Genomic DNA, 56,547 nt, shown 5'->3' on the forward strand with positions numbered 1-56,547 from the left:
TCCGGCGGCCGGATGTCGGCATGCGCCGCAAGCTGTGCCGCGACACCCTCGTCGAGCTTGTCCGGATCGACGTAGAGCCGCGGCCGCTCCTTCACCGGGACGATGGCGAAGGCAAGCATCAGCGGCGTGTGGGCGACGTCGGCGCCGCGGACGTTGAACGCCCAGGCGATCGACGAAGGATCGGTCAGCACCGTCAGATCGGCCCGGGCGACGGCGATCGCCGCCTGGATCTCGCCGAGCTTGGCGTCGACGCTTCTGCCGGCGAGATTGTCGCCGTGCAGGAACGCCTTGCCCTTCGGCGGCGCCGGACGGTCGGTCCAGAGCCGGTCGATCGGGTTTTCGGAAAGGGCGACGAGTTCGCCGCCGCTGCGCGCCATCACCTCTCGCAGCTTCTCCACCTCGGCGATGGTGTGGAGCCAGGGATCGTAGGCGATGCGCCGCCCGGCCGCCTCGGTCTCGAGAAAGGCGGAGAGCGGCGTCTCGATCGACGAAGCAGGCGAAAAGACCGACAGGTCGACCTGGTCGCGGACCTGCAGCGTATAGCGGCCGTCGACGAGGATCGCCGCCTTGTCGGAAAGGACGACGGCAACGCCCGCCGAGCCGGAAAAGCCGGTCAGCCATTCGAGCCGCGCCGCCGATGCGGGGATGTATTCGCCCTGATGCTCGTCGGCGCGCGGCACCACGAAGCCGTCGACGCCCGCCTCGCTCAGCAGCCGCCGCAGGCCTTCGACGCGCTCGGCGCTCAGCGAAAAGTCGCTGGTACCGTCGAAATTCTGAAACATCGGATCTCTCACCCTGCCGCTTGAAGGCATTCCTCGCAGTTGTGTCCGGCATTTCGCCGGCCGCCGCAAGTTCCGCGATCCGATGCTCCGGTCGCAAGGCGACGGATCGATGGTTCGGCCCCGGGAAGAGCCGTTATGTTGCGTTGCAATAAACGGGAGGGTCCTATGCGGCGGGCACTCTACCGGAAAGCCGCCGAGCCGCGCATATTTCGGTGCAACGGGAGGCCGGAACCGCTTCTGAAGGAGAACGCCAATGGCCAGCAACGACACCACCACGACCCGCCCGCGCCAGCAGAGCACGGGCATCATGCGCACCGTCCTCAACCGCATGATGGAGGCCCGCGAGCGCGAGGCGCGCCGCTACATCGCCACCCATTACGGCAAGCGCTTTGCCCCGGACGGCCTCAGCGGCGAGACTGCCTCGCATTTCGAAAGCCGCGGCCCGCAGCGCGCCTGACCGGCACCGGGCAGCATAGGCCGAGCGGTCTTGCTGCAATGCAACATGAATATGGACGCAAGGTCCGGCAGCTCCACGCGGGCTGCCGGACCTTTTTTCATGGGATGGGCTCATTGTCGCGTGAAACGGTGGCGAGGCCGGGCGAACGCCGCCGCGCCGCAGGAATCACGCCGCGGCGCGGCGGAGATGCAGCGCCGCCCATTCGCCGATGACGCGCGTCTCGCGATGGACGAAGCCCTGCGCCCGGTAGGCGGCGCGCACGGCCGCCACCTGCGAGACCAGGATGCCGGACAGGATCACGTCGGCGCGCCGCGCCGCGTGGCGGCGGAATGCCGGCGCGAGGTGGATCAGCGGGCCGGCCAGGATGTTGGCGACGATCAGCTCGTAGGGCGCCCGCCGGCGCACGGCCGGAGCGGCGAAGCCATCGGCGCGAATGGTCTCGACGAAGCGCGCGACGCCGTTCGCTCGCACGTTGGCCGCGGCGACGGCGACGGCGACCGGATCGACGTCGGTGGCGAGCACCTGCAGCCGCGCCAGCTTGGCGGCGGCGATGGCGAGGACGGCGCTGCCGGTGCCGAGATCGAGCACCCGGCCCGGACGCCGCAGCCGCACGATCTCGTCGATCATCGCGAGGCACCCGGCGGTGGTGGCGTGATGGCCGGTGCCGAAGGCGAGGCCGGCCTCGATCTCGATCGACAGCTCGTGCGCCCCGACCTTGTCCCGGTCGTGGGCGCCGTGGACGACGAAGCGGCCGGCCCGGACCGGCTTCAGCTCGGCGAGGACGGCGGCCATCCAGTCCCGGTCGGCAAGCTCCTCCCGGCCGATCTCGTCATCGGGCCGAAGGCCTGCGGCCGTTCGGAACTCTTCCGTCCGGTCGTCGCCGTCTTCCGCCGCCAGATAAGCCGCGACCTCGACGATGCCGGCGGCCTCGTCGATCTCCGTCAGGGCGAGCGGCGCACCCTCCTCCTCGAAGACGGCATCGAGCGCGGCATAGGCGGCCTCGGCCTCGGCGCGCCTGCCGCGCCAGAAATAGCGTGTCTGCACCGTCAGTTCGTCCCTTCGGCCTGTTTCGAGACCTCCTCGGCGGTCTTGCGGGCCTTTTCCCTGCGCGCCTCGCGTTCGGTCAAGGTGCCGCGGACGATCTTTTCCTGTTCGCGCTCGGCCCGCGGCGGCCCGAAGGAGACGATGGTGTCGCCGGGCCCCGGCTCGCCCGCCCCTTCGCCGGCCGCAAAGACGATCTCCTGCGAGGGCCTGATCCAGAGGATCGGCAGCGTGCCTTCCGGCCGGGTCTCGAAGAACTGGCCGTAGCCGAACTCCGCCGTCAGCCTCGTCGCCTGGAAGGCCCAGCCGTCGATCACGTGGTCGCGCAGCTCGTTGTAACCGCGGGGGGGATCGAAGAGCGGCCGGCCGCCCAGCGAGAAGTGCATCGTGTGGCGCGCGCTCGAAGTCTGCGTGTTGGCGGCCGTCGCGCCGATCTGGAACACTTCGGAGCGGCCGATCTCGGCGCCGAAGTCGGTGCAGACGAGAGCGTTGTAGGCGTCGTTGTCGGTGGCCGCGATCATGTGGTCGAAGCGCGACAGGTCGAGCGAGTGGTGCGCCTCTTCGGAGAGGATCTCGCCGAACCAGACCTCCACCTCGCCGAGCCGCGCCTCGGAGACATGCGACCAGTTGGCATCGGCGATCAGCACCGGCACTTCCAGAGCCTTCAGCCGCTGCGCCAGGGCGATCGAGAAGCGCGAGGCCCCGACGACGAGGATGCCGGGCCGGTTGGTGACCCGCAGGTCGAGGAGCCGGGCGAGCGGCTTCAGGGTGAAGCCGTGGAGAAGGATCGTCGCGGCGACGACGGCGAAGGTGTAGGCGACCATCCGGTCGGCATCGGCAAGGCCGATGCGGGCGAGCGACGAGCCGAAGAGGCCCGCGACCGCGACGGCGACGATGCCGCGCGGCGCGATCCAGCCGACGAGCAGGCGCTCGCGGAAGCCGAGCCCGGCGCCGATGGTCGAGACGAAGAGCGTCAACGGCCGGATGACGCAGAGGACGAGCACGAGAAAGGCGACCACCCGCCATTCCAGGCTGAGGATCACCTCCCGCTGCAGCGACGCCGTCAGGATGATGAACAGGCCGGAGACGAGGAGGACGGTGATCGTCTCCTTGAAGCGGCGCAGCTCGTTGAGGCTGGCCAGCCGGCTGTTCGCCATGGTGATGCCCATGACCGTCACGGTGAGCAGGCCGGCCTCCTCGAGAACGAGGTTGGTCAGGGCGTTCATGGCGACGACGACGGCGAAGAGGATCGGCGCCTTGAGATATTCCGGCGCATGGCCGCGGGCGAAGAAGACCGTCAGTCCCCGGCCGACGAGGATGCCGCCGACGACGGCGACGAGCAGTGCCGCGGCCGTCGTCACGATCAGATGTTCCGCCTCGTGGGCGCCGCGCAGGACGAGATAGGCCTCGAAGGCGACGACCGCGAAGAGCGCGCCGACGGGATCGTTGAGGATTGCCTCCCAGCGCAGGATCGAGGCGGGGCGCGAGCGCAGCCGGGCATGGCGCAGCAGCGGCATGATCACCGTCGGGCCGGTCACCACGAGCAGCGCCCCGAGAATGATCGAGACCGGCCAGGACATCGCGCCGACATAACGGGCGGCGAGCGCCGTCAGCACCCAGACCAGCGGGCCCGACAGCAGCACGACCCGCCGCACGGCGGTCGAGGTTTCACGGATCTCGCGCAGGCGCAGCGTCAGCCCGCCCTCGAACAGGATGATCGCGACGGCGGTCGAGACCAGCGGCGTGTAGAGGTCGCCGAAATCCTTGCGCGGGTTCATCAGACCGGTCAGCGGGCCGAAGACCAGCCCGACGCCGAGCAGCATGACGATGGCGGGCACCTGCAGCCGCCAGGCAAGCCACTGCGAGGCGATGCCCGCGACGCCGATGACGGCGAGCTGCAAGGCGAGGTCGTGCATGTGCGGAGGGTCCTGTCGGTTCCGGTCGGCGGGTCGGCCCGCCCGACCGGGATCTTGTTGCGCAAGGACATAACGCGCGGGCGCATTCGGCAAAGCCGGATCGCGCCGCTCATTCCGCCGCGCATTGCGCCGCAGTCACGCCGTCGGCGACGCGAGCCGCGTCGCGGCCGGCTGGCACCGCCAGGGCGCCGGCCGGCGATCAGGCGCCGGCGAGCCGTTCCAGCTTGGCGCCCACCGTCTTCGGATCCTCGCCATAGGCGATCGTCCCGGCCAGCCTGCCGTTTTTGTCGATGAGGAAGGTGGTCGCCGTATGGTCCATCAGATAGTCGTCGCCCTCGCCGGCCTTGCGATAGAACGCGCCCCAGCCCTTCGCCGTCTTCGCGATGTCGGCCTCGTCGCCGGTCAGAGCGACGATCTTCGGCGACACCGCCTCGACATAGTCCTTCAGCACCGCGGGGGTGTCGCGGGCCGGATCGACGGTGACGAAGACGATTTTGAAATCGTGGCCCGCCTTCTCGATCTCGTTCAGATGCGAAGCGAGTTCGTAGAGCGTCGTCGGGCAGACGTCCGGGCAGTGGGTATAGCCGAAGAATAGCGCGAAGGGCTCGCCCGCCAGCTTTTTGGAGCTGAATTCGTCGCCGTTCTGGTCGACGAGAGTGAACGGGGTGCCATAGGGCTTTTCGGCGGCGCTGCCGCCGCCCGAGAGGTTGAGATAGGTGACGACGAGGGCCCCGGCGAGAAGGGCGACGAGCGCCCAAAGTCCCGTCTGGATGATCGTACGCGTCTGCATCTTGCGTCACTCCGGAGGTCTGGCCGGCCGGTCGCGCTCGCCACGAGCGAAAGCGGATCCGCCGACCTGCCGGGCTCGGCTCAGAAGCAGCTCGCCCAGGCGTCCGCCGCGAGCTTTACGAAAAGTGCCTCCCCGTGATCAAGCCACATGGCAAGACCGACACCCCCCAAGGCGATGAGTGCGACGCCTGCCGCAACGGCGGCCGCAAGGCCGCTCCGCCCCGCCGCGACCGGCGAAGCCGCGGCAACCTCGGAAGCTCGAATTGGATTAAATCTCTTCATTTCTTTGATATACTTCCGCTATGCAAATTAACCCAACCGGAAAATTTCGAATATCTTGCAACTCTGCGATCATTCTTCCGCCCGCGCCGCTGCCGTAGCTCGGAGGCGACGACGAATCGTCGTGATCTCCGGGACGGACGCCGATGTCGCGCCAACGCGAAAACCGCATCGATCTCATTCGCGGCGTGTCGCTGCTCCTGATCTTCGTCGACCACGCCAACGTCTCCTTTTCGGAGGGGCTGCAGCAGAGCCGCGGCTTCTCCGACGCCGCCGAACTCTTCGTCATGATGGCCGGCATGTCGGCCGCCCTCGCCTATCATCCGGCGACGGGGCCCGCCGACCTCGCGACGGCCGCCTCGCGCACGTTGCGCCGCGTGCTGAAGCTTTACCGCCTCCACCTTACGATGATCCTCTGCCTCGCGACAGCGGTCATCCTCGCGCCGCTGCCCAATCACCCAGAGATCGTCGCGAACTGGTCGCTCGACGTCTTCGCCGGCGAACCGGGGCGCTTCCTCCTCGAAGCCCTCAGCCTGCGCTACCTGCCCGCCGAGCTCGACATCCTGCCGCTCTACGTCGTGCTGATCGCCTCGGTGCCGCTGTGGTTCGCCCTCCTCGACCGCTCGCCGTGGCTTGCTCTGACGGTCGCGGCCGCGCTGTGGCTCGTCGCCGGGCTCTTCCGGATCAATCTCACCGACCTCGCCCAGCCCCGCCAGCACTGGTACTTCAACCCGTTCTGCTGGCAGCTCGTCTTCGTCATCGGCCTCGCCGCGGGCCTGAGGCTCCGGCGCGGCGAGACGCCCTTCCCCTATCGCCGGCCGCTGTTCCTCGCGGCGGCGGCGATCGCCATCGTCGCGATCCCGGCGAACCTCCTGATGCATTTCGGCGCGAACCCGGCGGAGGGTCCGCTGCGGCTGCTCGTGACCAAGACCAGCGAAGGCCCGCTGCGGCTGATCAACGCCATCGCCATCGTCTACGTCATGTTCAACCTCGACGCCCTCGCGCGGCTGCCGGCGGAGGGCTGGCTGCGCCCGCTCTTTGCCGCCGGCCGCAACAGCCTGCCGGTCTTCGTCGCGGGTACGATCCTCGCCGACCTCGTCACGGTCTGCGTCATCGGTTCAGGAGGGCTGTCGCTGACGACGGAACTCGCGCTGGTGCTGTGCGGCGTCGTGCTGCAGCTGGCGCTCGCGGCGAGGCTCGATCGACGCAGGCGCAAGCCGTCGGGCGCGCCGGCCGGGTCGCTGCTGGTAGCATCGCAGGAGGATCAGGACTACGGTTCGCGCGTTTCGCCAACTCCGACCCCGATCCCGATCCCGACGAGCGATGCCGCAAGACACTCCACGACCTGAGAATTTCGAGGAGCTGCGATTCCGCGCTTCCGAGCCGCGCATCGCGACCACTGCGGAGCTGAAGCACACCAGGCTCGGCCGCTACGTCGAGATCGGCGCGCGCGTCGTTCTGCGGGAAGTGGAGGTCGGCGACTTCTCCTATTTCGAACGGGGCGGTGAGGCCGTCTACACGACGATCGGCAAGTTCTGCTCGATCGCGGCGAATGTGCGCGTCAACGCCCTCGACCATCCCATGGAGAGGCTGACCACCCACAAGATCAGCTACCGGCCGAACGAATATTTCCGCTGGCTCGCCGTCGACCGAGAGGTCGCGGAGAATCGCCGGGCGAAGCACGTGACGATCGGGCACGACGTGTGGCTCGGCCACGGGGCGATCGTCCTGCCGGGGCTGACGATCGGCAACGGCGCCGTCGTCGGCGCCGGGGCGGTCGTCACCCGCGACGTCGCGCCCTATGCGGTGGTCGCCGGGGTTCCCGCGCGCCCGCTCCGTCCCCGCTTCGGCGAAGAGGTGGCGGGACGGATCGCCGCCCTTCGCTGGTGGGACTGGCCGCTCGAGACGCTGTTCGACGCCATCCCCGACATGCAGTCGCTGCCGATCGACGCCTTCCTCGACAAATGGGAGGGTCAGTCGCCGGTGCCCTCCGCCAGCGCGAAATAAACCAGCGCCGCGCCCGGCAGCGCCATGCCGATCACGCAGACGCCGAGCCAGCCGAAATTCTGCAGCACCGGGCTCGCCAGCGCCGAGCCGGCCGCCCCGCCGAGGAAGAAGGTGGTCATGTAGACCGCGTTGAGGCGGTTGCGGATGTTCGGGGCGAGCCGGTAGATCTCGCGCTGGCCGAAGACGAGATTGGCCTGGGCGCCGAGATCGATCGCGACCGCGGCGACGACCAGCGCGACGAGCGACGTTCCGAAGGTCGCGAGGAGGAAGGCGCCGATCACCATCGAGATGGCGGCGACGGTTCCGATCCGCGCATAGCCGCGATCGGCGAGCCGGCCGGCGACCGGGGCGGCGAAGACCCCGAGCACGCCGGCAAGCGCGAAGAGGGCGACGCCGCTCGGCGAAAAGTCGAACGGATCGGCGAGGAGCACGATCGGGGCGGCCGTCCAGAACAGCGAGAAGGCCGCGAAAATGGCGGCATGGTAGAGGCCGCGCCGCCGCAGCACCGGTTCGGTCACGAACAGCCGGCCGAGCGACCGGATGAGCCCGAGATAGCCGCGTTCGCCGTCCGGCTGGCGCTGCGGCAGGAGGAAGAGCGAAACGACGCCGAGCGCCGCGATCAGCCCGGCCGAGAGCCCGAAGACGCCCCGCCAGCCGACATAGTCGGCAAGAAAGCTCGACACCGGGCGGGCGAGCAGGATGCCGCCGAGGAGCCCACTCATGACGTTGCCGACGACCGCGCCGCGCTCGGCCTCCGGGGCGAGGTTCGCCGCCAGCGGCACCAGCATCTGCGCCGCACTGGAGCTCGTCCCGACGAGCAGCATCGCCGCGAACATCGCGCCGAGACCGGGCGCCAAAGCGAGACCCGCGAGGCAGACGAGGTTGGCGCCCATCGTGACGAGGATGAGCCGGCGGTTCTCGACGATGTCGCCCAAGGGCACGAGAAGCACCAGGCCGAGGGCGTAGCCGACCTGGGCGAGCGTGACGATCGAGCTTTCCGCCGAGACCGGCAGGCCGAGATCCGCGCCCATCAGCGACACCAGCGGCTGGGCGTAATAGAGATTGGCGGCCAGGGCGCCGCAGGACAGCGCAAAGAGAATGGTCAGTGCCGAGCCGAGGCCCTCGGCGCCGCTCCGATCGGCGGCCTTGGATGCTGCGTTGCTCATGCCGGAAGCCTTCCCTCCGCGGCGGACCGCCCTCTGTGCGGGAGGGCCGTCGCGAAGCGTCTGTCAAAAGAAAGAGCGGTGGAACCGTCGTTCCGCCGCCCAAGGCGCAATCTATTCGCAGCTGCGAAACATTCCAGTCGCCCGCCGCTGCTTTGGGGCGAACGCACAGTCTCCGTCACGACAACCCCGCGACTTGCAAGCCGCGGCGTCGCGCCTATGGTTTCGGCGGCACGGTCCCGCGGCGGAACGGCGGGATGCGGCGGCGCGACAAGACGCGCCGCGAAAAGGACGACACGAAGCCGCGGCGCCCAGGCGCCACGGGACCGCTCCGGCGGCTCACCGCGGGAGCAGAACGACATTGCGGCGGCGAGTGCGGGAGATCACGATCGCATCGCCGCCGACCGACACGGCAGAACGGACCAGGACGACGGATGCGCTTTACGGGAACCGACAGCTACGTCGCCGGCAAGGACCTGATGGTCGCGGTCAACGCGGCGATCACGCTGCAGCGTCCGCTGCTCGTCAAGGGCGAGCCCGGCACCGGCAAGACCGAGCTCGCCGTGCAGATCGCCGAGGCCCTCGGCCTCAGGCTGATCCAGTGGACGGTCAAATCCACCACAAGGGCGGCGCAGGGCCTCTATGAATACGACGCCGTATCGCGGCTGCGCGACAGCCAGCTCGGCGAGGAGCGCGTCCACGACATCCGCAATTACATCCGGCCCGGCAAGCTGTGGGATGCCTTCGCCTCGCCCGAGCGGGTGGTGCTTCTGATCGACGAGATCGACAAGGCCGACATCGAGTTTCCGAACGACCTTCTGCAGGAACTCGACAAGATGAGCTTCGACGTCGTCGAAACCGGCGACACCGTCGCGGCGACGCACCGGCCGATCGTCGTCATCACCTCCAACAACGAGAAGGAACTGCCCGACGCGTTCCTGCGCCGCTGCTTCTTCCACTATATCCAGTTTCCCGATCCCGAGACGCTGGCGAAGATCGTCGACGTCCATCATCCCGGCATCAAGCAGGATCTGGTTCGGGCCGCTCTCACCCAGTTCTACGAAATCCGCGAGCAGGCCGGCCTGAAGAAGAAGCCCTCGACCTCCGAGGCGCTCGACTGGATCCGGCTTCTCGTCGCCGAGGACGTCGAGGCGAAGGACCTTCGGGAGAGCCCGTCGAAGGTGCTGCCGAAGCTGCACGGGGCGCTCCTGAAGAACGAGCAGGACGTCCACCTGTTCGAGCGGCTGGCCTTCCTGGCCCGGCGCGGCTGATACGCCGCCGGCACCCGTCAGTTGCGGGCGCTGGCGACGGTTCCCGGCACCTGTTCGGGCGGCTGATCGGCATCCGCCTGGGCCTCGCGGCGCACGTCCTCGCTGGCGACGGAGAAAGCCTCCTCCTGCAGCGGGCGGATCCATTGCTGGTCGGTCGGTCCCGCCTGCCTCAGCGCCGTGGTCAGCATGGCGAGGCCGCGCACCGGCTCCGGACGCATCGAGATCTTCTTGCCGTCGAAGAGCAGGTAGCCGAGCAGCGCCTCGGCGCCGACATGGCCCTTTTCGGCGGCAAGGTTCAGCCACCGCGCCGCCTGGCGGGGATTGGCCTTGCCGCCCTCCCCGGCGAGCAGCATGCGGCCGAGCTCGAACTGCGCCTTGGCGTCGCCGAAGAACGAGGCGGCGTGGAAATAGAACTGCCGCGCCCGCGGCAGGTCCACCGTCACCGGGCTGTTCGGAATGCCGACCTTCAGATAGTCGGCGAGCGCGACGACGGCGCTCGCGACATAGGCGGCGTTCGAATAGCTGCCGGTCTCGTCGTCCTGGTCGCGGACGATCTGCTCGAAGATCTTGAACGCCTCGTAGTCGTTCTCGGGCACGCCGTCGCCTTCGGCATACATCTTGCCGAGCTTCCAGCGGGCGCCGGGATGGCCCTTGTCGGCGGCGTAGCGCAGGGCCTCGAAGGCCTCGAGTTTCTCGCCGCGCTGATAGGCCTTGAAGCCGAAGGAGAACAGTTCGAGCGGCCCGGCATCCGGGTTGACCTGCGCCGCGGGGTCGAGCGCGAGCACGCCCTTCCCGGCGAAGAGCAACACCACGGCCGTGAGGGCAGAGATCTGCAGCTTGCGCTTAAATGTCGGCATAGCAGTGCTTTTCCGCAGCGCCGCCAGGATGCGTCACGGCACCCTTGCGGGCCGTTCCGACCTGTTGCGCATATTTCCAGATGGCGCCCGAGCCGTAGCTCGACCCGCGCGGGGCCCAGCCCTCGCGACGGCGGGCGAATTCCTCGTCGCTGACGTTCACCGAGATCTCGCCGGCCACCGCGTCGATGGTGATGACGTCGCCGTCCTCGACAAGCGCGATCGGGCCGCCGACCGCGGCCTCCGGGCCGACATGGCCGATGCAGAAGCCGCGCGTCGCGCCGGAGAACCGGCCGTCGGTGATCAGCGCGACCTTGTCGCCCATGCCCTGGCCGTAGAGCGCGGCGGTCGTCGCCAGCATCTCGCGCATGCCCGGGCCGCCCCGCGGACCCTCGTAGCGGATCACCAGCACCTCGCCCTCCCGATAGGAGCGCTTCGAAACGGCCTCGAAGCAGGCCTCCTCGGTGTCGAAGCAGCGGGCGGGACCGGAGAATCTGAGGTTCTTCATGCCGGCGACCTTCACGATCGCTCCGTCCGGCGCGAGATTGCCGGCAAGGCCGACGACGCCGCCGGTGGGGGTGATCGGCGCATTGGCGGGACGCACCACGTCCTGGTCGGCGTTCCAGCGAACGTTCGCCATGTTCTCGGCGATCGTCCGGCCGGTGACCGTCAGGCAGTCGCCATGCAGGAAGCCGTGGTCGAGCAGCGTCTTCATCAGGAGCGGGATGCCGCCGGCCTCGAACATGTCCTTGGCGACGTAGCGGCCACCCGGCTTCAGGTCGGCGATGTAGGGAGTCTTCCGGAAGATCTCGGCGACGTCGAAGAGGTCGAAGTCGATACCCGCTTCATGGGCGATCGCCGGCAGGTGCAGCGCGCCGTTGGTCGAGCCGCCGGACGCGGCGACGACGGTCGCGGCGTTTTCGAGCGCCTTGCGGGTGACGATGTCGCGCGGACGGATGTTGCGGGCGAGCAGCTCCATGACGATCTCGCCGGAGGCGTAGCAGAAGCGGTCGCGGATCTCGTAGGGCGCCGGGGCGCCGCAGGCATAGGGCAGAGCGAGGCCGATCGCCTCGGCGACCGTCGCCATGGTGTTGGCGGTGTACTGGCCGCCGCAGGAACCCGCGGACGGGCACGCCACCTGCTCGAGCTCGTCGAGCTCTTCGTCCGACATCTTGCCGACGGAGTGCAGGCCGACCGCCTCGAACAGATCCTGGACGACGACGTCGCGGCCCTTGTAGCGGCCCGGCAGGATCGAGCCGCCATAGATGAACACCGACGGCACGTTGAGCCGCACCATGGCCATCATCATGCCCGGCAGGGACTTGTCGCAGCCGGCAAGGCCGACCAGCGCGTCGTAGGCATGGCCGCGCATGGTCAGCTCGACGGAATCGGCGATCACTTCCCGCGACACCAGCGAGGCCTTCATGCCCTCGTGGCCCATCGCGATGCCGTCGGTCACGGTGATCGTGCAGAATTCGCGCGGCGTCCCGTTCGCCGCGGCAACGCCCTTCTTGACCACCTGCGCCTGGCGCATCAGCGAGATGTTGCAGGGCGCCGCCTCGTTCCAGCAGCTAGCAACGCCGATCAGCGGCTGGTGGATTTCTCCCTTGGAGAGGCCCATGGCGTAGAGGTAGGAACGATGTGGGGCCCGCTCCGGGCCCTCGGTGACGTGACGGCTCGGCAGCCGTGACTTGTCGATCGATTTGGCGTCCATGCAGTCCCCCTCGTCTTGCAGCCGATTCCTCCGCCGAGAACCCAGCCAGGATCGGGGTGACGGCGTTTTGTGGCGGCAACGGGGCGCCTCGACCGTCCTTGCGACTATACCCGGTGCATCCCTGCAATAGTGTTGCCTGGATGGCACAAGCGGTTTTTCGCGGGAAACCTACGGAACCTTTTGCCCGCAAAGAAAAAAGGGCGTGCGACAAGACACACGCCCTTCACGAGATATGATTGCCGAAGGGGCGGCGGTAGCCGCTCCCGCAGCTGTGATCAGAAGCTGAGCTTCAGCGAGGCGTTGACGCCGTAGACGAAGTCGTCGCCGACGGTGCCGTCGAAATAGGCCCCTTGCGAGACCGACTGGCTGCCGTCGGTCCAGTAGCCGACGAGACCGCCGAAGCGCAGCTCGGCCATCTTGTTCGCCTTGAAGGAGACGCCGCCGGCGAGCGTGTAGATGTCGGTGTAGGTGGTTTCTGCCCCGGTCGAGACGCCGCGGTCGTAGCCGAGGACGACCGCGCCGGAGATCTCGTCGTTGAAGGCGTGGCCGAGGCCGAGCGTCGCCGTGTAGCCGTCGCGCCAGTGATAGGGCGCGTAGGAGGAGGAATTGATGCCGAAGGCCGCGTTGGAGATCGAGCTGACCGACATGTCGTTGGTCGACCAGTCGGTCCAGCGGAACGACCCGAGCAGCAGCCAGCCCGGCGCGATGCCGGTCTGCGCCTTCAGCTCGACGAATTGCGGGCTGGTCGCCTCGCTGAGGAAGGAGTTGACCGGCAGCACCGTGCCCGCCGGCAGCGTCGGGACCAGCGAATTCAGCACCGTGACGGTGCCGTCCCCCTCGACGTCGTCATGCTTGACTTCGGAGCGGTACATGACCTGGACGCGCAGGGCGTATTCCGGGATCTCGTAGGCGGCGCCGATCCGGAAGCCGGCCTTGTAGCCGCCGTCGCTCTCGACCTCGACGCGGGTGTTGACCGCGGCGAGCGGAAAACCCGGTGCCGCATAGGTCGTGCCGAGGCTGGTGCCCTCGAAATGGAAGTCCTCGACGAAGACGCCGCCGAGAAGGCTGTAGCGCCCGGATTCCGCCGCATAGCTCAGGCGGCAGGTCACGCCGAGTTCGCTGGAACTAAAGGAGAGCGCCTGGGTGCGCGAGACAGACGCCGTCGTCGCGCCGAAGATGTCGGTGCGCGCCGCCGTGGTGGTGCCGACCGGCTGGCCGGTCGAGAGCGAGCTGACCTGGGCCGGCAGGGCGCCGCCGGGAGAACCGCTGTAATCGGACTCGGCGGCGAAGGACTCGGTCGCGGTGCCGGCGCAGCCGACCGTGTCGTTGCCGAGCGAGATCGAATAGGTCGGGATCGTATAGTCGCCGGTATAGTCGCCGAAATCGCCGCTCTGACCATTGATCGAGGTGAAACCGCGCTGCGGATCGACATAGGTCATGCCCGCCCGCATGTTCACCGTACCGGGCTCGAAGAGGATGTCGGTGTCCGCCGTGCCGCGCTGGAAACCGCCGGCGAGCGCGGTGGTGCTCTGGGCAGCCGCGAGGACGGCCGCAGCGGCGATGATCTTTCGGGTAACCTGCATATTCTCCCCCCAACCAAGTCCGGGTGTCACGGCCGCTTTCGGCTTCACGACGCCACTCAATGCCTGCAGCCTACCCTCAAACTGAATTCTTGCACATACGGCCTTTTGCAATCGGAATACTGGTTGAACGCAAGAATTTTCAGTATCTATTCGAAAAGAATTCAAAAAATCTGGAATTATTCCGGCAGACACTCAGTTCATTGCGATCGACCTTGCACAACGTCAGATGCAATTTCCAAATGGTGGGCCGGATGGTGCAGCGCATTTGCCGCACCGCGTGGCGGAAATGTGACAGATTCTGGGCCTTACGTGCACGTCAACGCAGACCACGCAAGGTTTCGTCGCAGCCCACGGAAATAAGCCCGATGGATGACGAGCGACGCTTACGTCAAAGTCATCCGGCGGCCCGTGGCGTTGCACCGTATCGCCCGCGGTCTCGCGGCGCCTGCAGAGCCGATCACGGCCGTTGCGGTCGCGGACGTCGCGTCGGCCCGGCCGACGCAGCCGCTGGCGCGGATCGCTGCGGTTCGGGGCGCGACAGGTCCCGCCGGCGCCGTGGCGCGGACCGCGTCTCCCCGGCGCTGCAAAGGTGGCATTCCGGCCGCGCCAAACGACGGGCGGTGCGGCGGCCCAAAGGCTCAGGATGCGGCGTCAGCCGCCTCGACGGAGCGGCCCGGCGCGAATCGGCCGAGGCGCTTGATCTCCCAGTCGAGCAGGATTCCCGACCTGTCCCGCACCCGCCGGCGCACCGTCTCGCCGAGCGTTTCGAGGTCGAAGGCCGTCGCCTCGCCGGTGTTGATCATGAAGTTGCAGTGGAGTTCCGACATCTGCGCCCCGCCGACGGCAAGGCCCCGGCATCCGGCAAGGTCGATCTCCTTCCAGGCCGAGGTGCCGGGCGGGTTCTTGAAGGTCGAGCCGCCGGTCTTCTCCCGGATCGGCTGGACGGTCTCGCGATGCGTCTGCACCTCGTCCATGCGGGCCCGGATCTCGTCGCGGTCGGCGGGCGTGCCCTCGAAGACGGCGCCGGTGAAGATCAGGTCGCCGGGCGCGGCCGAGTGGCGGTAGGAATAGCCCATCTCGGCATTGGACAGGACGTGGCGCCGGCCTTGCCTGTCGACCGCATGGACCTCGACGACCCGCTCGACGGTCTCGACGCCGTTGGCCCCGGCATTCATCCGGAGCGCGCCGCCGATCGCCCCGGGGATGCCGTGATAGAAATGAAAGCCGCCGATGCCTGCCTCGTGGGCCGCCGCGGCGAGCCGCTTGTCGGGCAACGCCGCGCCGGCGCGAAGCCGGGTCTCGGAAACGCGCTCGACCGCTCCGAAACCCTTGGCCGAGAGCCTGACGACCACGCCTTCGATGCCGCCGTCGCGCACGAGAAGATTCGAGCCGACGCCGACGACGAGCACCGGGATCTCCTCGGGCAGCCGTTCGAGGAAGAGGGCGAGGTCCTCCTCGTCGGCCGGCTGGAACAGAAGGTCGGCCGGGCCGCCGACCTGGAACCAGGTGAGCTTGGCCATTTCGGCCCCGGCCTTGAGTCGTCCGCGGACGCCCGAGAGCCTGTCGCCGAGGCGATCTTGAAGCGTCACGACGCGGCTCCCGCCTCGCCACCCCCGAGGCCGAGCTTCTCGAGCTCCTTCGGCAGCGCGTAGGCCCACCCCGTAATCGAGCCGGCTCCGAGGAAGACCACCATGTCGCCGGGATCGGCAAGCTGCCTGACCAGCGGCGCGATCTCCTCCGGCCCGTCGACGAGCCGGGCGTCGCGGTGGCCGCCGAGCTTCAGCCGCTCGACCAGAAGGTCGGAGCTTACCAGCGGGATCGGCTCCTCGCCCGCCGCATAGACCGGCGCGATGACGACCGTGTCGGCATCGTTGAAGCAGGAGGCGAAATCGGAGAACAGCGACTGCAGCCGGCTGTAGCGATGCGGCTGGACGATGGCGATCACCCGGCCGGTCGCGGAAGAGCGGGCGGCGGCGAGGACGGCGCGGATCTCCACCGGGTGGTGCCCGTAATCGTCGTAGACCGAGACGCCGCCGACGACGCCGGTGAGCGTGAAGCGCCGCTTCACGCCGCCGAAACCGCCGAGCCCGGCGCGGATCGCGTCGGCGGGGATGCCGAGCCGGTGGGCGACGGCGACCGCGGCGGTGGCATTGGAGACGTTGTGGCGGCCCGGCATCGGCAGCGCCAGATCGGCGATCCGCTCGCTCTTGCCGGTGACGCGGTCGCGCAGGGTGACGTCGAACAGCGACTTGCCCGGCTCGAAGCGGACGTTTTCGAAGCGCACGTCCGCCTGCAGGTTCTCGCCATAGGTGATGACCCGGCGGTCCTCGATCTCGCCGACGAGCGTCTGCACCTCGGGATGGTCGAGGCACATCACGGCGAAGCCGTAGAAGGGCACGTTCTCGACGAAGGCGCGGAAGGCGGCGCGGACCGCCTCGAAGGTCCCGTAATGGTCGAGATGCTCGGGATCGATGTTGGTGACGACGGCGACGTCGGCGGGAAGCTTCAGGAAGGTGCCGTCGCTCTCGTCGGCCTCGACCACCATCCAGTCGCCCTCGCCCATCCGGGCATTGGTGCCGTAGGCATTGATGATGCCGCCGTTGACGACGGTCGGATCGAAGCCGCCGGCGTCGAGCAGCGTCGCGACCATCGAGGTGGTGGTGGTCTTGCCGTGGGTGCCGCCGATGGCGATCGCCTGGCGGAAACGCATCAGCTCGGCCAGCATCTCGGCCCGGCGGACGATCGGCAGCAGGCGCTCCCGCGCCGCCGAGAGCTCCGGGTTGCTGCGCCGGATGGCCGTCGAGACGACGACCACCTCGGCCTTGCCGAGATTCTCGGCCTGGTGGCCGATATGGACCGTCACGCCCTTCTCGCGCAGGCGCTGAACGTTGGCGTTCTCGCTCTGGTCGGAGCCCTGGACGGTATAGCCGAGATTGACGAGGACCTCGGCGATGCCGCTCATGCCGATGCCCCCGATCCCGATGAAATGGACCGGCCCGATATTCGGCGGCATCTTCATGACGGTTCCCCCAGAGCGCGTTGGTGCTTCAGCGATTTCCACCGACACCGGGCATAGAGGCAACGAGGTCGGCGAGCAAGGCGGCGGCGTTCGGCACGCCGGTGGCCCGCGCCGCAGCGGCCATCGTCGCGGCGCGCGCCGGATCCGCGGCGATATCCTCGATCAGCCCGGCGAGCCGCTCCGGAGAGAGTTCGGCCTGTGCGGCGACGATCGCGCCGCCCCTCGCCTCGATCTTGGCGGCATTGGCGGCCTGGTCGTGGTCGAGCGCATAGGGGAACGGCACGAGAATGGCCGGGCGGCCGATCACCGCGATCTCCGAGACGGTCGAGGCGCCCGAACGGCTGACGACGAGCTGCGCGGCGCCGATTCGCGCCGCCATGTCGGTGAAGAAAGGCGAGACCTCCGCGGCGATGCCGCGCTCGGCATAGAAGGCGCGGACCCGCGCCTCGTCTTCCGCCCGCGCCTGCTGCGTCACCTTGAGACGCCCGCGGAGGTCCTCCGGCAGACGGTCGATCGCCTGCGGAATGGCGTCGGAGAAGAACGCCGCACCCTGGCTGCCGCCGAAGACCACGAGCTCGAAAGTCTCGCCCGGACCGGCAGGCCGATAGGGTATCGCGGCGGCCTGAAGCACCGCCGGGCGGACCGGATTGCCGGTCACGCTGGTCTTGGCAGCGATCGTCGGCTCGGCCGCTTCCTGGGCGATGCCGGCGGCGATCTTGTCGACGCGCGGGGCGAGGAAGCGATTCGCCCGGCCCATGACGGCGTTCTGCTCGTGGATGATCGTCGGCCGGCCGGCCCTGACCGCGGCCATCAGCGGCGGCACCGTCGGATAGCCGCCGAATCCGACGACGACGGCGGGCCGCAGCCGGCGCACCAGCGCCCCCGCCTCGCGGAAGCCGCGCCACAGCGTCAGGAGCGAGGTCGCGACGGCGACGGGGTTCTTCGACGCGAAGGTCGCCGAGCGGACGCGGTGGATCTCCTTCACCGGAAAGCGCTCGGCGAACCGCCCTGCCCGCTCGTCGGTCACGAGTTCGACGGTGAAGCCCCGGGCGATCAGCTCGTGGGCGAGCGCCTCGGCGGGAAACAGGTGGCCGCCGGTGCCGCCGGCAGCAAGAAGTATCGTGGTCATGAAGGCTCTTGGACAGGTCGTTCGGGCGCGAGAACCCTCGTTACCGCAAAATGCGGCGAAACGGCATCGCCGCCGCCGCAAAGACGGCGGCCGCGCCCGCGAGAACGGCAGCAGCCGACGGGCAGCGTCCGGAGCCGACCGCACCGAGGATGAGCTTGGAAGGGATTGCGCGAGGAATCCGGCGGCCGGTCACCGGCTGCCTCCACCGATGGCGCCTCGGCAACGCGCGCGCGGCAACGGGTGCGCCTCGCAGCGGGCGGTCCGCCGGGTATCCGGGGCTGTCTTCGGCAGGGAGGAAAAGCGGCCGGCCGGCATCCGCACGACGGTACGAGGAAACCGCCCTTGCGCGGCGCCGGCCGACCCCCCACGGGACCCAGGAGATGCGGCGGACCTGAGCATTCCATGGGGTTGTCTGAGGGTCCACGACTGGCAGCGGCCCCTCCAATTCCCTGGGGGAACACTTGCCCAGAACCGATTCAAATGCAACTTCGCCACCGCCGAGAAGGGCGAACTTTTAGCAGCAAGGTTAAGATACGGGCAACCAATACTCCCGGGGCCGCGCGGTTGTCCACAGCATCCGTTCTCGCCTCACGCGGCGCGGGCGGTGCCGATGCGGTTGCGGCCGGCGCGCTTTGCCTCGTAGAGCGCGGTGTCGGCGCGCTTCAGGATGCCGGCGGCGCCTTCCGCCGGACCTTCCGCCACGGCGACACCGGCGCTCACGGTGACGGCGAGGCCCTCGCCGTCGACGGGAAAGGCCGCGTCGGAAACGGCGAGCCGGATCCGCTCGGCGACGCCCGCCGCCGTCGCCGCGTCGGCGCCCGGCATCAGCACCGCGAACTCCTCGCCGCCGAATCGGCAGGCCAGGTCGCTCGCCCGCGTCTCGGCCTTCAGCCGGCGGGCGAATTCCCTCAGCACGGCGTCGCCCGCGTCGTGGCCGAAGCCGTCGTTGATTCGCTTGAAGTGGTCGATGTCGAAGAGAGCGAGGGCGAAGCCGCCGCCGGAGGCAGCGGCGCGGCCGAGATGGATGTCCAGGAAGCGGCGGTTGTGCAGGCCGGTCAACGGGTCGGTGACCGCGAGTTCGATGGTCTGCTGCAGCGACTGGCGCAGGCCCTCGTCGTAGCGCTTGCGCCGCAGCTGCGTCCTGAGGCGCGCGGCGAGCTCGTTGCGGTCGATCGGCCGCGGCACGTAGTCGTTGGCGCCGAGCTCGAGGGCGCGCGCGGCGCGCGCCTCGTCGCCGGGCTCGGCGAGCGCCAGAATCGGCAAGAGCCGCGTCGCCTCGGCCGAGCGCAGCTGCGAAATCAGCCGCAGCGGGTCGGCGTCGCGCGCCTCAAGGTCGACGAGCACGACGTCGGCTTCTGGAGCCGCGGCGAGGACCGCATCGGCGGAGGCGAGGACGGTGAGATCGGTTTCGCCGCGCAGGCGCCGCGCGATGCTGCGGCCCTCCGCCTCGGCCTCGACGAAGGCGAGCGTGCGCGAGCGGCCGGTGGCGAGCTGGCGCAGCATCTCGATCTCGCCGCCGACCAGCTGCATCGCCGTTTCCGCACGGCTGCGCAGCTCGTCGGTGATCCGCTTCAGCCGGGTCAGGCTGCGCAGCCGCGACATCAGCGCGAGGTCGCCGACCGGCTTGGTCAGGAAGTCGTCGGCGCCGGCCTCGAGCCCGGCCAGCCGGTCCTGCGGCTGGTCGAGCGCGGTGACCAGCACCACCGGCACATGCATGAGGCGCGGCGTCGCCTTGATCCGGCGGCAGACCTCGAAACCATCGAGCCCCGGCATCATCACGTCGAGAAGAACGAGGTCGATCGGCTGGCTGGCGAGCGCCGCGAGCGCCGCCTCGCCGCTGTCGGCGGCGACGACCTCGTAATATTCCGCCGCGAGCCGCGCCGAGAGGAGGCGAAGGTTCACCTCCACGTCGTCGACGACGAGAATGCGCGCGGTCATCGCCCGCCTCAGGCGTCGCCGAGGAAGGAACGCACCACTTCCATGAAGCGGTTCACCGAGATCGGTTTGGAGATGTAGGCCTCGCAGCCGCCCTGGCGGATGCGTTCCTCGTCGCCCTTCATGGCGAAGGCGGTGACGGCGACGATGGGGATCTTGAAGAGTTCGGGATCGGCCTTGAGCTGGCGCGTCACGTCGAGGCCGGAGATCTCGGGCAGCTGGATGTCCATGAGAATCAGGTCCGGCCGATTGGCGCGGGCGAGATCCACCGCCTCGAGGCCGCTGCGCGTCTGCACGGTGTCGTAGCCGTGCGCCGCAAGGAGATCGCGGAACAGCTTCATGTTCAGCTCATTGTCTTCGACGATCATGACCTTCTTTGCCATCGTCGACACTCCTTGCCTCGACCGGGCCGAAAAATTCGACTACCTTGCCTTATGTAAGCGAACTTCTTTAAGAATCGGGAACCGCCGGCTTGAGCTCGATGCACGATCCCCGGGCCGCCCGATCGCGTCCTGCCAGAAATGGCATCGCGGATGCGGACGAAGCGGAGGCGATCGCCATCCGCGGCCTCACCTTCATAGCATCAGACCCCGTTCTCTTCCCTCGGTTTCTTGCGTTGACCGGTCTCGATCCCCAGGGATTGCGGCGCGCCGCCGAAGAGCGTGGCTTTCTGCCCGGCGTTCTCGAGTTCATCCTCGGGCACGAGCCGACGCTGATCGCCTTCTGCGAGGCCGCCGAACTCGACCCCGCCCGCGTGTCGTCCGCCTGGCAGGCGATGGCCGGCCCGCGAGAATGAGCGGCAGGCCCCTATCCCGGCCGCCCTCCTGCGGCGCGGCCTCGGGCGATCCGCGGAGCGGCCGATGAACCGGCGGTCCGAGAGCCGTGGACCGTCGCCGGCCACAATACCTCAACGCAAACATGGGCTTCTGGTTCTCGACGTCGACGAGGTCGTGCTCGAATTCATCGAACCCTTCTGCCGGCTTCTCGAGGATCACGGGGCGCGGCTGCACCCCGAGAATTTCCGCCTCACCGGCAACGTGCGCTCGATTTCGACCGGCGCCGCGCTGTCGGGGTCGCGGCTCGCGGAGATCACCGAACAGCTCTATCTGGAGCAGGAAACCCGGCAGACACTGGTCCCCGGCGTCGCTGCCGCGACCGCCCGCCTTTCCGCCCGCGCCGACATCGTTTTCCTGACGGCCATGACGCCGAGCCACTACGAGCGCCGGCGACGCCTCCTCGACGCGAGCGGCCTCGACTTCCCGATGATCGCGACGGAGCGGTCCAAGGGCGCCGTGGTCTCCGAACTTGCCGATCGCCGGTACGGTCCGGTGATCTTCGTCGACGACCTGCCGCCGAATCTCACGGCCGTCGGGCGCAGCGCCCCGACCGCCCGGCTGCTCCACGTGATGGCGAACGAGGTCTTCCGGCAGCACCTGCCGCCGCTCCCGGCCGGCTGCGCCAGCGCCCGCGACTGGAGCGAGGCCGAGGCGATCATCACAGGCTGGCTCGACGCATGAACCGGCCGGCGCCGCGACTCGTCAGCCGGTGCGCCGTCGCCTATGATGGGCGCCCCAACCGAGCGCGATGGTCATGGCCGTTCCGAACACCGAGAGCTTTTGCCGCGACTGCTTCGCCACGGCGGCGACGGCGACGCGCCGCTGCAGAGCCTGCGGCAGCCCGAGGCTGGTCGACCACCCGGAAGCATTCCGGCTGTCGATCGCCCATCTCGACTGCGACGCCTTCTATGCCAGCATCGAAAAACGCGACCGGCCGGAGCTCGCCGACAAGCCGGTGATCATCGGCGGCGGCCACCGCGGGGTGGTGTCGACGGCCTGCTACATCGCGCGCATCCGCGGCGTCCGCTCGGCGATGCCGATGTTCAAGGCGCTGAAACTCTGTCCGGATGCGATCGTGCTGCGGCCCGACATGGCGAAATATGCCGAAGTCGGGCGCGCGGTCCGTGCCCTGATGGGCGAGATCACGCCCCTCGTCGAGCCGCTTTCGATCGACGAGGCGTTTCTCGATCTGTCCGGGACCGAGGCGCTGCACGGCGAGCCGAGCAGCCTGACCCTCGCACGGCTCGCCAGCCGCATCGAATCGGAGCTCGGCATCACCGTCTCCATCGGTCTCTCGCACAACAAGTTCCTCGCCAAGGTGGCCAGCGACCTCGAAAAGCCGCGCGGCTTCTCGATCATCGGCGATGCCGAGACGCTCACCTTCCTCACGCCGCGGCCGATCGGGCTGATATGGGGCGTCGGCAAGGCTCTCGAAGAGCGGCTGGCGCGCGACGGCCTCCACCGGATCGGCCAGCTCCAGACCATGGATCAGGGCGAGCTGATGAAGCGCTACGGCGAGATGGGCGGGCGGCTGTGGCGCCTGTCGCGCGGCATCGACGCACGGCGCGTCAATCCGCGCGGCGAGGCGAAGAGCATCTCGGCCGAGACGACCTTCAATACCGACATCGACAGCCTCGACGCGCTGCTGCCGATCCTGCGCGACCTTTCCGAGACCGTCGCCGGCCGGCTGAAGAAGACCGACCTCGCCGCCGCGACGATCGTCCTGAAGCTGAAGACCGCCGACTTCCGGCTGCGCACGCGCAACCGCAAGCTCGCCGCCCCCACCCGCCTCGCCGACCGGATCTTCGCCGCGGGCCGTGCGCTGCTGCAGAAAGAGGTGGACGGGACGCGCTTCCGGCTGATCGGCATCGGCTGCGCCGATTTTACGCCGGCAAGACAAGCCGATCCCGTCGATCTGGTCGATCCGGCAGCCGAACGGCGGGCCCGCGCGGAGGCGGCGCTCGACAGCCTGCGCGGCAAGTTCGGCAGGAGCGCGATCGAGACCGGCATCACCTTCGGCAGGCTGCGCCGCTCGGCCCGCGCGGCGGCACGAGCCGGCAACTCCCCGCGACCGCCCGAGGCGGCCGGCGACTGATACGAGATCTGCTCGATCAGAGCGGGGCTCGTATCAAGCCCGCGCGGCGAATGAGCGTCTTTGTTTCCGGCATCACGAAGTGATCTGCCGGAAACCGTATGATCGCCCAAGACCGACCGCCAAAGACTGACCGCCCTTCGCGGCGAAGGCGGAGCGCGAGGCCGGCCCGTCCGGGTGCTACAGGAGTTCCACTTCGAGAACGCCGGGCGCGGCCTTCACCGCGCTCGCGACCTGCGGCGAGACGCGATAGCGCCCCGGCAGGGTGATCTCGACTTCCCGCTCGCCGCCGTCGCGGACGAGCACCAGCGAGACCTCGCTGTCTCCCTCTGCCGAAAGCTGGCTGCGGAACGCAGCCAGCGGCCGTGCGTCGCGCATGAAGACGCGCAGCGCCTTCTGGGTGCGGACCGCCTCGTCCTCCAGCGACTGGACGTGCTGGGCGCGCAGCGAGACACCCTCCGGCCGCTCCTCGGCGGAGACGGTGACGATCACCGACGCACCCGGCTCGAGCACGTCGCGATAGGCAAACAGCGCCTCGGAGAAGAGCACCACCTCGTACTGGCCGCTCGCATCCGACATCTGCACGATGCCGATCTTGCCGCCGGTGCGGGTCTTGCGTTCCTGGCGCGAGGTCACCGTGCCGGCGAGCCGACCCGCCGTCGCCCCGCGTTTCACCGCGCTGACCACCTCGACATGGGACTGGACCCTGAGGCGCTTCAGGACGTCCCTGTATTCGTCGAGCGGATGGGCCGAGAGATAGAATCCCACCGCCTGAAATTCCTTCATCAGCTTCTCCGACGCCGTCCAGAGCTGCGCCGGATTGAGCGCCAGCGGTTCTGGCGCGCCCCCCGCCGCCGAGCCGAACATGTCGTGCTGGCCGGAACTCCGGCCTTCCGAGGCGCGCAGGGCATAGGCCATCAGCCGTTCGACATTGGCGTGGAGCAGCGAACGATCGTGGCCGAAGCAGTCCAGCGCACCGGCGGCGACCAGAAATTCCAGCGTGCGCTTGTTGACGATCTTCGGATCGATGCGGGTGCAGAAATCCTCGAGCGAGGCGAAGGGCGCCTCGCCGCGCCGCTCGACGATGTGCTCGACGGCCTGCTCGCCGACCCCCTTGATCGCCGCGAGCGCGTAGAAGATCCGATTCTCGCCGACTTCGAACGCCTTGTGGGAGGTCTGGACCGAGGGCGGAACCACCTCGATGCCGAGCCGCCGCGCGTCCGAGCGGAAGTCGTTCAGCTTGTCGGTGTTGCCGGTGTCCAGCGTCATCGACGCCGCCAGGAACTCGACCGGATGATTGGCCTTCAGATAGGCCGTCTGATAGGCGACGAGCGCGTAGCAGGCGGCGTGCGACTTGTTGAAGCCGTAATCGGCGAATTTCGCCAGAAGGTCGAAGATCGTGTTCGCCTGGGTCTTCGAGATGCCGTTCTTCACCGCCCCGTCGACGAAGCGCACCCGCTGCTTGTCCATCTCGGCGCGGATCTTCTTGCCCATCGCCCGGCGCAGCAGGTCTGCCTCGCCGAGCGAATAGCCCGACAGCACCTGGGCGATCTGCATCACCTGTTCCTGATAGATGATGACGCCCTGGGTCTCCTTGAGGATCGGCTCGATCATCGGGTGGAGGAAGTCCGGCTCCTCCTCCTTGTGCTTGCGGGCGTTGTAGGTCGGGATGTTCTCCATCGGGCCGGGGCGATAGAGCGCGACCAGCGCGATGATGTCTTCCAGACAGTCGGGCCGCATGCCGATCAGCGCCTTGCGCATGCCGACCGATTCCACCTGGAACACGCCGACCGTCTCGCCGCGGGTCAGCATGTCGTAGGTCTTGGCGTCGTCGAGCGGCAGCGCCGACAGGTCGATCGCGACGTCCTTGCGGGCGATCAGGTCGACCGCGGTCTTCAGGGTGGTGAGGGTCTTCAGCCCGAGGAAGTCGAACTTCACCAGCCCGGCCGGTTCGACCCACTTCATGTTGAACTGCGTGACCGGCATGTCGGAGCGCGGATCGCGGTACATCGGCACGAGCTTCGACAGCGGCCGGTCGCCGATGACGATGCCCGCCGCATGGGTCGAGGCGTGGCGGTAGAGGCCTTCGAGCTTCAGCGCGATTGAAATCAGCCGGTCGACGACATCCTCGGCCTTGCGCGCCTCGGCGAGCCGCGGCTCCTCCTCCAGCGCCTTGGCGAGGGTGACCGGATTGGCCGGGTTCTGCGGCACGAGCTTGCACAGCTTGTCGACCTGGCCGTAGGACATTTCGAGCACCCGGCCGACGTCGCGCAGCACGGCGCGCGCCTGCAGCGTGCCGAAGGTGATGATCTGGCCCACCTGCTCGCGACCGTACTTCTCCTGGACGTAACGGATCACCTCCTCCCGCCGGTCCTGGCAGAAGTCGATGTCGAAATCCGGCATCGACACGCGCTCCGGATTGAGGAAGCGCTCGAACAGCAGCGAGAAGCGCAGCGGATCGAGATCGGTGATGGTCAGCGAATAGGCGACGAGCGACCCGGCGCCGGAACCGCGCCCCGGCCCGACCGGAATGTCGTGGGACTTCGCCCATTTGATGAAGTCCGAAACGATCAGAAAGTAGCCGGGAAACTTCATCCGCTCGATGATGCCGAGCTCGAATTCCAGCCGCTCGCGATACGCCTCCTCGGAGACGCCCGGCGCGCAGCCGAGCTTCGACAACCGGCTGGCCAGCCCCTCGAAGGCCTGCCGCCTGAGCTCCGCCGCCTCGGCGGCCTCGGCGGCGACGGGATCGGCGTCGGCGCCGGCAAAGCGCGGCAGGATCGGCGCGCGGGTGCGCGGGCGGTAGGAGCAGCGGCGGGCGATCTCGACGGTGTTTTCCAGCGCCTCGGGCAGATCGGCGAAGAGCGCCGCCATCTCCTCCTTGGTCTTCAGGCAGTGATCGCGGGTCAGCCGTCGGCGGTCCTCGTGGCTGACCAGCCGGTTGCCGGCGACGGCGAGCAGCGCGTCATGGGCTTCGAAGTCGTCGGGGCAGGAGAAGTAGGGCTCGTTCGTCGCGACCAGCGGCAAAAGGAGGTCGTAGGCGAGCGCAACGGTCTCGGCCTCGACCCGCGCGCTGAAGCCGGACTGGCGCTGCAGTTCGACGTAGAGCCGGTCGCCGAACACCGCCGCCAGCCGTTCGAGACGCCCCCTGGCGATCGCCGGCCGGTCGGCGGCGATCGCCGCGCCGACGGCACCCAGCGGCCCGCCGGTCAGCCCGATGACCCCCGCGCTCCGCTCTTCCAGCCACTCCGCCTTGACGACCGGCCGGTGGTTCTCGGGATCGCCGAGATAGGCAAGCGAGACGATCTCGACGAGATTGGCGTAGCCGCCGGCGTCGGCGGCGATCAGCACCAGCTGGCCGAGCGGCGACAGGCCGCGGTCGGCGCGTCCGGGACGGGTGTCGACCTCGGAATCGGCGAAGTCGACCTCGATCTGGCAACCGACGATCGGCTGGATTCCCGCCTTCGAGGCCTTCTCGGAAAATTCCAGCGCGCCGAAGAGGTTGTTGGTGTCCGCGATGCCGATCGCCGGCGCCGCGTCGGCGGCGGCGAACTTGATGATCTGATCGAGCCGAAGCGCGCCTTCGAGCAGCGAGAAGGAGCTGTGGACGCGCAGGTGCACGAAGGGAAGAGCCGCCATGCCGCCCGGCCCGGCCGGGGTGTCCGTCGATTGTGTCATCGCAAGTCCTCGCATGCCGGCATCTGCCGCAGGAACGCACGGCCGGCCTTTCGCGAGCATCGAAGATGCCGGGGGCCGGAAGCCATGCCCTGCGCCGATTACGGGTAAGAGGCGGAACCGCCCGAGGGAAGGACCGGCCGGGCTGCGTCCCCAGGAAAGGCGGCTTCGTCCACCGGCCCGAGGCCGAGCCGGCGGGCGGACGGCGGAGCCCCGTCAGACGGCCTGGATGACGACGCCGAGGGCGAAGAGGAAGGAGGAAATGGCGAGAAGCGACAGGACGTCCTTGGTGACGGCGAGCATGGCGGATCTCCCTTCGGATCGGTGTTTTTGCTAACGTCCCCATTTGTTCTTTTTTTGTTCTGTCCGTCAAGCGCGTACAGCCATACCGTCCCACGATTTACGTAGCTGGCTACATATAGTTTCGATGAGCGATTCGACCCGACGCATCGACGCGGTTCGAGCCGCAAGGTGCCGGTCGTCGCCGCGCGCCGCGCCGCGGCACGAGGGCCGGCAGCGCCCGTCGATCAGGTCATGTCGAGGGGAACGATCTTGCCGGCTTCGAGGGTGATCACGTGATCCATGCGGCGCGCGAGATCGTGATTGTGGGTGGCGATCAGCGCCGCGACGCCGGACTGCCGCACCAGGGCGGTCAGGGCGTCGAAGACGTAGCCCGAGGTCGTCGGGTCGAGATTGCCCGTCGGCTCGTCGGCGAGCAGGAGATGCGGCGAGTTGGCGACGGCGCGGGCGATGGCGACGCGCTGCTGCTCGCCGCCGGAGAGCTCGGCCGGGCGGTGCTCGGAGCGGGCGCCGATGCGCATGTAGTCGAGGAGTTCCTGCGCCCTGACGGCGGCGTCCCGGCGCGGCAGGCCGCCGATCATCTGCGGCAGCATGACGTTTTCGAGCGCCGAGAACTCCGGCAGCAGATGGTGGAACTGGTAGACGAAGCCGATCGCCTGGCGGCGCATCGCCGTGCGCTTCTCGTCGCCGAGGGTGCCGCAGGCGACGCCGCCGACATGCACCTCGCCGCGATCCGGCCGGTCGAGCAGGCCGGCAATGTGCAGGAGCGTCGACTTGCCGGCGCCGGACGGCGCGACGAGCGCCACCATCTCGCCCGGGGCGATCGTCAGTTCGGCCTCGTCGAGGATGACCAGCCGGTTCTCGCCCTGATGGTATTCCTTGCCGACGGCGGCGAGCCGCAGCGCATGATTGTCTGCCATCATTCGTAACGCAAGGCCTCGACGGGATCGAGCCGGGAGGCCCGCCAGGAGGGAAGGATCGTCGCGAGGAAGGACAGGCCGACGGCCATGGCGACGACGAGGACGACCTCGCCCGGATCGACCTCGGCGGGGAGCTGGCTGAGGAAATAGAACTCGGGATTGAACAGGACGACGCCGGTCAGCCAGGAGAAGAACTGGCGGATGTTCTCGATGTTGATGCAGAACAGGAGGCCGAGGATGAAGCCCGCCAGCGTGCCGGTGAAGCCGATCGAGGCGCCGGTGATCAGGAAGACGCGCATGACGGCGCCCTTGGTGGCGCCCATCGTCCGCAGGATGGCGATGTCGCGGCCCTTGTCCTTCACCAGCATGAACAGGCCGGAGATGATGTTGAGCGCGGCGACGAGGACGATCAGCGTCAGGATGATGAACATCACGTTCCGCTCGACGTTGAGCGCCGAGAAGAAGCTCTGGTTCTGGGTCTCCCAGGTCACCGTGTAGACCGGCCGCCCGGCCGCCTTCTCGATCTCCGGCTGCAGCGCCTTCACCTGATCGGGACGATCGACGAACACCTCGATCGACTGCACACGGTCTTCCTGGTTGAAGTAGAGCTGGGCCTCCGACAGCGGCATGTAGACATAGGCCGCGTCGTATTCCGACATGCCGATCTCGAAGATCGCGGTGACGGGATAGGCCTTCACCCGCGGGCTGGTGCCGAAGGCGGTGACGTCGCCCTCGGGGGATATGAGGGTGATCATGTCGCCGATGCCGATGCCGAGCGAGGAGGCGAGCCGGCTGCCGACCGCCACCCCCTCCCCGGCGTCGAAGCCGTCGAGCGTCCCGAGCTTGACGTTGCCAGAGACCGGCGCGAGCTTCTTCAGGTCGCCCAGCCTGACGCCGCGTACGAGCGCGCCGGTCGAGCCGGTGTTCGGGCCCTGCGCCAGCACCTGGCCCTGGACCATCGGCATCACGAACTGAACGCCGTTCACCTTGGAGATGCGGTCGGCGATGTCGGCGTAGTCGGTCAGCGGCTGGTCGATCGGATAGAGGATGACGTGGCCGTTGACGCCGAGGATGCGCATCAGGAGTTCGCCGCGGAAGCCGTTCATCACCGACATGACGATGATCAGCGCGGCGACGCCGAGCATGATGCCGACGAAGGAGAAGCCGGCGATGACCGAGACGCCGGCGTCGCGGCGGCGCGAGCGCAGGTATCGTCCGGCGATCATCCATTCGAAGCGCGAAAACGGCCGGCTGCCGCGGGCCGCCTCCGCCGCATTCTCGGGCAGGCTCATGCCGCCACCCGGGCGGCCACGGCGGCGAGCGGGATCGTCTCGCGCTCGCCGGTGGCGCGCAGCTTGATCTCGGCCTCGCCGGCCTTGGCGCCGCGCGGCCCGACGATGACCTGCACCGGCAGTCCGATCAGGTCCATCGTCGCGAACTTCGCGCCGGCGCGGGTGTCCTGGTCGTCGTAGAGGACGTCGAGGCCGGCCCGGCCGAGCTCGGCATAGAGCGTCTCGCAGGCGGCGTCGCAATCGGCGTCGCCGGGCTTCATGTTGATCAGCCCGACGTCGAAAGGCGCCACCGACTTCGGCCAGACGATGCCGGCCTCGTCGTGGGACGCCTCGATGATCGCGGCGAGCAGCCGGCTCGGGCCGATGCCGTAGGATCCCATGTGGACCGGCACGTCCTTGCCGTCGGGGCCGGTGACGACGGCGTTCATCGGCTCGGAATATTTGGTGCCGAAATAGAAGATGTGGCCGACCTCGATGCCGCGGGCGGCGAGCCTGTCGTCGGCGGAAAGCGCGTCCCAGGCCGCGGTGTCGTGCATCTCGTCCGTCGCGGCGTAGGGCGTCGTCCAGTCCCGGACGATCGCCGCGAGGGCGCCGGCGTCGGCAAAGTCGACGTCTTCGCCGGGAACGGTGAGGCCGAGGAAGTCGCGGTGGCAGAACACCTCGCTCTCGCCGGTCGAGGCGAGGATGATGAATTCATGCGATAGGTTGCCGCCGATCGGCCCGGTGTCGGCACGCATCGGGATCGCCTGCAGCCCGCAGCGGGCGAAGGTGCGCAGATAGGCGACGAACATGCGGTGATAGGCGATCTGCGCCGCCTCGAAGTCGAGATCGAAGGAATAGGCGTCCTTCATCAGGAACTCGCGCGAGCGCATCACACCGAAGCGCGGCCGCACCTCGTCGCGGAACTTCCACTGGATGTGGTAGAGGTTGAGCGGCAGGTCCTTGTAGGAGCGCACCGAGGACCGGAAGATGTCGGTGACCATCTCCTCGTTGGTCGGGCCGAAGAGCAGTTCACGCTCGTGCCGGTCCGCGATCCGCAGCATCTCCTTGCCATAGGCCTCGTAGCGGCCGCTCTCGCGCCACAGATCGGCGGACTGGATGGTCGGCATCAGCAGCTCGATCGCGCCGGAGCGGTCCTGTTCCTCGCGGATGATCGCGCAGACCTTGTCGAGAACGCGTTTGCCCAGCGGCAGAAACGAATAGATGCCCGCCGCCTGCTGGCGGATCATGCCGGCGCGCAGCATCAGCCGATGCGAGACGATCTCCGCCTCTTTCGGATTTTCCTTCAGAATGGGCAGAAAAAACCGCGACAGGCGCATCCGGTGGTCCGATCCGAGAGAATATTTCGCGGAACATCAGTTCCGGACCGGCTCATAACCGGTCGGCAGGCCGATGAAAAGACGCAGAGTTCGGCCGGCGGAGGCCAATCGCCGCGCCGCCGGCCCGACGGCGGTGGCTCGGCTCGCCCGGCGGAGCGTTTCGCAACGAGGACCGGCGGCACCGTCTGCCGTTCGTCGAAACGGCATGCCGTCAGCCCTTTCCGTGGGTCAGCATCAGATTGGCGAGAAGCGCCAGGCGGGCGGCGAGCGAATCCGTCAGGATGTGCTCCGAAAGCGTGTGGGCGCCCGCACCGTCGGCGCCGAGCCCGTCGAGGGTCGGCACGCCGAGGGCCGCGGTGAAGTTGCCGTCGGAGCCGCCGCCGGTGGTCTGGCCCTTGAGATCGAGCCCGAGATCCGAGGCGAGGAGCGCCGCCTTGTCGAACAGCCGCCGCGCCGCTGCGCTCTGGGTGAAGGGCGGCCGGTTGAGCCCGCCCGTCTGCTCGATCGCGATCTCCGGATCGCCCGGCCGCAGCGCCGCGACGGCGGCGAGGACCGCGGCCGCGGCTTCGGCGTCGGGCAGGCGGATGTCGACCTCCATGCGGCATTCCGCCGGCACCACGTTGCGGCCGGTCCCGCCGCGGATCGTGCCGACGGTGACGCTGATGCCGCGCAGCGGATCGTTCATCGCTTCCAGCCGCAGCACCAGCCGCGCCGCCTCGCGGATCGCGCTGCGCCCGTCCTGCGGCCGCGTGCCGGCATGGGAGGCGCGGCCGCGCACCAGGATGTCGATGATCGCAACGCCCTTGCGGGCGACGACGATCTGGCCGCCGTCGCGCGCCGGCTCGACGACGAGGACGTGGCTCGCCCGCCGGGCCGCCGCCTCGATGGCGGGGCGCGAGCTCCGACTTCCGACCTCCTCGTCCGAAACGAACAGGATCTCGACCGGTGGCATCGCCGCGCCGGCCCGCTCGCTCGCGAGTTCGAGGGCCCGAAGCGCCATCAGAGCGCCGGACTTCATGTCGTAGATGCCGGGACCGTAGACCCGCCCCTTACCGTCGTCCCGCCAGGGCAGATCCCCCGCGAGCGTGCCGGCCGGGTGGACCGTGTCGAGATGGGCGAGCACCAGAAGCCTTCCGCTCTCGGCGGCCGGCTGCGCGGCGACACAGAGGAGGTCGCCATAACCCATCGTCCCGGGCGTCCGCCGGACCGACAGTCCGCCGGATCGGGCCCTTGCCTCGACACGGTCGGCCAGCGCGTCGACGCGGCCGGGCTCCGCCGACGGCGTCTCGATCTCGACCCATGCCCGCAATTCGGCAAGGAAGGCGGAAAGATCGACGTCCGCCGGGGTGAGGAGCGGCACGCCGGTCATGCCGGTCGCCTCGCCTTGCCGGCCGGAACGAGGCTGATCAGCGTTTCGGTCGCCTCGGCGATCCGGGCTGCGCTGTAGAGCAGCGGAACGTAGGTGCCCGCCGCCCAGAGCGGCGCGAGATCGCGGTAGTGCGGCGACGCCGGGTCGCCGGACTGGCCGGGCGTGTTGACGCAGATGCTGTCGTCCCAGTTGCCGACGTCCATGACGAGGCGCACCGAAGCCCCGGCGATCACCCGGAAGTCGCTCATCCGGTAGCCGGCATGCGCCGGCGTCGATCGGCTGCCGCCCAGCGGCAGCGGACCGACGTCCCAGCCCGTGTCGCCTTTCGCCTTCAGCGCCGTCGCGGCATGTTCGAAATAGGCCCGGTGCAGGGCGCCCCAGCGCCAGCTCCCTGGATCGTCGCCGAGCCGCCGGCGACAATCTTCGAAGGCGGCGGCGAGCGTTTCGAAGAGCATCCGGTCGCGCACCGACGCGGGATCTTCGCCGAAGCGGCCGTCCGGTGCTTCCAGCAGCGCCGCGAGGCTTTCGCCGTGGCCGGGCGCCAGCAACGCCCTGACGGCAGGGTCCGGCGCCATCGCCGCAAGCAGCGCCGGCCGCAGATGCTTCATCCACCAGACCTCGAAGAGCGCCGCCAACCCGCTTGCCGCCGCGAGGCTCCCGTCCCAGCCGTCGAGGAGATCGAGCGCCGCGGCAGCGTCGCCCTCGGCCTTGCCGGCACGCGCCGCCGCTGCGACCAGCCGGCAGAGCCGGACCGCCGGCAGCGACAGGACGTCGTTCTGCAGCCGGCCGGCGGCTTTAAGCGAATGCGCCGGGTCGCCCCGCAGCACCGCCTTGATCCGCTCGGCCCGGCTCGGCTCGACCCATTCGTGGCCGATGCCCGGCGCATCCGGCGCGCGGTCGCCGGGCAGGTTCATCTCGTTGGCCGTGGCGACGAAGCCTTCCGGCGGATTGACGAGCTGCGGCAGATCCTGCGCGGCGAGGAAGCCGGCCCATTCGTGGCGGCCGTCGCCCGGCACCGGCAGGAGGCCGTTCCAGTTGCGGCGGACGGGCGTGAAGCCGGCGGCATACCAGGCGACGTCGCCGGCCGTGTCGGCACAGACGTGGTTGACCGAGGGCGTGCCCCAATGGGTCAGGGACGCGCCGAATTCGGCGACGCTCGTCGCCCGCATGGCCGAGAGGCTGCCGAGATAGGCCGAGGCGCCGGGTTCCAGCCAGACCGAGCGGAGGGCGACCGCGCGGCGCTTCTCCGCGTTCTCGTCGAGCACCGGCCCGTGCCGGGTGAAGGACAGGGTCAGCTCCTGCGGGCCGTGCCCCTTGACGTCGAAGTTCTCGGCGATCCGCCGGATCGGCTCCCAGCCGCCCGCGTAGCGATAGAGATCCGGCTCGCCGGGCCTGGTCTCGTAGACATAGACGTCCTCCTGGTCGGCGCCGAAGATCGTCAGGCCGAAGGCGGTTGTGCCGTTATGGCCGATCGAAATGCCCGGCGCGGAGGGCTCGCCCGCGCCGATGGCGTCGAAGCCGGGCGCGGAAAGATGCACGATATAGCGCAGCGAGGGGACGGCATGCGCCCGGTGCGGATCCGACGCCACGAGCGGCCGGCCGGTCGCGGTGCGCGAGCCGTGCACGACCCAGTTGTTCGACCCCTCCTCGATCGTCGCGCGGACGATGTCGCCGAGATCGGTCACCTCGGTCCAGCGCCAGGCGTCTTTGAGGCCGGCGCCGAGGCGCTCCGGCTCGAAGGTAACCGGCGCGGTGGCGAGCTTGAACAGGCGCAACGCTTCGAGCGGCACGTCGGCGAGGTCGAGGCCGGGGGCGGGAGCGAGATCGGTCGGCGGGTCGACGCGGCTGCGCAGCGCGTCGGTCTCGATGTCGCTGCGGGCCATGACGTTCGCCCTGAGGATTTCGGACACGGCGTTGCGGGTGAGCGCATGGGTGCGGATGCGCACGACGTCCTCGGCCCGCCACGGCGCCGGGCGCGTGCCGAAGAGCGAGAATTCCGGCGGAAGGCGCCGCGGCTCGCGCGCGGTCAGCGCGACATAGGCGTTGATCCCGGCGGCGAAGGCCCGGCAGATCGCCTCGGCGTCGTCGCCGTAGGCGGCCCATTCCGCCGCCATGTCGCCGCGGTAGAGGAAGTGGCGGGCGGCATGGTCCTGCGCGAGATAGCCCGGGCCGAAGTCGGCGGACAGCAGCCCGAGGCCGCGCTTGCGCCAGAGGTCGATCTGCCAGAGGCGGTCGCGGGCGGCGTTGAAGCCCTGCAGGAAGAACAGGTCCGCCTCGTTCGCGGCCCTCAGATGCGGGATTCCCCAGCGGTCGATGCGGATCTCGGCCGCCTCGCAAAGTCCGTCGAGGTCGAGCGTTTCGGTCTTCATCAAATGCCTCGGGCGGGTGGCGGGTCAGGCGTGGTGGCAGGCGACGCGGGCGCCGTCGGGACGCGGCGTCAGTTCCGGCCGCTCGGCGAGGCAGATCTCAGTGGCGAGCGGGCAGCGGGTGTGGAAGGGGCAGCCGGGCGGAATGTTCGCCGGGCTCGGCAGCTCGCCCGAAAGCACGTAGCGCATCTTGCCGCGCTGGACGGCCGGGTCGGCCTCCGGGACGGCCGACATCAGCGCCCTGGTGTAGGGGTGCTTCGGATCGGCGAAGAAGGTCTCGCGTCCCGCCTCCTCGACGATCCGACCGAGATACATCACCACCACGCGGTCGGCGATGTGGCGGACGACGGACAGATCGTGCGAGACGAACAGGTATGCGACGCCGGTGCGCCGCTGCAGGGCGACGAGAAGGTTCAGGATCTGCGCCCGCACCGAGACGTCGAGGGCCGAGACCGGTTCGTCGCAGATGACGAGTTCGGGCTCCAGCGCCAGCGCCCGGGTGATGACGACGCGCTGCCGCTGGCCGCCCGAGAACTGGTGCGGATAGCGCTCGGCGTGTTCTGGGCGAAGCCCCACCTGCGTCAGGAGTTCGGCCACCCTGCGCTTCAGCTCCGCGCCGCGGGCGATGCCGCGCACCAGCAGCGGTTCGCCGACCGTCGCGCCGACCGTCGCGCGCGGATCGAGCGACAGCGCCGGGTCCTGGAAGATCATCTGCACCCGGCGGCGGATCGCCCGCAGCCGGCGCCGGCTCGCGCCGTTCACCTCCTCGCCGGCGATCCTGATGCTGCCGCGCGTCGGCGGCTGCAGGCCGACGATGGCGTTCGACAGGGTGGACTTGCCGCAGCCGGACTCGCCGACCAGCGCCACGGTCTCGCCGGCCGCGATGACGAGATCGACGCCGTTGACCGCCTTGACCGTCGGGGCCGGCTTGCCGAACAGGCCGGCGCGGCCGGGAAAATGCACCGCGACGTCCCGCGCCTCGAGAACCCTCGCCCCCTCCGTCACGCCGCCGCCCTCGTGATCTCGCCGACGCGCTCGCGGTGCCAGCAGGCGGTGCGGTGGCCGGGGCGCTCCTCGAAGAGCGGCGGCTGCTCGGTCCGGCACCGGTCGGAGACCAGCGGGCAGCGGCCGGCGAACCGGCAGCCGGCGCCGAATTCCTGCGGCGATGGAACCGTGCCGTCGATCGTCGCCAGCTCGGCCTTCGGCGCGACGTCGAGCCGCGGCACGCTGGCGAGCAGCAGCGCCGTGTAGGGATGGGCGGGCCGCGCGAAGAGATCGTCGACCGGCGCGATTTCGGCGATCCGGCCGGCATACATGACCGCGACGTGGTCGGCGATGTCGGCGACGACGCCCATGTCGTGGGTGATGAGCACGATCGAGGTGCCGCGCTCGGCGACGAGGCGCTTCATCAGATCGAGGATCTGCGCCTGGATCGTCACGTCCAGCGCCGTCGTCGGCTCGTCGGCGACGAGCACCCGCGGCCCGCAGATCAGCGCGACCGCGATCATGACGCGCTGGCACATGCCGCCGGAGAGCTCGAACGGATACTGGTGCAGCCGCCGGTCGGGATCGGGAATGCCGACGGCATCCAGCATGGCGCGGGCCCGCGCCATCGCCTCGCCGCGGGAGACCTTCTCGTGCTGGCGAAGCGCCTCGGCGATCTGCGAGCCGACGGTGGTCAGCGGATCGAGCGAGGCGCTCGGCTCCTGGAAGATGATCGAGACGTCCTTGCCGCGCGCCTTGCGCAGGGCGCGTTCAGGCAGGGCGGCGAGATCGGTGTCGCCGAGGAGCACGCGGCCGCTGGTCAGCCGCGCGACGTCCGGCAGGAGGCCGAGGAGCGCGTGGGAGGTCAGCGACTTGCCGCAGCCGGACTCGCCGACGAGCGCCAGCACCTCGCCGGGCCTGACGGCGAAGGAAACGCCGTCGACCACGCCGGCGCCGTCGATCTCGATGGTGAGGTTCTCGACCGACAGGAGCGGCCGGTGGATGTCCGACATCGGCGCCGCCTCGCTCAGGCCGTTCCCGGCGTCTTGCCGAGTTCGCCGCTCTCGTAGGTTCCGATCGAATTGCCGCCGTCGACCGAGAGCACCGCACCGGTGACGAACGACGCCTTGTCGGAGCAGAGATAGGCGATGGCCGCGGGCGCGTCCTCCGGCCCGCTGGTGCGGCCGAGCGGGATGCGCTTCTTCATCCGCTCGACATAGTCGTCGGAGAGCGTCGAGACCTCCGAGCCCGGCGCAAATCCCGGCTCGACGACGTTCACCCGGATGCGGTGCGGCGCGAGCTCGAGCGCCAGCCCCTTGGAGAGCCGCTCCAGCGCGGTCTTCGAGGTGCAGTAGGCGACCGAACCATTGCGCATCTGGCGGGCGGCGCCCGACGAGATGTTGACGATCGAGCCCTGGCGCCCTTCGGCGATCATCAGCTTCGCCATCTCGCGGGAAATCAGGAACGGCGCCCTGAGATTGACACCGAAGATTCGGTCCCAGTCGGCGACGTCGATGTCGAGGAGGCCGTATTTCGGATAGAGGCCGGCATTGTTGACGACGATGTCCGGCGCGCCCCAGCGCTGCTTCACCAGCGCCGCGAGATCGAGGATCGAGGCGGCGTCGGTGAGTTCCGTCGCGTGGGTGAGCGTTGTCTCCGGATCGAGCTTCAGTTCCGCGACCACGGCCTGCAGCTGGTCGGCGCGCCGGTCGGACAGGCAGAGCACCGCCCCCTCCCTGGCGAAATGCGCCGCGATCCAGCGGCCGAACACGCCGGCGGCACCGGTGACGACGACGGACTGGCCTTTGAATTCCATGAACAGAGCCTCAGCGGATTCGGGAGCGGGGATCGAGCCGGTCGCGCAGCCAGTCACCCAGGACGTTGACGGATAGGACGAGGAGAACGAGGCAGCCGCCCGGGAAGGCGACGATCCACCAGGCGCGCTCGACGAACTGCCGGCCGACGCTCATGATCGAGCCCCAGCTCGATGCCGGCGGCTGGATGCCGAGCCCGAGAAAGGAGAGGCCCGCCTCGAACAGGATCATCAGGCCGAATTCGGAGGTCGCGACGATGAGGATCGGCCCGGCGATGTTAGGCAGGACGTGGCGGAAGAGGATCCGCATCGCCCCCGCCCCCGCGAGCTCCGACGCCTTGATGAAGGGCAGGTTCGCCACCTGCAGGGTCTGGGCGTAGGCGACCCGGGTGTAGCGCGGCCAGCGCGTCAGGCCGAGCACCAGCACCAGCTTGAAGAAGCCGGGGCCGAGCACCGCGACGGTGAGGACCGCGAGCAGGATCGCCGGGATCGACAGCATGACGTCGACGAGCCGCATCACGACGACGTCGACCCAGCCGCGGAACCAGCCGGCGATCATGCCGAGCGTCACTCCGACGAGCGTCGAGACGAAGACCGAGAGCAGCGCGACGCCGAGCGACACGCGCGCGCCGTAGAGGATGCGCGAGAGAAGGTCGCGCCCGAGGTCGTCAGTGCCGAGGAGATAGGTCACGCCGCCGCGGCCGATGGTGCCGGGCGGCTTCAGCCGCGACAGCAGCGCCTGGCGGTCCGGATCGGCCGGCGCGATCCAGGGCGCGAGGATCGCCGCGGCGACGATCACCGCGATGATGACGGCGACGATCAGGATCGAGACGGGGACGCGCGACGTCCGGCGGCGGATGGCGGCGAGGGCGTTGGTCATGAGCGGCGCCTCACCGCGCGAGCCTGATGCGCGGGTCGATCGCCGCATAGGCGAAGTCCGCGGCGACGCTGGTCGCGACGTAGATGAAGGAGATCAGGAGAACGATGACCTGCACCACCAGGAAGTCGCGCGACTGGATCGACTGGATCGCCAGCTGGCCGATGCCGGGCCAGGCGAAAACCGTCTCGACGATGACGGCGCCGGCGAGGAGATTGCCGATCTCCAGCGCCGCGACGGTGATCACGGGGATCGCCGAATTGCGCAGGACGTGGCGCATAACGACGGCGCGCATCGACAACCCCCTCGCCCGCGCCGCGCGGACGTAGTCCTTGCCGAGTTCGTCGACCATGGCGATCCGCATCATCCGCGCAAAGGTCGACATCGACAGGGCGCCGAGCGCGATGGACGGCATGATCAGCGCGCTCAAGCTGCCGACGCCGGAGGTCGGCAGCCAGCGCAGCTCGACGGCGAATATCAGAATCAAAAGGATGCCGGAGAGAAAGGTCGGCACGCTCTGGCCCGTGAGGACGACGGCCGCCAGCGCGCGCTCGACGAGCGTGCCCTTGTTGGCGGCCATCAGAATGCCGACCGGGATGCCGGCGCCGACGGCGACGGTGAGCGCCCCGGCCGCGAGATAGATCGTATAGGGCAGCCGCGACAGGACGATGTCGATCGCCGGCACCCGCTGCACGACCGAGATGCCGAAGTCGAAATGCGCAAGGCCGGCGAGATAGGCGAGATACTGCGTCAGGATCGGCTGGTCGAAGCCGAGCTGGTGGCGCAGCGCCGCGATCTCCTCGGCCGAGGCTCCCTGCGGCACCAGGAGCAGCGTCGGGTCGCCGGAGACGTGCATCACCACGAAGACGATGGTGATGACCCCGAAGACCGCGACCGCCGCCTGGATCAGCCGGCCGATGGCATAGCGAAGCATGGCGGCCCTGCCCTTCCCGCGCCTATTGCTGCCAGCTCATGTCCATGACAAACATCGACTCGTTCGGCGTCGGCTGCCATTTCAGATGGCTGTTCGCGCCGTAGAGCGCATAGTCCTGGTAGAGGCCGATGCCCGGCACGTCCTCGCGCAGAATCTTGTAGGCGGTGACGTAGTCCTTCTGCCGCTCGTCCTTGTCGAGCGTCGAGCGGGCGGCATCGACCGCCGCGTCGAAGTCGGGGTTGGAGTATTTCGCCCAGGTGCTGCCGGTGCGGAACAGCGGATAGATGATGCCGTCGGCGTCCTGGCAGGCGCAGGACCAGCGGCCGAAGGCGATGCTTGCGGCGTTCGCCGGGTCGCCCTGCCGGCGCTTCAGGAAGGTCGCCTGATCGCTCGAGACGATCTCGGTGTCGAGACCGACGTCGTTTAGCATCTGCTGGATCGCCTCGACCATCGCCCGGCTGTAGGAGGGCGAGGTCAGGAACTCGATCTTGGCCCCTTCGGCACCGGCTTCCTTGACCAGTTCCTTGGCCTTTTCAGGGTCGTAGTCGTAGCCCTTCACGTCCTCGGTATAGCCGAAGACCGGCGGCGCGCCGATGACGTCGACCGGCTTGCCATAGCCTTCGAGCAGCGCTTCGACGAGGCCCTGCCTGTCGATGGCATAGGCGATCGCCTTGCGCACCCGGACGTCCTTGGTGGGACCGGCCTCGGCGTTGATGTAGAGGTAGCCGACGCGCTCGGTCGGCACCGAGAGGATCTGGACGTTCGGTTCGTCCTTGAGGGTGACGGCCTGATCCGGCGGAACGTCGCGCACGAGATCCGCCTGCCCGGTCCTCAGATCGGCGATGCGGGTGGAGACGTCCGGCACCGCCCGGAAGGTGACGTGCTTGAACGGCGGCGTGCCGCCCCAGTAGTCCTCGTTGGCGTCGAGCTCGGTGCGCACGCCGTCCTGATGGCTGACGAACTTGTAGGGCCCGCTGCCGATCGGCTTGGCATTGAAGCCCGCATCGCCGACCTTCTCGACATAGGCCTTCGGCACGATCGACAGCTTGACGAGCTGCGCCAGCAGCGCCGGATAGGGCGACTTGGTGGTGATCCGCACCTTGCCGTCCTCAAGCGCCTCGGCCTTCTCGATCTGGCTGAACTGGGAGAACTGCGGGCTCTTCAGTTCGGGATCGATGATCCGGTTGACGCTGTAGGCGACGTCTTCCGCAGTGAGCTTGCTGCCGTCGTGAAAGGTGACGCCCTCGCGGATGTCGAAGTCGAGCGTCTTGTCGTCGACGTATTTCCAGGCCGTGGCGATCTGCGGGACGACCTTGCCGTCGGCGTCGCGGGTGACGAGATTGTCGAAAATGTTGCGGTAGACCGAGTAGCTGTCGGTGTTCCACTGCAGGTGCGGATCGAGGGTCGCCGCGTCGTTCGGCAGGTCGATCGTCAGGGTTTCCTTCCCCGACTGGGCGAAGGCCGGTGCGGCGAGGATGCCCATGGCGAGGGCGGTTGCGGCTAGCAATCTGAGCAACGGTATTCCCTTTCGTCCTTCGTGGTGGATTGTCGTCAGCAAGGTCTCAGCCGGCGGACAGGCCGGCCTCTGCCGCGCAGAAGCGCGCGACGTCGGCATGGGTGGCGAACCAGACGCCCGCCTTGGCCCTGGCGAGGCGGATGATCTCGTCGAGGATGAAGATGCGCGAGCGGTGGCCGACGTGATGCGGGTGCAGCGTCACCTGGAACAGGCCGCCCTCCTCATAGGCGAGGTCGAGTTCCCGCCGCAGGATGTCGAGGAGCATCGCCGGCCCGCCATAGGGGCGCGCGCTCGCCGCGCGGTCCATGTTGAAATAGGGCGCGTCGTCCCGGATCCACTCGACCGGTATCTCAACGACACCCGTCGCCTCGCCGTTTTCCATGAGTTCGTAGGGTTCGTCGTCCGCCATCAGCGAGGAATCGTAGAGGAGGCCCATCTCGCGGATGATCGCCAGCGTGTGCGGCGAGAAATCCCAGGACGCGGTGCGCATGCCCACCGGCCTGACGCCGCAGATGCCCGCAAGCGCGTCCGCCGCGCGCAAGGAAAGGTCGCGCTCGGTCGCGTGGTCGAGGACCGAATTGAATTCGTGGATCCAGGAGTGGATGCCGATCTCGTGGCCGGCGCCGGCGACCCGGCGGACCTCCTGCGGATGCAGCATCGCCGAGACCGCGGGCATGAAGAACGACGCCGGGACGCCGTGGCGCTCCAAAGTGCCGAGAATGCGGGGCATGCCGGAGCGGGCGCCGTACTGCCCCTGGCTCATCCTGCCGGCGGAGGCGCCGCCGTTGCGCAGGTCGATGGTCTCGTGATCGGAATCGAAGGACAGCGCCACCGCCATCCGCGCCCCGTCCTTCCAGGCCGCGGGCTTCAGCGAACGCCCCGCCCGCACCTTCGCGACGCGCTCGCGCCAGACCGGCTCCGGCCAGGTCCACGGCGTCTTCGGATCGGCGGTCTCTGGCGGCATCGTCGAGGGCATTCTGGTCCGTCCACTGAGGGGCGCCGACTATCGGCTTGGTCCGGTGCCGCAGCGTCGCCACAGTCCCGGCAAGGCGTTGGCCCGCCTCTGGTGCTTGTCTGTGCAGTCAGGTTATGAGCCCAGGAATAGGTCAGCAACCGGGTGGCGTTCACATACATGAACTCCGAGGTGAAGAGCGCGGGTCGGATCCTCGACCTTCTGGAGCATCTCGCTTCCTGCCGCGAGCCGGTGACGTTCAGCGCCATCGTCGGCGCCCTCGGCTTTCCCAAGAGCAGTGCCCACGCGCTGCTGCAGACGCTGATCGCGCGCGGCCACGTCGTCCAGGACCGCGAGGGCCGCTATCTTCTCGTCGAGGCGAGCCGTCACGGCTTTCCCTTCCGGCCGAGCGAGGAGCCGCTGGTCGCGCGGGCGCGGCCGGTCATGGAGCGGCTGCGCGACGCGTCGGGCGAGACGGTGCTCCTGTCGACGATGAACGCGCGCGGCGACATCCGCCGCCTCGCCAAATGCGTCAGCCGCCAGGCGGTGCGCTACGACGTCGACCTGCAGTCGCCGATCGCCGCCTACTGTACCGCGACCGGCCGGGCGCTCCTCGCCTTTCGCAGCGAAGACGAGATCGCGGCCTATCTCGACCGGGTGAGCCTGCTCTCCTACACCGGCTTCACCATCACCGACCGGGAGGCGCTGCTGGCGCTGCTCGCCGAGGTGCGGGGGCGGGGCTATGCGGTGAACGACCAGGAATTCATCACCGGCTCGACCGGCATCGCCGCCCCGGTGCGCGACGCGGGCGGCGGCGTCGTCGCGGCGATCAATCTCGGCACCCTGACCAGCCGGTTCCGCGAGCGGGAAAGCGACCTGTGCCGCCTCGTGGTCGAGGCCGCGGCGAGCCTTTCGGCCGGCGAAGGGCGTGGCTGAGGCCTGCCCGGCGGCGAGACGTCGAACGTGCAGGAGGCCCAGGTTCGGAGAGCGCCCTGGCGGCGATCCTCAGGCGCCGGTCGGCAGGCCCTTCACCCTCTCCTCGGTCCGGGCGATCAGCCGCATCAGCTCGGCCTCGTCGATCGGCCCGAGCTTCGGCCCCGGCGACCTGGTGCGGGCGCAGGCGATCGCCCCCCGGTGCCGCAGCACCGCCTTGCGCACCGCAAGCCCGTAGCCCGGCTGCTGTTCGTATCTGAGAATGGGCAGATAGGCGTCGAAGACGTCCTCGGCCCGGTCGACCTCGCCGGCACGGTGGGCGCGCACCACCTCGACCAGCATCTCCGGATAGGCGAAGCCGGTCATCGCGCCGTCGGCGCCGCGCGAAAGCTCCTGCGGCAGATAGAGGCCGCCATTGCCGCAGAGGATCGAGATGCGCGGCGTATCGGCCGTGCCGGAGCCGGTGCGGACGGCGGAGAGCTTGGCGAGACCCGGACAGTCCTCGTGCTTCAGCATGACGATCTGCGGGCATTCGCGCGTCAGCGTCAGGATGGTCGCGGCCGAGATCGGCACGCCCGTCGTCTGCGGAAAGTCCTGCAGGCAGACCGGCACGTCGGGGCCAAGCGCCTCGCAGAGCTGATGGAAATAGCCGCGCACCCGGTCCTCGACCGAAGGTCCCGGCGTCGGCGCCACCATGATGCCGGCAGCGCCCTGGTCCATCGCGAAATGCGCAAAGCTCCGCAGATTGTCGAGGCCCGCCGCGGAGGCCCCGACGATCACCGGCACCCTTCCGTCGACCCGCGCGAGCACCTGCGCGGCGAAGCCCCGCGCCTCCTCCGGCGTCAGCTTGTTCGCCTCGCCGAGGATGCCGAGGATCGTCATGCCGGTGACGCCATGGCCGAGATAGAAGTCGACGAGCCGGTCGGTGCTCGCCGCGTCGACCGCCCCCGTCTCGGTGAAGGGCGTCGCCGAGATGATGAACACGCCGCTCGTCTCGCGGCCGATATTTCTGGTGGCCATGTCGTATTCCCCCTGCCCTGCGCTTCCTTCTTTCGCCGACGGCGCCGCGCCGGCTAGCCGGATCGCTGCGGCCGTGACTTCCGTCGTCGGGCAGATAGCGGCCGGAAACACGATGGCCACGCGCCGCGGCGGGATGGCCGAACGGAGCGAAGGCGTGTCTCGGCCCGCGTTTTCCGCGCTCAGGCGCCGCCGCACATGTGCTGCGAATCCGGCAGCGTCCAGCTCTCGCCGGTCCGCTGGTTGGTGGCGAGGTAGAAGCGGCCGCGCTCGTCGCCGGGCGGACAGTCGTGCGGGATCGAGACGAGGCACATGACCACCGTATCGCCCGGCTTCGAGCGAAGGAGCGCCGCTTCCCGCTCGTAGGAAACGCCGTAGCCGCCGTTGTCGTATTCGACGCCGGTCCCGAAATCGTAATCCGCGTCCTTCGGCGGCGAGCCGTCGCCGAGCCGCGGATGGATGCCGGCGATCGTCGTCGTGACGCAGGCGCCGATCGATTGCGGCAGCTTGCCCGAACGCGGCGCGTCGCCGGCCGCGATGGTCTGTGCCGAGACACTGCCCGGCGCCGCATTCGGGGCGCCGAGGTTCTGCAGGCTCTGCAGCACGCCGACATAGGCCGCGAGGATACAGCCCTTGTCGCTGCCGCATTTCGCGCGGACGGCCTGGAAGTTGCGGGCCGTGCCTTTCGCCTCGTCGGCGAAGTCGCCGGCCTTCGTCACCGCGGCATATGCCTTGCCGAGCCGGCCGTCGAGTTCGGAAAGGAGGAGATCGCCGCAGACGATCTTCTCCGCCGGCGTCGCCGCCTTGCGGCAGTCGAAGCTCGCCGCCGCGGCCGGGCCTGCGGCAACGACAGCGGCAAGAAGACCTGCGACGACGACGAGACGCATGCAACATCCTCCCCGATGAGCGTCAGAGACGGCCTACCGCCGAGTTCCTCGGATCGCCCGGCCTACCACCACTTTTCCGGCGTGAAGCGGCCGGCGGCCTTTTCGACGACGGAGCCGAGCGCAAACAGCGTCTCCTCGTCGAAGGGCCGGCCGATGAGCTGCAGGCCGAGCGGCAGGCCGCCCGCGTCGAGCCCGGCGGGAACCGCGATGCCGGGCAGGCCGGCCATGTTCACCGTCACGGTGAAGACGTCGTTGAGATACATCTTCACCGGATCGGAGGCCATGTCCTGATCCCCGATCCCGAACGCCGCCGAGGGCGTCGCCGGGGTCAGCAGCGCGTCGATGCCGTCGGCATAGACCGTCTCGAAGTCGCGCTTGATCAGCGTGCGCACCTTCTGGGCCTGCAGGTAATAGGCGTCGTAATAGCCGGCCGACAGCACGTAGGTGCCGATCATGATGCGGCGCTTGACCTCGCGGCCGAAGCCTTCCGCGCGGGTCTTTTCGTACATGTCGGCAATGTCCCTGCCGGGCACGCGAAGGCCGTAGCGGACGCCGTCATAGCGGGCGAGATTGGACGAGGCCTCGGCCGGGGCGACGATGTAATAGGCCGGCAGGGCGTATTTCGTGTGCGGCAGCGAGACGTCGACGATCTCCGCCCCGGCGTCCTTCAGCCAGGAAATGCCGGTCTGCCACAGGGTCTCGATCTCCTGCGGCATGCCCTCCATCCGGTATTCCTTCGGAACGCCGATCCTCAGGCCCTTCACCGAGCGGCCGACCGCCGCCTCGTAGTCCGGCACCTCGCGGTCGACGGAGGTCGTATCCTTCGGGTCGACGGAGGCCATCGACTTCAAAAGGATCGCCGCGTCGCGGACGTCGCGGGCGATCGGGCCGGCCTGGTCCAGCGACGAGGCGAAGGCGACGATGCCCCAGCGCGAGCAGCGGCCGTAGGTCGGCTTGATGCCGACGGTGCCGGTGAGCGCCGCCGGCTGGCGGATCGAGCCGCCGGTGTCGGTCGCCGTGGCGCCGGCGCACAGATGCGCCGCGACGGAGGCCGCCGAGCCGCCGGACGAGCCGCCCGGCACGAGATCCATGTTCGAGCCGCGTTTGCGCCAGGGGTTCTTCACCGGCCCGTAATAGGAGGTCTCGTTGGACGAGCCCATGGCGAACTCGTCCATGTTGAGCTTGCCGAGCATCACCGCCCCGTCGGCAAAGAGGTTCGCCGTCACGGTCGATTCGTAGCGCGGCTCGAAGCCGTCGAGAATGTGCGAGGCGGCCTGGGTATGGACGCCCTCGGTCGCGAACAGATCCTTGATGCCGAGCGGAATGCCTTCCAGCGGCCCGGCCTCGCCCCCGGCGATCCTTTCGTCGGAGGCCTTCGCCATCGACCGCGCCTTGCCCTCGGTCACCTTCACATAGGCGTTGATCTGCGGGTTGGCCGCCTCGATGGCAGTGAGATAGGCCTCGGTCAGTTCGGCGGCGCTCACCTCCTTCTTCGACAGCTTCTCGCGGGCCTCGGCGATGGTGAGGGCGGTGAGGTCGCTCATGATCAAAGGCTCTTTTCGTAAAATCGGCTGAATTCGGAATCGGGATAGTCGAGGACGGCGGGGCAGACGCTGAAGCCGCCGCGCTCGTAGAGTGCCCAGGCAGGCTCGAAGCCGGGCGTCGCGCCCGTCTCGAGGACGAGGCGCTGCAGCCCGACGTCGCGCGCCCGCGCCTCGATGGCCGTCAGGATCGCCCGGCCGATGCCCCTGCCCCTGAAGTGCGGCTCGCAGAACATCCGCTTGACCTCGCCGGTCTTTTCGTCGTGGACCTTCAGGGAGCCCATGGCGATCGCCGTGCCGTCGTCGTCGCGCGCGACGAACACCGTGGCGTCGGCGCCGGCCATCTGTTCCACCGTCAGCTGGAACTGGAACTCCGGCGGCGACAGCGGGGTCAGATAGGCGTTCAGCTTGGCGACCATCTGCCGGATATCGTCCTGAAGCGGCGTTTCGACGGCGATCGGTGGAGCCATGGCCTATTCGACAACCTTCGGCACCATGAAGAAGTGGTCCTCGCTCGCCGGCGCGTTGGCGACGATGTCGTCGGCCTTGTCGCCGTCGGTGACGGCGTCCTGGCGCTTCTTCATCGCCATGGGGGTCACCGAGGTCATCGGCTCGACGCCGGAGACGTCGACCTCGGAGAGTTGCTCGACGAAGCCGAGAATGGCATTCAGCTCGGCCTCCATCGCCGCCACGTCCGTGTCGCTGACGGCGATCCGGGCGAGCTTGGCGACGCGGCGCACGGTGGCGGAATCGACGGACATCTTGTCTCCGGCGGCAGGTTCATCTGGATTTGCCGTGCTATAACGGCGCCATCCGCGGGTGGCAACGGGCGCGGGCGAGCCCGGCCGGGTCGCGGACTTCGCCCCGCGCGCGGCGCATGAACACGACGCCGCCGTTCACGTCTTGATGACGTAATGCTTCTTCGTCGGCTCGACGACGCGCCACCGGCCCTTGAAGCCGGGGCGGATGACGAAGCTGTCGCCGGCCTTCAGCTTGACCGGCTCGCCGCCCTCCTCGGTCAGGATCGAGACCCCTTCGATGATGTGGAAGAACTCCCACTCGCTATAGTCGACCAGCCACTCGCCGGCGGTCGATTCCCAGATGCCGGCGTAAAGGCCGTTGCCGTCGTCCTCGAGGTTCCAGCTCCGGTTGGTCGGCCGGCCGCTCGTCACCTTTTCCTTGGCCGGCGCGCCGGCCTCGGGCTCGACGCCCTCCTTGTCGAAGCGGATGAAACGGTCGGTCATGGTCGCGTCCTCGCTGGCGATCGGTCGGGCGGCCCCGAGGCGTTCGCATCCTTGCCCGCCTCGGGCCTCGCCAGCAATGACCGGCCTCGAGCTTCGTTCCGCACTGCAGCAAACAAGGCGCCGGAGCCGGCCGTCGCCCGTCGCCCTGGTCGGTCGTCCCGCGGCGCGTCCGCCGATCAGGCCTTGGCGAGCGCCTGGTCGAGGTCGGCGATGATGTCGGAGGCCTCCTCGATGCCGATCGACAGCCGCACCACGTCGGGCCCGGCGCCGGCCGCCGTCTTCTGCTCGTCCGAGAGCTGGCGGTGGGTGGTCGAGGCGGGGTGGATCACCAGCGAGCGCGTATCGCCGATATTGGCGAGGTGGGAGAACAGCTCCAGCGCCTCGACGAACCTGACGCCCGCGTCGAAGCCGCCCTTCAGCCCGAAGGTGAAGACGGCGCCGGCGCCCTTCGGGCAGTATTTCATCATCCGCTCGTGCGACAGGTCGCCCTCGAGGCCGGCATAGGAGACCCAGGAGACCTTTTCGTGGCTCTGGAGGTGTCCGGCGACCTTCAGCGCATTGTCGGAATGGCGCTGCATCCTCAGCGGCAGCGTCTCGATGCCGGTGAGGATCATGAAGGCGTTGAAGGGCGAGATGGCCGGGCCGAGATCGCGCAGGCCGAGCACCCGGCAGGCGATGGCGAAGGCGAAGTTGCCGAAGGTCTCGTGCAGGACGATGCCGTTGTATTCCGGCCGCGGCTCCGACAGCATCGGATAGCGGTCGTCCGCCGACCAGTCGAAGCTGCCGCCGTCGACGATGACGCCGCCCATCGAATTGCCGTGGCCGCCCATGAACTTGGTCAGCGAGTGGACGACGATGTCGGCGCCGTGTTCGAGCGGCCGGCAGAGATACGGCGTCGCCATGGTGTTGTCGACGACCAGCGGCAGCTTGTGGCGATGGGCGATCTCGGCGATCGCCGCGATGTCGAGGACGACGCCGCCGGGATTGGCGATCGATTCGATGAAGATCGCCTTGGTCTTGTCGGTGATCTGCGCCTCGATGTCGGCGAGGTCGAACGGATCGGCCCATTTCACGCGCCAGTCGAAGGACTTGAAGGCGTGTCCGAACTGGTTGATCGAACCGCCGTACAGTTTCCGCGAGGCGACGAATTCCTCGCCCGGCCGCATCAACGCCTGGAACACGATGAGCTGGGCGGCGTGGCCCGAGGCGACGGCGAGCGCCGCGGTGCCGCCTTCGAGCGCGGCGACGCGCTCCTCCAGCACCGCCTGCGTCGGATTCATGATGCGGGTGTAGATGTTGCCGAACTGCTGGAGGCCGAACAGCGAGGCCGCGTGGTCGACATTGTCGAACACGAAGGACGTCGTCTGGTAGATCGGCGTCGCCCGCGCCCCCGTGGCGGGGTCCGGCTGCGCGCCGGCATGGATCGCCAGCGTTTCGAATTTCGGTGCGTTCATTGCCTGCCTCCCTGTCGCGCCGGCGGATGATTATTCGGCTGGCCGGCTTTTCGCATGTCCCGCCCGCCTTATCATGTCAGCCGATCGCCCGACGAGTGGGCGCCGATCCGTTTTTCGGCCGGTTCGGAGGAAGTCCGTCCCGCCATTTTGAATTTGCCGACAGGGAGCGCCGCCATGCCGAGCCTCGAAGGAAAAATCCGCTACGCCGTCGTCGGCGGCGGCTGGATCTCGCAGGCGGCCTTCATGCCCGGCGTCGGCCAGACCGCGAATTCGCTGATGACCGCCATCGTCACCGGCGACCGCGACAAGGGCGCGGCGCTCGCGCGGCAATACGGGCTCGACGTCTACGGCTACGACGAATACGACAAGATGCTCGAGAGCGGCACGGTCGACGCCGTCTATGTCGCGACGCCGAACTTCCGCCATCGGGAATTCGCCGAGCCGGCGCTGAAGGCCGGCATCCACGTGCTTCTCGAAAAGCCGATGGAGGCGAGCCTCGAAGACGCCGAGGCGATCGAGGCGGCAGCCAGGGCCTCGGGCGCGAAGCTGATGATCGCCTATCGCCTGCACTGCGAGCCCGGCACGCTGGCGATCGTCGACGCCGTGCGCAAGGGCGCGATCGGCAAGCCCCGCTTCTTCACCTCGACCTTCTCGCAGACCGTCAAGGCGTCCAACCATCGGGCGACCAGCGGCTACTGGGCGGGCCCCGTCCCCGACATGGGCACCTATCCGATCAACGCCGTGCGCAACCTCTTCGAGGCCGAGCCGATCGAGGTCATGGCCTTCGCCTCGCGGACCGACCGCGATCTCGGCTGCGACGACACGGTCAGCGTCGTCCTTCGCTTCACCGAAGGCCGGCAGGCGAGCTTCACCCTTTCCTATTCGGCCGAGAGCGTCGACCAGTTCTACCTCGTCGGCACCGACGGCGCGATGAACGTCTCCCCCGCCTTCGGCTTCGGAGACGGCACGGGGATCACCTACGACCTCACCCGGGACGGCGAGACCTCGACCCACGAGGCGCCGGTGGTCGACCAGTTCGCCGGAGAGACGGCATATTTCTCCGACTGCATCCTCGAGGACCGGCAGCCGGAGCCGGACGGCGAGGAAGGCCTCCTCGACATGATCGTGCTCGCCGCCATCGAGCGGGCGATCGAGACCGGAACGACGCAGCGGCTCGAGCCCCGAAAGCGCATGCGCCGCCCGGGCCCCGACCAGAAGCGCGAACTCGACCTCGCGGCGACGCCGGAACTCGTCGGCATCGAACTGCCGATGGAGTGACCGCCCCCGCCGACTCGATACCCGCCGAAGCCGCCGGGGAAAAGCGAACGCTCGTCGGCTAAGTGTATGATACGGAACAATGAATGCCGCATGTCTCTTGAGGTCGAAAGCCGGCGGGATTTTTCCCCGGCTCCGAACTCCGGGAGATCTTCCGTGAAGCGCACCACTTTGATCAGCACCGCTGCCGCCGCCCTTCTCGCCGCGTCGGTGCCGGCTTTCGCCCAGTCCTCCGGCAACGGCACCACCGGCAAGGCCATGGGCGAAAACGCCATGGACACCGACAAGGCGCCGGCCCCGGCTCCCGAGAACGTCAAGTCGGCGAAGAACTTCGTGCCGATGGCCGCGACCGGCAACACCTTCGAGATCGACTCCTCGAACCTCGCCTTGACCAAATCGACGGACGACGCCGTCCGCAGCTTTGCCAAGCGCATGGTCGAGGACCATTCGGACGCCGCCACCGGGCTGAAGGAGGCCGTTCGGGGGTCGAAGACGGACGTTGCCGTTCCGACCGGGCTCGACGCCAGGCACCAGCAGATGATGGACACGCTCAACGCCGACGACGAAAGCGCCTTCGACGCGGACTACGTCGCCATGCAGCACCAGGCGCATGTCGAGACGGTCGCGCTTTTCGAAGCCTATGCGAAGAACGGCGAGGACGGCCCGATCAGGACATTTGCGGAGAAGACGCTGCCGACGCTCAAGGAGCATCTGCAGATGGTCGAGAAACTGAAGTGATCACCGCGCGTTAGGGAGATGGCGCCGGGAGCCTCCCGCTTCGCAGGGGCGGCAGCGGGCCGGCCTGCCCTCCGCACCGCGTGGCGCGGCCGGACCGCGGATCCTTGCACGGCAACGGTCCGCGCGCCGCCCCAGCCATCCAGACCATCGTCCGCTCGCCGAGCGGGCGATGCTGTCATTCGATTCAACGGACATTCATCGATCGGAAAAACGACCAATGGTATCTGAAACCGCCGGGGTCAGGACGACCCCTCTCGCCCAGCCGATCGCCAATCTGCTCGTGCCGTTCCCGGCCGTCTGCTTTACCCTCACCCTCGCCAGCGACATCGTCTACTGGCAGACGGCGAACCTGATGTGGCAGAATTTTTCGGCCTGGCTGCTCTTCGTCGGCGAGGTGATCGGCGGACTTGCCCTGATCGTCGGCGTGATCGAGCTCCTGACGCGCCGGAGCGTGCGCCTTGCCGGCCCCGGCTGGGGCTATGTGGTGCTCGGGCTGATCGTCCTCGTCGTCGCCTTCTTCAACAGCCTCGTCCATGCCGGCGACGGCTGGACGGCCGTCGTGCCCTGGGGGCTCGTCCTTTCCGCCATCACCTTCCTCCTCGTCCTCGTGACCGCGGCCGTCGGCCGCGCGGCGACGGGCCGGCGCCTCGCTGGAGTCTACTATCATGACTGATCGCCCCATCCTCCGTTCCGCAGCGCTCGCCGCCGCGAGCTGTCTGGCGCTCGTCGCCGCGACGCCCGGCCTCGCCCAGGACGGCGGCTCCGACTTCGACATCTCCAAGCAGATCGGCCCCGATCCGGTGCTGCCGGAGCCCTCTCGATCGCTCCTTCCGAGCATGAAGGTCGCCGAGGTGATCGGCTGGCAGGACGGCGAGACGCCGAAGGTGCCGGACGGGCTGAAGGTGACGGCCTATGCCAAGGACCTCGTCAATCCGCGCTCGGTCCACACCCTGCCGAACGGCGACGTCCTCGTCGTCCAGTCGCGCGGTCCCGCCGGCGAGCCGCAGAACCGTCCGAAGGACATCATCCGCGGCTGGATCATGTCGATCGCCCATGGCGGCGGCAGCGGGCCGCAGAAGCCCAGCAACATCGTCACGCTGCTGCGCGACACCGACCGGGACGGCACGGTCGACGAGCGTTTCGACCTCCTCACAGGGCTGGACTCGCCCTTCGGCATCGCCTGGGCGGACGACACGCTCTACGTCGCCGCCACCGACGCGATCCTCGCCTATCCCTACCGGCTCGGCGACACCGAGATCACCGCCGAACCCAAGGTGCTGACGCCGCTGCCGGGCGGCCCGATCGACCACCACTGGACCAAGGATCTCGCGCTCGGCCCGGACGGGAAATATCTCTACGCCTCGGTCGGCTCCAACTCCAACATCGTCGAGAACGGCATCGAGGCCGAAAAGGGCCGCGCGGCGATCTGGCAGGTCGACCGGCAGACGGGGGCGGCGCGGGTCTTCGCCTCCGGCCTGCGCAATCCCAACGGCCTCACCTTCCAGCCGGAGACCGGCGAGCTCTACGCCGTCGTCAACGAACGCGACGAGCTCGGCCCGAACCTCGTGCCCGACTACATGACCTCGGTGAAGGACGGCGGCTTTTACGGCTGGCCCTGGAGCTATTACGGCAACCACGTCGATCCGCGCGTTCATCCGCAGCGCCCGGACATGGTGGCAAAGGCGATCGCGCCGGACTACGCGCTGTCGAGCCACGTCGCGCCCCTCGGCATGACCTTCTCCTTCGGCACCGCGATGCCGAGCCGCTTCGCCCACGGCGCCTTCGTCGGCGAGCACGGCAGCTGGAACCGCAGCTTCTTCAACGGCTACAAGGTCGTCTACGTGCCGTTCGAGAACGGCAAGCCTGCGGGCAAGGCGCAGGACGTCGTCACCGGCTTCATCGACGGCGATGAGGCGCACGGGCGGCCGGTGGGCCTTGCGATCGACGGGACCGGCGCGCTGCTCGTCGCCGACGACGCCGGCAACACCGTCTGGCGGGTGGCCTCGGCGGACGGGACGGTGTCGGAGCGGCCGATCGGCTCGGACGGCCGGACCGCCGCCGCGTCGCCGGCAAGTACCGGGGCCGGCGCCGGCGAGGGCAACGCCGCGGCCGCCGCGGGCGGGAACGGCGCGGCGTCGCAGGCGACCGGCGTCGCCAGTCCGGATGCGGGCGGCGCCTCCTCCGGCTTGGGCACCTCTCCCGCGGCGTCGAGCGACGAGTTGATCACCGGCGAGGCACCGGCCGCGCGTCCGGACGCCTCGGCGCCCGATCCGTCGCAGACCGAGATCGCGCCGTCGGCGCTGCCGAACGGTGCAGGCGAAACCGGCGCCACTGCGCCGAACGGCCCGCAGTGACGGCCCTCCCGAGCGGGGGTCAGGCGGAAGATCGTTCGAAGGTAATGGGTCGCCGGCGACGCTGCGGTCTTTCCCCTTGCGCGGAAGATGTGTGACGACCCGGGTGGGGTGTTGCAGCCTCCGGCCTGCCCTCGCTTGGGAATCCGCGAAACCCACGATGCCGGGCGATCCCGATTCTCCCGTGACGCCGCCGGTCCGGCGCTTCTCTGGTGATGACCGTCCGATGATACGGCAGCAGCGATTGCCATGCGGCCGGCCGTCTCGCTAAAGTCGGATGGCTCGCCGGAAACGTGCGGGCGCGCGTCGAAGTTGAGACCTGCTTAACGAACGGGTGATACCAGCCCGGCATTGGCGAGCCGGCGATTGGAATCCGTGGCGGGGACGTCGAGTGACCGACCAGATCAGTATGTTCGCAGCGGTGTCCATCCTGACGGTGGCCCTCGCAGTGTTGTGTGCGCTGATCAACTGCGGATTCCGCCGGAAATCGCTGCTTCTGTGGCTCGCGACGGCCCTTCTCTGTGCCGGGATGGAAGTCGCGCTGCTGCGGCCCGGCGTCGACAGCTTCCTGCAGGCGGTCGGCGAATCCGTCCTCATGCCCCTCGCCTATTTCTGCGCCGGTCAGGCCGTCCGCTTCCTCGTCGGACGCCCCCAGGCGGACGTCACCTTCGTCGCGGCGATCGCGACCTTGTCGTCGGTCTCCGTCGTGCTTGCCGGCCTCGGCTTCGAGAACCTCTACCAGACCCTGCCGTTCAAGGCCGCCGCTGCCCTGGCGCTCGCCGACGGCATCGTCACGCTGGCGGGGAAGAAGGAAAAGGACTCGCTCGATCTCGCGCTGCTCGTCGCCTATTGCGGCCTCTCCGCGATCTTCCTGCTGCGGCTTCCCGTCTATCCGAGCATCGGCGACGACGTTCCGTCGATCTACGGCTTGCGGCGCAGCGAGATCGCGGTGGTGCTGCTCGCCCTCGTCACCCTGCTGCTGCCGGCGGTGGCGTTTCTGGTCGTCGCGAAGATCGTCCGCGAGACGATCCTCGGCTATCGCAGCAAGTCCGAGCGGGACAGCCTGACGAACCTCCTCAACCGCCGGGCGTTCGAACAGGTCGCCGAGGAGATGCGGCACGGCGGCGGCGCCGTGGTGCTCTGCGACCTCGACCACTTCAAGGCGATCAACGACAGGTTCGGCCATCTCGCCGGCGACGACGTCATCCGCAGCCTGGCGGCGCTGCTGCAGGAGACCGGCGGTTCCGCGGCGCGGCTCGGCGGCGAGGAATTCGCCTTGCCGCTGCCGCATGCGAGCGTCGCCGAGGCGGCGGCGATCGCCGATTCCGTCCGCGAGCGGTTCGCGTCCCTCGGCCACCTGAAGCTCGGCGAAGGCTGCCGGGTGACGGCGAGCTTCGGCGTCGCGGCGTTTCAGCCGCAACGGCCGGTGAACGCCACCATCGCCGCCGCGGACCGCGCCCTCTACCGCGCCAAACGCGCCGGCCGGAACCGGGTGGAGGTCGAACTGGGCGACGACGCGTCCGAGACGTGGCGGGCGGCCTGACGGCACGGCGCCCCGACGCTTCGCCCCACCCCGTCCTTTATCAATGGCCACTGTCGGAGGCTTGCGAGGGGCGCTCGCCGCCGGCGGTACCAGCGCCAACGCCGCAGAGGATCAGCGGCGGGTGTTGATGCCGAAGCTCTGATAGCCCTGGCCGAGCTTCGGCTTCTTCGACGACAGGATCCGCGAATTGACGCCGTTCCAGCCGATCTCGCCGGACAGGCGCCCATATTCGATCTTCGGGCAGCGATCCATGATCACCGTGATGCCAGCGGCCTCGGCCCGCGCCGCGGCCGCGTCGTTGCGCACGGAGAGCTGCATCCACACCACCTTCGGAAGCGGATCGAGCGACAGGGCCGCCTCGACGACGCCCGGCACCGCGTCGGAGGACCGGAAGATGTCGACCATGTCGACGGGGCGCGGGATCGCGGCAAGGTTCGGATAGACCGTCTGGCCGAGGATCGCCCTGCCGGCAAGGCCGGGATTGACGGGAATGACGTCGAAGCCCTTGGCCAGCAGATATTTCAGGACGAAATAGGACGGCCGCACCTCCCTGGCGCTGGCGCCGACCATGGCGATGGTCTTCGTCTCGGAAAGGATCCGGCTGATCATTGCGTCAGGATAGGCAAGCGGCGCGGCGCCGTTCGCCACGCCGCCGCCGGTCTCGGTCGGGCCGGTCACTCGTGGCTCCAGTCCGGCTTGCGCTTGTCGAGAAAGGCGCCGATGCCCTCCTCGGCATCGCGGGCGAGCATGTTCTCGACCATCACACCGGCGGCGTAGTCGTAGGCGGCCGCAAGCCCCATTTCGGCCTGGGCGTAGAAGGCTTCCTTGCCGATCTTCACCGTCGCCGCCGATTTCGAAGCGATCGTCGTCGCGTATTTGCCGACGATCGTGCCGAGATATTCCGGCGGCACGACCCGATTGACCAGGCCGAAGTCGCGCGCCGTGCGCGCATCGATCCGCTCGCCGGTGAGCAGCATCTCCATCGCGTGCTTGCGGGTGAGATTGCGCGACAGCGCCACCATCGGCGTCGAGCAGAACAGGCCGATATTGACCCCCGGCGTCTGGAACTGCGAATCCTCCGAGGCGATGGCGAGGTCGCATGAGGCGACGAGCTGGCAGCCGGCGGCGGTCGCCAGCCCGTTCACCTCGGCGATGACCGGACAGCGGTGCCGGACGATCGCCTGCATCAGCGCCGAACACTGGCGCATCGTCGTCTCGAAGAAGGCCCGGCCGCGGTCCTCGTCCGACCGATGGGCGGTGAGTTCCTTCAGATCGTGCCCGGCCGAAAACACCTTGCCATGGGCGGCAAGCACGACGACCCGGCACTCCCTGTCGTCGGCCGCCTCTTCGAGCGCCGCCGCAAGCGCCGCCATCGTCGCGATCGACAGGGCGTTGGCCGGCGGATTGGACAGGGCGATGCGGGTGATGCCCGGCGCCTTCTGCACCTCGATCGGGTGCGGCAGCGTGTCTGGCTTCATTTCGAGGATCTCGGCCATGCGACTTTCAGCTTCGGGTCGGGAGACGGAACGGGATCGCGACGGTGCCGGCGGATCATGGAGCCCGCCCGCGACGGGAGACCCGGACGGCCACGGAACGCCAAGCGTCGTCGGGCGCGCTCATCATCGACGCCATCCGCACGTCCTCCTTGCCGCCGCCTTCGGTTCCATGGTCTGAACATAGTCGGGAGAGCCGCCTGCGCCAATGCTTCGCGACGGCGGCGGGGAACGGGAGAATGCGCCATGCAACCGGTCATGACGGTCGAGGCCCTGCGGGAATTCCTCCGCGACGGGTTCCCGCAGGTGATGGGGCCGGACAGCGGCTTTTCCGTCGACAGGGTCGGCGAGGGCTTCGTGGTGATGAAGCTCCTTGCCGCCGAACGCCATCTGCGGCCAGGCGGCACGGTTTCCGGGCCGACGCTGTTCACCCTCGCCGACGTCGCCGCCTATGTCGCGATCCTCGCCCATATCGGGCCGGTGGCGCTCGCGGTGACCACCAACATGTCGATCAACTTCCTCATCAAGCCGCCGCCGGGAACGCTCGTCGCCAAGGCCTCGATCCTCAAGCTCGGAAAACGCCTCGCCGTCTGCGAGGTGGCGATCGCCGGCGAAGACGACGGCACCACCGTCTGCCACGCGGTCGCGACCTATTCGATCCCGCCTAGTGGATCGAATTTGACATTTGAGTCCCGATCGGGTGAGGCGTCGTATCAAGTGTCAAATTCAAAAAATCCACTATAATCAAAAAGTTGGCTCGTGGTCTTTCGATTCCGACATTTGCTGCGCGGTCTCCACAGGTCGGTGCCAAATGTCGGAACCAGACCACTGGCTGAGCCCGCCGCCGGGGACGGGAATTTGTGCGGTATTATGATACCGTCTCCGCC

At 68.7% G+C, this 56,547-nt stretch carries 48 protein-coding genes and 1 pseudogene (1 of these 49 only partly in view); 14 read left to right on the forward strand and 35 right to left on the reverse strand.

The window, feature by feature from the left end; translation table 11 throughout:
* A protein-coding gene (locus J1C47_RS01215) for an aminopeptidase P family protein (protein WP_207348890.1) crosses the window boundary here: on the reverse strand, nt 1-782 show its beginning. Its footprint begins 1,039 nt before the window's first position; only the first 782 of its 1,821 coding nucleotides appear in the window; its start codon is at nt 780-782; its stop codon lies off the left edge, out of view.
* Between the two features lie 253 nt (nt 783-1,035).
* Between J1C47_RS01215 and J1C47_RS01220 the strand changes: the two genes are divergently transcribed.
* Complete coding sequence (locus J1C47_RS01220) at nt 1,036-1,239, forward strand: hypothetical protein (protein ID WP_207348891.1); 204 nt, start codon at nt 1,036-1,038, stop codon at nt 1,237-1,239.
* A gap of 165 nt (nt 1,240-1,404) precedes the next feature.
* Here the strand turns inward: J1C47_RS01220 and J1C47_RS01225 are convergent, their stop codons facing one another.
* The 3 genes from J1C47_RS01225 to J1C47_RS01235 all read right to left on the reverse strand — a co-directional run bounded on the left by J1C47_RS01225 (nt 1,405) and on the right by J1C47_RS01235 (nt 4,986).
* Nucleotides 1,405-2,283, reverse strand: coding sequence for a 50S ribosomal protein L11 methyltransferase (locus J1C47_RS01225; RefSeq protein ID WP_207348892.1), 879 nt, complete (start codon nt 2,281-2,283; stop codon nt 1,405-1,407).
* 2 nt (nt 2,284-2,285) lie between these two features.
* Nucleotides 2,286-4,196, reverse strand: a complete 1,911-nt coding sequence (locus J1C47_RS01230) for a cation:proton antiporter (protein ID WP_207348893.1) — start codon at nt 4,194-4,196, stop codon at nt 2,286-2,288.
* A 199-nt stretch (nt 4,197-4,395) separates the two neighbouring features.
* The gene (locus tag J1C47_RS01235) at nt 4,396-4,986 is read right to left on the reverse strand and encodes an SCO family protein (RefSeq protein ID WP_207348894.1); all 591 of its coding nucleotides are present in this window, start codon (nt 4,984-4,986) and stop codon (nt 4,396-4,398) included.
* Between the two features lie 424 nt (nt 4,987-5,410).
* Between J1C47_RS01235 and J1C47_RS01240 the strand changes: the two genes are divergently transcribed.
* On the forward strand, nt 5,411-6,613 hold the full coding sequence (locus J1C47_RS01240) for an OpgC family protein (RefSeq protein WP_207348895.1): 1,203 nt from the start codon (nt 5,411-5,413) through the stop codon (nt 6,611-6,613).
* Complete coding sequence (locus J1C47_RS01245) at nt 6,588-7,271, forward strand: DapH/DapD/GlmU-related protein (RefSeq protein ID WP_207348896.1); 684 nt, start codon at nt 6,588-6,590, stop codon at nt 7,269-7,271. The genes J1C47_RS01240 and J1C47_RS01245 overlap by 26 nt, the downstream gene beginning before the upstream one ends.
* Here J1C47_RS01245 and J1C47_RS01250 read toward each other — a convergent pair.
* Nucleotides 7,238-8,437 carry an MFS transporter gene (locus tag J1C47_RS01250; RefSeq protein ID WP_207348897.1) on the reverse strand — a complete coding sequence of 400 codons (1,200 nt, stop codon included), beginning with the start codon at nt 8,435-8,437 and terminating at the stop codon, nt 7,238-7,240. The genes J1C47_RS01245 and J1C47_RS01250 overlap by 34 nt on opposite strands.
* 431 nt (nt 8,438-8,868) lie before the next feature.
* On the opposite strand from J1C47_RS01250, the gene J1C47_RS01255 reads away from it, so the two are divergent.
* Nucleotides 8,869-9,705: an AAA family ATPase gene (locus J1C47_RS01255; protein WP_207348898.1), complete on the forward strand. Its 837-nt coding sequence runs from the start codon at nt 8,869-8,871 to the stop codon at nt 9,703-9,705.
* A gap of 17 nt (nt 9,706-9,722) precedes the next feature.
* Here the strand turns inward: J1C47_RS01255 and J1C47_RS01260 are convergent, their stop codons facing one another.
* The 8 genes from J1C47_RS01260 to J1C47_RS01295 form a co-directional block, all read right to left on the reverse strand.
* A complete protein-coding gene (locus tag J1C47_RS01260; RefSeq protein ID WP_207348899.1) occupies nt 9,723-10,562 on the reverse strand; it encodes a tetratricopeptide repeat protein in 840 nt (279 codons plus the stop codon).
* Complete coding sequence (gene ilvD / locus J1C47_RS01265) at nt 10,549-12,273, reverse strand: dihydroxy-acid dehydratase (RefSeq protein WP_207348900.1); 1,725 nt, start codon at nt 12,271-12,273, stop codon at nt 10,549-10,551. Before ilvD ends, J1C47_RS01260 begins: the two co-directional genes overlap by 14 nt.
* A gap of 275 nt (nt 12,274-12,548) precedes the next feature.
* Nucleotides 12,549-13,856 carry a long-chain fatty acid transporter gene (locus J1C47_RS01270; protein ID WP_207348901.1) on the reverse strand — a complete coding sequence of 436 codons (1,308 nt, stop codon included), beginning with the start codon at nt 13,854-13,856 and terminating at the stop codon, nt 12,549-12,551.
* A gap of 638 nt (nt 13,857-14,494) precedes the next feature.
* Nucleotides 14,495-15,445 carry a UDP-N-acetylmuramate dehydrogenase gene (gene murB, locus J1C47_RS01275; protein WP_207348902.1) on the reverse strand — a complete coding sequence of 317 codons (951 nt, stop codon included), beginning with the start codon at nt 15,443-15,445 and terminating at the stop codon, nt 14,495-14,497.
* Nucleotides 15,442-16,875, reverse strand: coding sequence for a UDP-N-acetylmuramate--L-alanine ligase (murC, locus tag J1C47_RS01280; protein WP_207348903.1), 1,434 nt, complete (start codon nt 16,873-16,875; stop codon nt 15,442-15,444). The genes murB and murC overlap by 4 nt, the downstream gene beginning before the upstream one ends.
* Nucleotides 16,876-16,903: 28 nt before the next feature.
* The gene (murG, locus tag J1C47_RS01285) at nt 16,904-18,004 is read right to left on the reverse strand and encodes an undecaprenyldiphospho-muramoylpentapeptide beta-N-acetylglucosaminyltransferase (protein ID WP_207348904.1); all 1,101 of its coding nucleotides are present in this window, start codon (nt 18,002-18,004) and stop codon (nt 16,904-16,906) included.
* A gap of 588 nt (nt 18,005-18,592) precedes the next feature.
* The gene (locus J1C47_RS01290; protein ID WP_207348905.1) at nt 18,593-19,942 is read right to left on the reverse strand and encodes a PleD family two-component system response regulator; all 1,350 of its coding nucleotides are present in this window, start codon (nt 19,940-19,942) and stop codon (nt 18,593-18,595) included.
* Between the two features lie 8 nt (nt 19,943-19,950).
* Nucleotides 19,951-20,322 carry a response regulator gene (locus J1C47_RS01295; RefSeq protein ID WP_207348906.1) on the reverse strand — a complete coding sequence of 124 codons (372 nt, stop codon included), beginning with the start codon at nt 20,320-20,322 and terminating at the stop codon, nt 19,951-19,953.
* Between the two features lie 98 nt (nt 20,323-20,420).
* Between J1C47_RS01295 and J1C47_RS01300 the strand changes: the two genes are divergently transcribed.
* The 3 genes from J1C47_RS01300 (at nt 20,421) to J1C47_RS01310 (ending at nt 22,870) form a co-directional block, all read left to right on the forward strand.
* Entirely contained in the window at nt 20,421-20,735 is a 315-nt protein-coding gene (locus J1C47_RS01300; RefSeq protein WP_207349074.1) for a DUF3572 domain-containing protein, read from the forward strand.
* 64 nt (nt 20,736-20,799) lie between these two features.
* On the forward strand, nt 20,800-21,456 hold the full coding sequence (locus J1C47_RS01305; RefSeq protein WP_207348907.1) for a hypothetical protein: 657 nt from the start codon (nt 20,800-20,802) through the stop codon (nt 21,454-21,456).
* A gap of 67 nt (nt 21,457-21,523) precedes the next feature.
* Nucleotides 21,524-22,870, forward strand: coding sequence for a DNA polymerase IV (locus J1C47_RS01310; RefSeq protein ID WP_207348908.1), 1,347 nt, complete (start codon nt 21,524-21,526; stop codon nt 22,868-22,870).
* Between the two features lie 177 nt (nt 22,871-23,047).
* Here the strand turns inward: J1C47_RS01310 and dnaE are convergent, their stop codons facing one another.
* From dnaE to J1C47_RS01375, 13 genes are all read right to left on the reverse strand, one after another.
* Nucleotides 23,048-26,545 (reverse strand): DNA polymerase III subunit alpha, encoded by a 3,498-nt coding sequence (dnaE, locus tag J1C47_RS01315; protein WP_207348909.1) that lies wholly within the window; start codon nt 26,543-26,545, stop codon nt 23,048-23,050.
* 524 nt (nt 26,546-27,069) lie between these two features.
* Complete coding sequence (locus tag J1C47_RS01320; protein WP_207349075.1) at nt 27,070-27,762, reverse strand: ABC transporter ATP-binding protein; 693 nt, start codon at nt 27,760-27,762, stop codon at nt 27,070-27,072.
* Complete coding sequence (locus J1C47_RS01325) at nt 27,762-29,054, reverse strand: lipoprotein-releasing ABC transporter permease subunit (RefSeq protein WP_207348910.1); 1,293 nt, start codon at nt 29,052-29,054, stop codon at nt 27,762-27,764. The genes J1C47_RS01320 and J1C47_RS01325 overlap by 1 nt, the downstream gene beginning before the upstream one ends.
* Nucleotides 29,051-30,373: a proline--tRNA ligase gene (gene proS, locus J1C47_RS01330; RefSeq protein WP_207348911.1), complete on the reverse strand. Its 1,323-nt coding sequence runs from the start codon at nt 30,371-30,373 to the stop codon at nt 29,051-29,053. Before proS ends, J1C47_RS01325 begins: the two co-directional genes overlap by 4 nt.
* 211 nt (nt 30,374-30,584) lie before the next feature.
* On the reverse strand, nt 30,585-31,742 hold the full coding sequence (locus tag J1C47_RS01335) for a M20 family metallopeptidase (protein ID WP_207348912.1): 1,158 nt from the start codon (nt 31,740-31,742) through the stop codon (nt 30,585-30,587).
* Nucleotides 31,739-34,111: a penicillin acylase family protein gene (locus J1C47_RS01340; protein WP_207348913.1), complete on the reverse strand. Its 2,373-nt coding sequence runs from the start codon at nt 34,109-34,111 to the stop codon at nt 31,739-31,741. The genes J1C47_RS01335 and J1C47_RS01340 overlap by 4 nt, the downstream gene beginning before the upstream one ends.
* A 24-nt stretch (nt 34,112-34,135) precedes the next feature.
* Nucleotides 34,136-35,113, reverse strand: a complete 978-nt coding sequence (locus J1C47_RS01345) for an oligopeptide/dipeptide ABC transporter ATP-binding protein (RefSeq protein WP_207348914.1) — start codon at nt 35,111-35,113, stop codon at nt 34,136-34,138.
* Nucleotides 35,110-36,105 (reverse strand): ABC transporter ATP-binding protein, encoded by a 996-nt coding sequence (locus tag J1C47_RS01350; protein WP_210382201.1) that lies wholly within the window; start codon nt 36,103-36,105, stop codon nt 35,110-35,112. The genes J1C47_RS01345 and J1C47_RS01350 overlap by 4 nt, the downstream gene beginning before the upstream one ends.
* A 14-nt stretch (nt 36,106-36,119) precedes the next feature.
* Nucleotides 36,120-36,908 carry an SDR family NAD(P)-dependent oxidoreductase gene (locus tag J1C47_RS01355; protein WP_207348915.1) on the reverse strand — a complete coding sequence of 263 codons (789 nt, stop codon included), beginning with the start codon at nt 36,906-36,908 and terminating at the stop codon, nt 36,120-36,122.
* 10 nt (nt 36,909-36,918) lie between these two features.
* Complete coding sequence (locus J1C47_RS01360; protein ID WP_207348916.1) at nt 36,919-37,785, reverse strand: ABC transporter permease; 867 nt, start codon at nt 37,783-37,785, stop codon at nt 36,919-36,921.
* Between the two features lie 10 nt (nt 37,786-37,795).
* The gene (locus tag J1C47_RS01365; RefSeq protein ID WP_207348917.1) at nt 37,796-38,716 is read right to left on the reverse strand and encodes an ABC transporter permease; all 921 of its coding nucleotides are present in this window, start codon (nt 38,714-38,716) and stop codon (nt 37,796-37,798) included.
* Nucleotides 38,717-38,738: 22 nt separating this feature from the next.
* Nucleotides 38,739-40,232, reverse strand: coding sequence for an ABC transporter substrate-binding protein (locus J1C47_RS01370; protein WP_245396284.1), 1,494 nt, complete (start codon nt 40,230-40,232; stop codon nt 38,739-38,741).
* A gap of 46 nt (nt 40,233-40,278) precedes the next feature.
* Entirely contained in the window at nt 40,279-41,196 is a 918-nt protein-coding gene (locus J1C47_RS01375; protein ID WP_207348919.1) for a polysaccharide deacetylase family protein, read from the reverse strand.
* A 153-nt stretch (nt 41,197-41,349) separates the two neighbouring features.
* Here J1C47_RS01375 and J1C47_RS01380 point away from each other — a divergent pair, with 153 nt between their 5' ends.
* Nucleotides 41,350-42,120, forward strand: a complete 771-nt coding sequence (locus J1C47_RS01380; RefSeq protein WP_342591907.1) for an IclR family transcriptional regulator — start codon at nt 41,350-41,352, stop codon at nt 42,118-42,120.
* 69 nt (nt 42,121-42,189) lie between these two features.
* Here J1C47_RS01380 and J1C47_RS01385 read toward each other — a convergent pair whose 3' ends face one another.
* The 7 genes from J1C47_RS01385 to J1C47_RS01415 all read right to left on the reverse strand — a co-directional run bounded on the left by J1C47_RS01385 (nt 42,190) and on the right by J1C47_RS01415 (nt 48,260).
* On the reverse strand, nt 42,190-43,137 hold the full coding sequence (locus J1C47_RS01385) for a dihydrodipicolinate synthase family protein (protein ID WP_207348920.1): 948 nt from the start codon (nt 43,135-43,137) through the stop codon (nt 42,190-42,192).
* A 179-nt stretch (nt 43,138-43,316) separates the two neighbouring features.
* A complete protein-coding gene (locus J1C47_RS01390) occupies nt 43,317-44,021 on the reverse strand; it encodes a lysozyme inhibitor LprI family protein (RefSeq protein WP_207348921.1) in 705 nt (234 codons plus the stop codon).
* 62 nt (nt 44,022-44,083) lie between these two features.
* The gene (gatA, locus tag J1C47_RS01395; protein WP_207348922.1) at nt 44,084-45,565 is read right to left on the reverse strand and encodes an Asp-tRNA(Asn)/Glu-tRNA(Gln) amidotransferase subunit GatA; all 1,482 of its coding nucleotides are present in this window, start codon (nt 45,563-45,565) and stop codon (nt 44,084-44,086) included.
* A gap of 2 nt (nt 45,566-45,567) precedes the next feature.
* Nucleotides 45,568-46,032 (reverse strand): GNAT family N-acetyltransferase, encoded by a 465-nt coding sequence (locus J1C47_RS01400; RefSeq protein WP_207348923.1) that lies wholly within the window; start codon nt 46,030-46,032, stop codon nt 45,568-45,570.
* Nucleotides 46,033-46,035: 3 nt separating this feature from the next.
* The gene (gene gatC, locus J1C47_RS01405) at nt 46,036-46,323 is read right to left on the reverse strand and encodes an Asp-tRNA(Asn)/Glu-tRNA(Gln) amidotransferase subunit GatC (protein WP_207348924.1); all 288 of its coding nucleotides are present in this window, start codon (nt 46,321-46,323) and stop codon (nt 46,036-46,038) included.
* Between the two features lie 135 nt (nt 46,324-46,458).
* Complete coding sequence (locus J1C47_RS01410) at nt 46,459-46,806, reverse strand: cupin domain-containing protein (RefSeq protein WP_207348925.1); 348 nt, start codon at nt 46,804-46,806, stop codon at nt 46,459-46,461.
* 176 nt (nt 46,807-46,982) lie between these two features.
* The gene (locus J1C47_RS01415; protein WP_207348926.1) at nt 46,983-48,260 is read right to left on the reverse strand and encodes an O-acetylhomoserine aminocarboxypropyltransferase; all 1,278 of its coding nucleotides are present in this window, start codon (nt 48,258-48,260) and stop codon (nt 46,983-46,985) included.
* Between the two features lie 174 nt (nt 48,261-48,434).
* On the opposite strand from J1C47_RS01415, the gene J1C47_RS01420 reads away from it, so the two are divergent.
* From J1C47_RS01420 to J1C47_RS01440, 5 genes are all read left to right on the forward strand, one after another.
* Nucleotides 48,435-49,538: a Gfo/Idh/MocA family protein gene (locus tag J1C47_RS01420; protein ID WP_207348927.1), complete on the forward strand. Its 1,104-nt coding sequence runs from the start codon at nt 48,435-48,437 to the stop codon at nt 49,536-49,538.
* Between the two features lie 153 nt (nt 49,539-49,691).
* Nucleotides 49,692-50,273, forward strand: a complete 582-nt coding sequence (locus J1C47_RS01425) for a DUF4142 domain-containing protein (RefSeq protein WP_207348928.1) — start codon at nt 49,692-49,694, stop codon at nt 50,271-50,273.
* A gap of 217 nt (nt 50,274-50,490) precedes the next feature.
* Complete coding sequence (locus J1C47_RS01430; protein WP_207348929.1) at nt 50,491-50,946, forward strand: DUF2231 domain-containing protein; 456 nt, start codon at nt 50,491-50,493, stop codon at nt 50,944-50,946.
* Nucleotides 50,939-52,627, forward strand: coding sequence for a PQQ-dependent sugar dehydrogenase (locus J1C47_RS01435; RefSeq protein WP_207348930.1), 1,689 nt, complete (start codon nt 50,939-50,941; stop codon nt 52,625-52,627). The genes J1C47_RS01430 and J1C47_RS01435 overlap by 8 nt, the downstream gene beginning before the upstream one ends.
* Before the next feature lie 388 nt (nt 52,628-53,015).
* Nucleotides 53,016-54,167, forward strand: a complete 1,152-nt coding sequence (locus tag J1C47_RS01440; RefSeq protein WP_207348931.1) for a diguanylate cyclase — start codon at nt 53,016-53,018, stop codon at nt 54,165-54,167.
* 111 nt (nt 54,168-54,278) lie between these two features.
* Here J1C47_RS01440 and J1C47_RS01445 read toward each other — a convergent pair whose 3' ends face one another.
* Together J1C47_RS01445 and J1C47_RS01450 are read right to left on the reverse strand one after the other, a co-directional pair.
* The gene (locus J1C47_RS01445) at nt 54,279-54,776 is read right to left on the reverse strand and encodes a CoA-binding protein (RefSeq protein ID WP_207349078.1); all 498 of its coding nucleotides are present in this window, start codon (nt 54,774-54,776) and stop codon (nt 54,279-54,281) included.
* 65 nt (nt 54,777-54,841) lie between these two features.
* Nucleotides 54,842-55,663 (reverse strand): enoyl-CoA hydratase, encoded by an 822-nt coding sequence (locus J1C47_RS01450; RefSeq protein ID WP_207348932.1) that lies wholly within the window; start codon nt 55,661-55,663, stop codon nt 54,842-54,844.
* A 243-nt stretch (nt 55,664-55,906) separates the two neighbouring features.
* Here J1C47_RS01450 and J1C47_RS01455 point away from each other — a divergent pair.
* Nucleotides 55,907-56,326: pseudogene (locus tag J1C47_RS01455) on the forward strand (PaaI family thioesterase); the annotation flags it as partial.
* Nucleotides 56,327-56,547 lie beyond the last annotated feature (221 nt).

The organism is Jiella sonneratiae (assembly GCF_017353515.1).
Classification (GTDB): domain Bacteria; phylum Pseudomonadota; class Alphaproteobacteria; order Rhizobiales; family Rhizobiaceae; genus Jiella; species Jiella sonneratiae.

Excerpts from the sequence above, each read along its gene's own strand:
- J1C47_RS01220 (WP_207348891.1), top strand. The coding sequence starts at position 1,036 with ATGGCCAGCAACGACACCACCACGACCCGCCCGCGCCAGCAGAGCACG.
- J1C47_RS01230 (WP_207348893.1), bottom strand. The coding sequence starts at position 4,196 with ATGCACGACCTCGCCTTGCAGCTCGCCGTCATCGGCGTCGCGGGCATC.
- J1C47_RS01235 (WP_207348894.1), bottom strand. The coding sequence starts at position 4,986 with ATGCAGACGCGTACGATCATCCAGACGGGACTTTGGGCGCTCGTCGCC.
- J1C47_RS01240 (WP_207348895.1), top strand. The coding sequence starts at position 5,411 with ATGTCGCGCCAACGCGAAAACCGCATCGATCTCATTCGCGGCGTGTCG.
- J1C47_RS01245 (WP_207348896.1), top strand. The coding sequence starts at position 6,588 with ATGCCGCAAGACACTCCACGACCTGAGAATTTCGAGGAGCTGCGATTC.
- J1C47_RS01250 (WP_207348897.1), bottom strand. The coding sequence starts at position 8,437 with ATGAGCAACGCAGCATCCAAGGCCGCCGATCGGAGCGGCGCCGAGGGC.
- J1C47_RS01255 (WP_207348898.1), top strand. The coding sequence starts at position 8,869 with ATGCGCTTTACGGGAACCGACAGCTACGTCGCCGGCAAGGACCTGATG.
- J1C47_RS01260 (WP_207348899.1), bottom strand. The coding sequence starts at position 10,562 with ATGCCGACATTTAAGCGCAAGCTGCAGATCTCTGCCCTCACGGCCGTG.
- ilvD (WP_207348900.1), bottom strand. The coding sequence starts at position 12,273 with ATGGACGCCAAATCGATCGACAAGTCACGGCTGCCGAGCCGTCACGTC.
- J1C47_RS01270 (WP_207348901.1), bottom strand. The coding sequence starts at position 13,856 with ATGCAGGTTACCCGAAAGATCATCGCCGCTGCGGCCGTCCTCGCGGCT.
- murC (WP_207348903.1), bottom strand. The coding sequence starts at position 16,875 with ATGAAGATGCCGCCGAATATCGGGCCGGTCCATTTCATCGGGATCGGG.
- murG (WP_207348904.1), bottom strand. The coding sequence starts at position 18,004 with ATGACCACGATACTTCTTGCTGCCGGCGGCACCGGCGGCCACCTGTTT.
- J1C47_RS01290 (WP_207348905.1), bottom strand. The coding sequence starts at position 19,942 with ATGACCGCGCGCATTCTCGTCGTCGACGACGTGGAGGTGAACCTTCGC.
- J1C47_RS01295 (WP_207348906.1), bottom strand. The coding sequence starts at position 20,322 with ATGGCAAAGAAGGTCATGATCGTCGAAGACAATGAGCTGAACATGAAG.
- J1C47_RS01300 (WP_207349074.1), top strand. The coding sequence starts at position 20,421 with ATGCACGATCCCCGGGCCGCCCGATCGCGTCCTGCCAGAAATGGCATC.
- J1C47_RS01305 (WP_207348907.1), top strand. The coding sequence starts at position 20,800 with ATGAACCGGCGGTCCGAGAGCCGTGGACCGTCGCCGGCCACAATACCT.
- J1C47_RS01310 (WP_207348908.1), top strand. The coding sequence starts at position 21,524 with ATGGTCATGGCCGTTCCGAACACCGAGAGCTTTTGCCGCGACTGCTTC.
- dnaE (WP_207348909.1), bottom strand. The coding sequence starts at position 26,545 with ATGACACAATCGACGGACACCCCGGCCGGGCCGGGCGGCATGGCGGCT.
- J1C47_RS01320 (WP_207349075.1), bottom strand. The coding sequence starts at position 27,762 with ATGGCAGACAATCATGCGCTGCGGCTCGCCGCCGTCGGCAAGGAATAC.
- J1C47_RS01325 (WP_207348910.1), bottom strand. The coding sequence starts at position 29,054 with ATGAGCCTGCCCGAGAATGCGGCGGAGGCGGCCCGCGGCAGCCGGCCG.
- proS (WP_207348911.1), bottom strand. The coding sequence starts at position 30,373 with ATGCGCCTGTCGCGGTTTTTTCTGCCCATTCTGAAGGAAAATCCGAAA.
- J1C47_RS01335 (WP_207348912.1), bottom strand. The coding sequence starts at position 31,742 with ATGACCGGCGTGCCGCTCCTCACCCCGGCGGACGTCGATCTTTCCGCC.
- J1C47_RS01340 (WP_207348913.1), bottom strand. The coding sequence starts at position 34,111 with ATGAAGACCGAAACGCTCGACCTCGACGGACTTTGCGAGGCGGCCGAG.
- J1C47_RS01350 (WP_210382201.1), bottom strand. The coding sequence starts at position 36,105 with ATGTCGGACATCCACCGGCCGCTCCTGTCGGTCGAGAACCTCACCATC.
- J1C47_RS01355 (WP_207348915.1), bottom strand. The coding sequence starts at position 36,908 with ATGGAATTCAAAGGCCAGTCCGTCGTCGTCACCGGTGCCGCCGGCGTG.
- J1C47_RS01360 (WP_207348916.1), bottom strand. The coding sequence starts at position 37,785 with ATGACCAACGCCCTCGCCGCCATCCGCCGCCGGACGTCGCGCGTCCCC.
- J1C47_RS01365 (WP_207348917.1), bottom strand. The coding sequence starts at position 38,716 with ATGCTTCGCTATGCCATCGGCCGGCTGATCCAGGCGGCGGTCGCGGTC.
- J1C47_RS01375 (WP_207348919.1), bottom strand. The coding sequence starts at position 41,196 with ATGCCGCCAGAGACCGCCGATCCGAAGACGCCGTGGACCTGGCCGGAG.
- J1C47_RS01385 (WP_207348920.1), bottom strand. The coding sequence starts at position 43,137 with ATGGCCACCAGAAATATCGGCCGCGAGACGAGCGGCGTGTTCATCATC.
- J1C47_RS01390 (WP_207348921.1), bottom strand. The coding sequence starts at position 44,021 with ATGCGTCTCGTCGTCGTCGCAGGTCTTCTTGCCGCTGTCGTTGCCGCA.
- gatA (WP_207348922.1), bottom strand. The coding sequence starts at position 45,565 with ATGAGCGACCTCACCGCCCTCACCATCGCCGAGGCCCGCGAGAAGCTG.
- J1C47_RS01400 (WP_207348923.1), bottom strand. The coding sequence starts at position 46,032 with ATGGCTCCACCGATCGCCGTCGAAACGCCGCTTCAGGACGATATCCGG.
- gatC (WP_207348924.1), bottom strand. The coding sequence starts at position 46,323 with ATGTCCGTCGATTCCGCCACCGTGCGCCGCGTCGCCAAGCTCGCCCGG.
- J1C47_RS01410 (WP_207348925.1), bottom strand. The coding sequence starts at position 46,806 with ATGACCGACCGTTTCATCCGCTTCGACAAGGAGGGCGTCGAGCCCGAG.
- J1C47_RS01415 (WP_207348926.1), bottom strand. The coding sequence starts at position 48,260 with ATGAACGCACCGAAATTCGAAACGCTGGCGATCCATGCCGGCGCGCAG.
- J1C47_RS01420 (WP_207348927.1), top strand. The coding sequence starts at position 48,435 with ATGCCGAGCCTCGAAGGAAAAATCCGCTACGCCGTCGTCGGCGGCGGC.
- J1C47_RS01430 (WP_207348929.1), top strand. The coding sequence starts at position 50,491 with ATGGTATCTGAAACCGCCGGGGTCAGGACGACCCCTCTCGCCCAGCCG.
- J1C47_RS01435 (WP_207348930.1), top strand. The coding sequence starts at position 50,939 with ATGACTGATCGCCCCATCCTCCGTTCCGCAGCGCTCGCCGCCGCGAGC.
- J1C47_RS01445 (WP_207349078.1), bottom strand. The coding sequence starts at position 54,776 with ATGATCAGCCGGATCCTTTCCGAGACGAAGACCATCGCCATGGTCGGC.
- J1C47_RS01450 (WP_207348932.1), bottom strand. The coding sequence starts at position 55,663 with ATGGCCGAGATCCTCGAAATGAAGCCAGACACGCTGCCGCACCCGATC.